Raw genomic sequence first — 54,727 nt, 5'->3', positions numbered from 1 at the left:
ATCCCGGTGATCGGTTTCCCGCGCGAGGCGGGGGAGGGGTATGTCGGGTTTGCCAAGACGACGGGTGTGGATTGCGTCGCGCTGGACAATTCGGTGTCGCCCGATTGGGCCGCCAGACATGTACAGATTGATGGTTGTGTACAGGGAAACCTGGCCTCGTCGCATATGGTGACCGGTGGGCAGGCTCTGGTGGATGAGACGCGGCGGATTGTCGAGGCGTTCTCTAAGGGACCGCACATCTTCAACCTGGGACATGGGATCACGCCGGATGCCGATCCTGAGAATGTTCAGCTGATGATCGATACGGTACGCGGGCAGTAAGCAGGTTAAAGGGGGCCAGCCCCCTTCTTGGCCTGAGGCCAATCCACCCCCCGGGATATTTTGGGCCAGATGAAGTACGGATCAGCGCAGGCCGTCGAGCTCTGCGAGGATCTCATTAGTATGCTCGCCGCGCTTGGGGCTGGGTTTCGGGGTCCAGTCATGGCCTGAAAACCGTGGGGCGGCGGCGGCCTGGAACGTGCCGTCAAAATCCTGCCAGCTGTTGCGATGGCGGTTCATCGGGTGTGAGCGGGCTTCGTCCGGGCTGAGGACAGGAGCAACGCAGGCATCTGTTCCGCGAAACAGGGCCTCCCAATGGTCGCGCGGTTGACTGGCGAAGATGTCGGTTAGACGGCGTGAAAGCGAAGGCCACAGAACACGGTCGTATTGCCGCTGAAACTCGGTATCGTTTGTGAGGCCCAGTAAGTTCAGAAACTGCTTATAGAATTTTGGTTCGAGGCATTGCACGGAAATAAAGCCGCCGCAGGCGCAGGCGTAGGTGCTGCTCCAGTGGGGACCGTCCAACAGGCTTTGACCCCGGGTTTCAGACAGGTTGCCGGTTTGGCGCATTGTCATAAGCAGGTTCATCATATGGGCTGAGCCGTCATAGATTGCCGCATCAACGACAGTACCTGCGCCAGTTCGCTGTGCATTGATCAGCCCGGCCAGAATGCCCGCCACAAGATACATGGCCCCACCGCCGATATCACCTACCAACGTTGGCGGGGTCTGCGGTGCATGGCCGGGATGCGAAGCATACCAGAGCGCACCGGACAGGGCGATGTAATTCAGGTCATGCCCCGCCGTGTCGGCCAGCGGGCTATCCTGCCCCCAGCCCGTCATGCGCCCGTAGACCAGTTTTGGATTGCGGGTCAGGCAGACATCCGGGCCGAGCCCCAGTTTTTCCATCACACCGGGACGGAATCCTTCGATCAGCGTATCGGCTGTGTCGATTAGGCGAAGCGCGATATCCAAATCATTGGCGTCCTTCAGATCAAGTGCGATGGATCTTTTGCCGCGGTCCAGCAGGGAACGTTCCGGCATACCCGGTGTTGCGGCGCCCCCTTTGCGGTGGATTGTTATCACGTCAGCGCCCAGATCTGCCAGTAACATGGCACCAAACGGGCCGGGGCCCAGACCTTCGAGTTCGACAACACGTATTCCGTTCAGCATCAGGGCCCTCCGTTCCCGGCAGAGTTTGCTAGCTGGTGTCGGGATTGCAAGCCGGATGATTGCCGACGAGGACGGTCTTCCTTTTGGCAGTTGTTCATCACATGGTACGGAATGGGCCTGTTATCCCTGTGTTCGGGGCGATAGGGTCTGGGCCAGAACGGGGAGCGGATATGACGACCATTTTATCCATCAGAGATCTGCGCAAATCTTACACCGATGGGTTCGAGGCGCTGAAAGGTGTGTCTCTGGACATTGAAGAAGGCGAAATTCTTGCGCTTCTGGGGCCGAATGGGGCGGGGAAAACCACTCTGATCTCGACGATCTGCGGAATAACCACGCCAACATCCGGTGCGGTTTCAGTCGGCGGGCACGACATTCAGTCGGATTATCGCGCAGCGCGCAGGATGATCGGGCTTGTCCCGCAAGAGATCGCGCTGGAACCGTTTGAAAAGGTCTGGAACACAGTTCGGCTGTCACGCGGGTTGTTTGGGCTGGGCAAAGACAACGCCCGGATCGAGGACATTCTGCGCAAGCTCTCGCTATGGGACAAGCGCAAGAACCCCATCAAGGAGCTGTCGGGCGGCATGAAACGCCGCGTGCTGATCGCCAAGGCTCTGGCGCATGAACCACGTGTTTTGTTTCTGGATGAACCGACGGCAGGTGTGGATGTCGAGCTGCGCAAGGATATGTGGGAAATCGTGGCCGAGCTGAAACGGGACGGTGTCACCATCATTCTGACAACCCACTATATCGAAGAGGCCGAAGCCATCGCGGATCGCGTCGGCGTCATTGACAAGGGTGAGTTGCTTTTGGTGCAGGACAAAGACACGCTTATGGCGCAGATGGGCAAAAAGCAGATTGTCGTCATGCTGACCGAGCCAATCGCCAAGATTCCCGATGATTTGGCCAACCACAATCTGACCCTCAATGGCGCCGGGGATAGCCTGATCTATACCTACGATACCCATGCGGATCGCACAGGCATTACGACCCTTTTGAATGACGTGTCGCAGGCCGGGTTGGTGTTGCGCGATGTGCAGACACGGCAATCGAGCCTGGAGGAGATATTTGTCAATTTGGTATCCGGAGAGGCGGCATGAACTGGACCGCAATTGCTGCAATCTACCGGTTCGAAATGGCCCGCTTCTTTCGCACCCTGGCGCAAAGCTTCCTGTCGCCGGTTCTTTCCACTTCGCTGTATTTCGTGGTGTTTGGCACCGCCATCGGCAGTCGAATTCAGGAGGTCGAGGGCGTATCCTACGGCGCGTTCATCGTGCCGGGCTTGATCATGCTGTCTGTAGTGATGCTGTCGATCTCGAACGCGTCTTTCGGAATTTATTTTCCCAAGTTTCTGGGCACCATCTACGAGCTGTTGTCGGCACCGGTGAATTTTATAGAAATCGTGATTGGGTATGTCGGTGCGGCGGCCACCAAAGCACTGTTTGTGGGGTTGGTCATTCTGGCCACGTCGACCTTCTTCGTCGACATACGGATCGAACACCCCTTTGCCATGGCGGCGTTCTTGATCCTGTCATGTCTCAGCTTCTCGTTGCTGGGCTTTATCATCGGCATATGGGCCAGTAATTTTGAACAGATGTCACTGGTGCCGCAGCTTGTGGTTACGCCACTTATCTTCCTTGGTGGTACGTTTTATTCAATCTCGATGCTGCCGCCCTTGTGGCAGACGATCACGTTGTTCAATCCGGTCGTCTATCTGATTTCAGGGTTTCGCTGGTCGTTTTTCGGGCTTGCGGATGTGCCCATCGCCCTGAGTTTGCTGGCCATCATAGCCTTTACTGGGGTGTGTCTGGCGGTCATTGGCTGGATCTTCAAAACCGGCTGGCGCATTCGCAGCTAACCCGCGCCGGGGCGTTGCATTTTTGCCCGTCGAGTGTGCGAATCTGGTTCACGTCGCGTTCAAGGTTCGAAGAGTCCCTTGTTTACGGGTTGGTGGCACTCTACATCGGCACCCATGAAGCTCAGCCTGCCGTTCGTCAAAAATCACCCCTGTGTGGCCATCGTCCGCCTGTCCGGCGCCATTGGAATGGCCGGGCGCGGATCTTTGAACGACGCCACGCTGGCGCCGGTTCTCGAGAAAGCCTTTCGCAAGGGAAAACCTGCGGCCGTGGCGCTTGAGATCAATTCACCGGGCGGATCCCCTGTCCAAAGTTCAATGATCGGTGCGCGCATTCGGCGTTTGTCCGAAGAACTGGACGTGCCGGTCATCGCTTTTGTCGAAGACGTCGCTGCATCCGGTGGGTATTGGCTGGCCGCCGCAGCGGATGAGATCTGGGCCGATGACAGTTCCGTACTGGGATCGATCGGTGTGATCTCGGCTGGATTTGGTGCGCATGTCTTTCTGGCGCGGCAAGGGTTTGAGCGGCGGGTCCATACCGCCGGGAAATCGAAGTCCATGCTCGATCCGTTTTCACCGGAAAAGAAAGAGGACGTGGCCCGCCTGCAAGGGTTGTTGGGCGATATCCACGAGAATTTCATTGCGCATGTCAAAGATCGGCGCGGGGACAAGCTGAATCAGGAAGCTGATCTGTTCACGGGCGAGGTCTGGCTGGCGCGTCGCGCGCAGGAATTGGGGTTGATCGACGGCATCGCACATCTGAAGCCAAAGATGCAGGACCGTTTCGGCGACAAGGTCAAATTTCGCCGCTATGGCGTGAAAAAACCGATCTGGACCCGGTTTGGGGCCAGCTTGGCGCAGGACGCCATCGCAGGGTTAGAGGAGCGGGCAGCCTACGCGCGTTTCGGTTTGTGACGTGATCGTAAAGGCTGTCACTCTTTTTCTGATCGCAATGGGCGTATTGGCAATGTTCGGCAAGTTGCGGTTTCCCGGGCAGAAAAGGCTAAGCTCGGCAAAATGTCCGCGATGCGGTCGGTACCGCATCGGAAAGGGCCCCTGTGCCTGTGAAAAAGGAGGCCGGGCTTGATCACCACGTGGCTGCTGTCTGGTCTTGGCCTGTTGATCCTGTTGCTGGCAGGCGATGCCTTGGTGCGGGGCGCAGTGAACCTGAGCCTGCGTTTGGGTGTCCCAGCCCTGATCGTCAGCCTTACGATTGTGGCCTTCGGCACGTCAGCGCCCGAGTTGCTGATTGCTATCAGCGCCGTCAAGGAACACGCACCGGGTATCGCGCTGGGCAATGTTGTCGGATCAAACACGGCCAATATCCTGTTGGTTCTTGGTCTTCCAGCGATGCTGGCAACGATCCATACCAGCGAATGCGACAGCCGTAGGAACTATGCCTTCATGCTGATGGCGACGGCCCTGTTCATAGGGTTGGCGTTTTGTGGAACATTCACCGTCGTCAGCGGCCTGATCCTGCTGGCGGCTTTGGGCCTGGTTCTGACGAATGCCTTTCGTGAAGCAAAGGCGCACCGCAAGGCCTGTGGCGAAGCCTGTGCGGATGATGACGATCTAGACGGCCTGGAAGAAGCCGATCCTGACATGCCTTACTGGAAGGTATCAGTTTACCTGATCCTCGGGCTTGTGGGTCTTCCGATGGGGGCGCACCTGCTGGTGGAAAATGCGACGGTCATCGCCCGGAACTATGGTGTCAGTGAAACGGTTATCGGTCTGACCTTGATTGCGGTCGGAACGTCATTGCCCGAATTGGCAACGACTGTCATGGCCGCTTTGCGCCGGCAGGCTGATGTGGCCCTAGGCAACGTGATTGGCTCAAACATGTTCAATCTTCTGGCCATTATCGGGATCGCAACCTGGTTCGGGCGTATCCCGGTCGATCCCGGTTTCCTGCATTTTGACCTTTGGGTCATGTTGGGCGCATCACTGCTTCTGGTTCCCTTTGTTGTCTTCAAGCAGGATATCTCTCGCGTTTGGGGTCTGGTGCTGACCCTCCTTTATGCGCTTTATGTCACTGTATTACTGGTGTGATCTGACGAAACGAGGTGAAGCATGACCCGAGCTTTAGTGACCGGTGCCGGTATTCGTCTGGGTCGGGCCATGGCGCTTTATCTGGCGGGTCGTGGATATGATGTCGCCGTTCATTATGCGTCCTCAGAACGCCCCGCGCACGAGACCGTGGCGGAGGTACAGGCATTGGATCGACGGTCGGTGGCATTGCAGGCCGATCTGCTGGACGAGGCACAGGTGCAGGACCTGCTGCCCAAAGCAGCCGAGGCTCTGGGTGGGCCGATCACCTGTCTGGTAAACAACGCATCGATCTTTGAATATGACAGCGTTCACACAGCGACCCGCCAAAGCTGGGACCGCCATCTCGACAGCAATCTGCGCGCACCGTTCGTTTTGACCCAAGCCATGGCCGGGCAGGGGCTGGTCCCAGATACAGACGAAAACGGTGAACCCCTTGCGACCGGTCTGATCATCAACATGGTGGACATGCGCGTACGCAAGCTGACACCCGAGTTCATGTCTTACACCATCGCCAAAATGGGGTTATGGACGCTGACCCGTACCTCGGCACAGGCGCTGTCCCCGGCAATCCGAGTCAATGCCATTGGGCCCGGACCGACGGTACAGGGGCATCGTCAAAGCGCCGAGCATTTCCAGGCGCAAAGATCGAATACGGTTCTGGAACGCGGGTCAAATCCATCGGATATCACCGCCGCCATGGGGTATTTTCTGGATGCGCACGCGGTAACGGGACAACTTATTTGCGTGGATGGCGGTCAGCACCTTGGGTGGAAAACGCCGGATGTTCTGGGAGTTGAATAAGCAATATCGCTGCAAGTTTTGCACCGCGCACGTTTGTGTTACCCGCGTGTTACAAAAATGTCTTTTTTTTCATACACTTGCTAAATGTGTGAAAAAATATTGTTAAAAATCAATATCTTGAAAATGTGCCTATTTTTTGTGCATGTTAATGAAGTGGTAATGAAACAAGGGAAATTCTATGGCTGTGAAAACTTATCTTCACACTTATCCACAGGAATCGTGGATTTGTTTTCTCTTGATCTGAGGCCCGCAAGATTGCAGCCAGTAAAAGAGAATCATATCGGAATCCCATGACTACCCACAGTGAATCGTCCCTGACCGGTTATGCCTGCATTCAGCGCTACGCAAAGACGCTGGACAGCTCACCCGGGGTGTACCGGATGCTGGATGCCGACAGTCGGGTTTTATACGTGGGTAAGGCGCGAAACCTGAAGGCGCGGGTGTCGAACTATACAAGGCCGGGTCATTCGGGCCGGATCGAGAAGATGATCGCTTCGACCGCTTCGATGATGTTTCTGACCACAAGAACTGAAACCGAGGCGCTGCTGCTGGAGCAGAACCTGATCAAGCAGCTTAAACCGAAATACAATGTGCTGCTGCGGGACGACAAAAGCTTTCCGAATATCCTGGTCGCCAAGGATCATGAGTTTCCGCAGATCAAGAAACACCGTGGGGCCAAGAAGGAGAAGGGCGCCTATTTCGGACCATTTGCCAGCGCGGGTGCTGTAAACCGCACATTGAACCAGCTGCAAAAGGCATTCCTGCTGCGCAACTGTTCGGATTCCATGTTCGACAGCCGCACGCGGCCCTGTCTGCTTTATCAGATCAAACGGTGCTCGGGGCCCTGTGTCGGTTTGATTTCGGAACAGGATTACAGTGAAAGCGTGAAGGATGCAGAACGTTTCCTGTCGGGGCGCTCGACCAAGGTTCAGGAGGAACTGGCCGAACAGATGATGGCTGCGTCCGAGGCCATGGAGTTCGAACGCGCCGCCGGTCTGCGCGACCGTATCCGGGCGCTGACGCAGGTACAGACCGCACAAGGCATCAACCCTCGTGGTGTGACCGAAGCAGATGTGATCGGCCTTTATATGGACAGCGGGCAAGCCTGTGTTCAGGTATTCTTCATCCGTGCCAACCAGAACTGGGGCAACAAGGATTTTTACCCGCGTGTAGGACCAGATGTATCTCCGGCCGAGGTGATGGAAGCTTTCCTTGGCCAGTTCTACGACAACAAGGAACCACCACGGCAGTTGATTTTGTCGGACGGGATCGAAAACGCCGATCTGATGCAGGAAGCTTTGACGGAAAAAGCCGGTCGTAAGATCGAGCTTCTCGTGCCGCAGCGCGGGGAAAAACAGGAACTGGTTGCAGGTGCATTGCGCAATGCGCGAGAGTCTCTGGCCCGGCGCATGTCGGAAAGCGCGACACAGGCCAAGTTGTTGCGCGGTGTGGCCGAAGCATTTGATCTGGACGGCCCGCCCGGTCGGATCGAGGTCTACGACAACTCTCACATTCAGGGTACCAACGCTGTTGGCGGCATGATCGTGGCAGGGCCCGACGGGTTCATGAAGAACGCCTATCGCAAGTTCAACATTCGTGGCGATGACCTGACCCCGGGTGACGATTTCGGCATGATGAAAGAGGTTCTGAACCGTCGCTTCACCCGCCTGCAAAAAGAAGACCCGGATCGGGATAAGGGGCATTGGCCCGACCTGCTGCTGATCGATGGCGGTGCCGGGCAGGTCAGCGCTGTGCACGAGATCATGCAGGCTCACGGGGTCGAAGACATTCCGATGGTCGGTGTTGCCAAAGGGGTCGACCGTGACCACGGCAAGGAAGAGTTTCACCGGATCGGTCAGCGCCCCTTTGCGCTGAAACGCAACGATCCCGTCTTGTACTTTATTCAACGGCTAAGGGACGAGGCGCACCGTTTTGCCATTGGCACCCACCGTGCGAAACGCGCCAAGGCCGTTGGTGCCACTCCGCTGGATGAAATCCCAGGTGTCGGGGCAGCACGCAAGCGCGCCTTGCTGACTCACTTCGGCAGCGCCAAAGCGGTAAGCCGGGCCAATCTGGCGGACCTGAAAGCGGTCGAGGGGATCTCGGCCGGGTTGGCTCAGAAAGTCTATGATTTCTTCCACGACAAGGGTTAGACCTGTCGCCCCCGCCACAGGATATAGAGGCCCGAGGCTACAATAAGCGCGCTGCCGACCCACATGGTACGGTTCAGGCTTTCGCCGAACAGGGCGATACCCAACCCAATACCGAACAGCAGTCGGGTATAGCGGAACGGGGTTACGGCAGACACTTCTCCCGTGCGCATCGCGTTCATGAGCGAGGCATAGGCCATGACGCCCATCAGAACCGCGCCCGTCAGATGCAGGCTGGTGTGCAGGCCAACCGGTGTCATGGGCAGGCCTTCCCACACTTGATAGGCAACGCCCGCGAAGATAATGCTGAGGAAACCATAAAACCCTAGAACTTCGGTTCCAAGCGTGGCAGGGGCCGCGCGGCTGGCCAGATCGCGCCCTGCGAACCCTAACATACCCAGCACGGCCAGTATCGACAGCAGCGAAAAACTGTTTCCAGTGGGTTGCAGAATAATGACGACGCCGATCATACCGACAAAAATTGCGCTCCATCGCCGCCAACCAACCGTTTCACCAAAGAACAACGCCGCGCCTGCGACCACAACTAACGGCGTCGCTTGCAGGATCACCGTGGCCGAGGACAAGGGCGTCAATGCGATGGCGAGCACATAGAACAGCCGACCAAAGACTTCGAACAGCACCCGAACTTTCATCGGGCGGGAAAGAACGTCTGGGTGCATCAGGCGTTTTCCACGAGCTGACGCCAGCGCGGCAAAGATAACGGACCCGCCCGTCCCGAACAGCACCATTACCTGCCAGATCGGAAGCGCGGTCGAAGCTGCTTTCAGCAACGCATCCTCCAGCGCAAAGCCCGCCATTGCGGCCACCATCCACAGGCTGCCGACCATGTTCGACCGGGCGTCGGTTTGAATATGCGCTGTCATCCTGTACGTTCCGCTTTGCAGTTGACGGGCAATCTGACCGCAAAGACGTGAAACGCCAAGTGCACAAGGTCCAAAGCGTCGGACCTGCGGCGCTTTGACCAAGCTGTTGTGAGTGATGTAGTTTTTTACCAGTTTGTCTTTTCTGTCTTGAACCGGCGATATAGGGTCCAAGCCATGAAGTGGAATTTGCCCAATATCCTGACGGTTCTACGCCTGCTGGCTGCGCCCGGTCTGGCCGTTATGTTTTTGTACTTCACGCGGCCCTATGCGGACTGGTTCGCTTTGATCCTGTTCCTGTCGGCGGCGATCACCGATTGGTTTGATGGCTATCTGGCCCGTGCGTGGAAACAGGAAACCAAGATGGGTGCGATGCTGGACCCTATTGCCGACAAGGCAATGGTGGTGATCGCGCTGATGATTCTGGTTGGCTATTCGACCGAACACTGGACGCCATGGCTCGTGCTACCCGCCACCGTAATCTTGTTCCGCGAGGTTTTTGTCTCGGGCCTGCGCGAATATCTGGGCGATGTTGCGGGGACGCTGAAGGTTACAAAGCTGGCTAAGTGGAAAACAACAGCGCAGATGATCGCCATTGCCGTGCTGTTCTCGCAGGGTATCTTTGAACACTATGCCGTGATGGCGAGTTTCGGCATGGACGCTGCGCTGGTAGAACAGGTCATCGCGGGCCAGGTTGAAGATGTGAACCACCTGCGCTGGAACATCCATGGCATGTTTTGGGCGGGCCAGATCGGGCTGTGGTTGCTGTGGATTGCGGCGACGCTGACATTGATCACCGGCTATGATTACCTACGTAAAGCCATGCCACATCTGAAGGAGATCTAAGGGATGGATGTGCTGTATTTTGCATGGGTTCGCGAGCGTATCGGCTTGCCAAAGGAAAAGGTCGAGACGCAGGCAGTCACAGTCAATGACCTGGTGGCCGAGTTGAGCGCGCGGGAAGATCGCTATGCCGCGGCATTTGCCGATTTGTCCGCCCTGCGCGTTGCACTGGATCAGGAGTTGTCGGATTTCGACGCCTCGCTGTCGGGCGTTCGGGAAGTGGCATTTTTTCCACCAATGACAGGCGGCTGACCCATGCGGATCGCTGTTCAGCAGGAAGCATTCGATCTGGGGGCCGAGGCCAATGCTTTTGCCGCCGGGGATGATGCCAACGGAGCCATTGTCACCTTCACTGGCGTTGTGCGCGACTTGGCAAGCGGTGATCTGGACGTGATGGAGATTGAATACTATCCGGGTATGACGGAACGGGCCCTGACCAAGATTGCCCGGGAAGCCAAGGAGCGGTGGTCATTGGGTGACGTCCTGGTGATTCACCGTCATGGCCGACTGGCCCCGGGGGACAGGATCATGATGGTGGCCACCGCTGCGCCGCATCGTAAAGATGCGTTTGAGGCAGCGGAATACTTGATGGATTATCTGAAGTCTCGCGCACCCTTCTGGAAGAAGGAAATCACCCACTCTGGTGCGGAATGGGTCGCAGCCAAAGACGAAGACGAAGACGCGCTGACCCGGTGGTAGTACTTAGCGACCGTTTATTCTTGCAAACTTCGGCGACGGCGCAAGGTCGTGCGCTTAATCCGCGTTGTTGATCCGTCCGCGCAGTTCTTCGGCCTCCTGACGCGCGGCCCGCAGGCCATCCATTGCGGCTGCCAGCTCGGCCTCTGTCTGGGTTAGCTGGTTCGTCAATTCGGCCTCACGTTGCTGCAAATAGGTGATGGCCTGATCGCGGGTTTCCTCGGCCTCGTGCAACTCCTGACTCATCCGGTCCAGATCAGCGACATCGCTTTGACTTACGCGGGACAGGCGGTGCGCCAGCCAGTTGGCAAACCAGCCCATGCAGAAGGCCGCGAACAGGATAATGGCAGTGACAATGACGAATTCTGTTCTGTTCAACTTACTGGTCCCCTGCATCCGCATCAGGTGCGGTCGTGTCGGTTTGGTCCTCTGCGGATGTCGCAGCCTCGGTCTCAAGCGCTTCAAGCCCTGTTTTGGTACTTGCAACAGGCTCAGGGCGGATCAGACGGAACTCGATCCGGCGGTTTTCTTCCCGGCCCTCTTCTGTGTCGTTGTCAGCGATGGGTTGCGTTTCCCCATATCCCACAGCGGTGTAGCTGCTGGTAGGAATGCGCCGCCCGCGCAATTCGTTCAGAATGGATTGTGCCCGCGCCTGGCTGAGTTGTTGGTTCATCTCTTCCCGGCCCTGACTGTCAGTGTGGCCCTGAATCTCCATACGGATTGGACCGCAGTCGCGCAGGATATCCGCAATCTGGTTCACCACATCGCGCGAGTCTGATGCAATCGTGGCCGATCCGGGCTCAAAGGCGATCTTACCGGTGGCCTGAATTTCGGCGATCTGGGCCTCGCAGACTTCCGGGTCGGGCAGGGCGTCCTCGGGTTCCGGTGGGGGCTGATAGGTGATGGTCAGGGTGTATTCCTGCCCCTCGCCCAGCTTGTCGGACAGTTGACCTGCGATACGGGCCTTGGCGTCTTCTTCGTGGCTGAGGCCGATCAGTTCGACCGTATCGGGTGTTACGGTCAATACGCCGTTGTGGAGCTGACCCAAAGCCTCCAGACCGGCCAGTACACGTACTGGCCAGTCCGCCGGAAGATCCGAAACGATGCGGGTGGCAGTATACACCTGATCGGACCCAAAGGCCGCGCGCGCGTAGCTGTCGACCATGTCGCGCAGAGTTTCATCACCCAGCCGTCCGCGCAATTGCACCAGCCCTTCAGGGCTGCGGGTGGCCGAGAACTCGACCGGGCCGTTTGCGTTCGTTGTTTCTGGCTCTGGCAAAACGGCGTGCAGTGCGAAAACCGCAGGCAGCTCGGTTTCAAGCTCGCCCACAACCCGGTCGAACACCGTAGGATCGGTGCCCTCGGCAGCAATCAGGGTAATGTCTGCGTCGGAAATGGTGACCGAACCCTGGCCGATCCTGAACAGCGCCTGAATGCTTTTCTCGGCTGCTTCTGGCCAGCGTGGCGATGGTTCGCCCAAGGCGACGGTGCAGGAATAAGACCCCGTCAACCCCGCGTTTTTCGCGGCGGCCACGATACGGTCACGTGCCTTCTCATCCTGGGCGGAACAGGCGTCAAAATGCCCACCTCCTTCGTCGATCAGGTAACGCAAAGTAAAAGGCGTGACGACCGGGCGAGGTGCTGAAATTGCCAGCCCAACCCGCAGGCTGGGCGGTGCCGTACGGGTCAGGTCGCGTTCCAGTTTTTGTTTTTCTTGCTGACTGTTGGCAATTGCCGTGATCCTGACCAAATCCGGGTTGGCGGAAATTTTGGCGCGGGGCAGGTGGGTTAGGGCCTCTAACGCGTAAGAAATTGCGGCATCCCATCCTTTGGGCTTTGGATAATCCGCTGTTTCCATCAGGTCCGACACGGCAACGGATCTGTCCAGATTGCCCAGCCGTTGGATCAGCTTGTCCCTGTTCTCACTGGCCGGGATCAGACCAATCACCGAGATTCCACTGTCATTGCGCAGGATTTCTACCGAAAAGCGCGGTGCTGCGAGGGCAGAAGTTGCGATAACCTCCATTTCGTCGATTACGCGAGATGTATCAACTTCGGTTCCCGCGGCGGTCAGAGCGTTAAAGCGGGTCGCCTCATCTGGCGCTGTACCGGTCAGGACCACCCGCAAACCATCGGCCTCGACCTCGGCCCAATCATGTCCTTTTAGGTCCAGCGAGCGCCGTACAGCCAGTTCTGATGATTCTTCGATCTCGGTAACGGCATAGCTGGCTGCCAGAAGCGACAGGCCTGCTGATACGAGAAAGATCAGGGAAACAGCGATAAAATACGGCAGACGCATGTTTGGGTTTGGCACTCCTCAGGCGTTTGCGCCGATCTTTACAGGCCCCGTACAGCGGGTGCAATCAGAGCAGCAAGGCGACGCAGAGGAAGATCAGCGGAATAAAGCCGGTATCGCGGTTGGCCCGAAACAGCAGCAGTAGTTTGGCGTTGTCTTCGGTATCTAGCCCGCGCAATTGCCACATCATGTGCCAGCCCATGGCCCAGGGACCGCAAAGCGCGATCCCCAACGCCAGAATCGACGCGTCAGGCACCCCGGCATCAATAATGGCCAGCCCCATCAGCGATACTGTTGCGACCAGAAAATACTTCAGCCATTTCGCCGTGTCGGTGCCGAACAGGCGCGCGGTGGATTTGATGCCGACCAGTTCATCATCCTCGGTATCCTGATGTGCATAGATCGTGTCATAGAACAGGGTCCACGCGATGCCGGACAGGTACAGTGTGACAGCAGGCCAGCCGAGCGACCCGCTATGCGCCGTCCAGGCCAGCAATGCGCCCCAGTTGAAGGCCAGACCCAGAAAAACCTGAGGCCACCAGGTAAACCGCTTGGCAAACGGATAAACGGTCACCGGCAGCAAAGATAACACACCCATGGCAATGGCCGCCTGATTGAAGCTGAGCAGAATGCCAAGCGCCAGAAGACTTTGCAGGATCATCCAGGCCGCAGCTTGCCGGACACTGACTTGCCCCGACGGTATCGGGCGTGATCGTGTGCGTTCAACCTGTGCGTCGAATTCCCGGTCTGTAATGTCATTCCACGTGCAACCGGCACCTCGCATCAAAAAGGCTCCGAATGCGCAGCCTAGGGCAATCCACAGATCTTCCCAACGCGGTTGGCCGTCATGCAGGATGGCCAGCGCCAGCCCCCACCAACATGGAAGCAGCAACAGCCATGTGCCGATGGGCCGGTCCGCGCGGCTCAGCCGCAGATACGGTCGGGCAAAGGCTGGGGCATGGGTGTCGACCCAGTTGCCGGTGACGGCATCGGCGACTTGACCATCTGGTGTTGGGGCATTGCCTTGCATATGTAGGTCTCATGAGTGCGAAAATCAGACTGTATGTAGAGCAGCCCTTGGGTCAGGGGCAATCGGTTCCTTTGACGCGCGATCAGGCGCACTATCTGTTTGGCGTCATGCGACTGCCGGTTGGCGGAGCAGTGGCGCTGTTTAACGGTAAGGATGGCGAGTGGCTGGCCGAGGTCGCCGAGTCCGGAAAGCGTGGCGGCGCTCTGACCTGTATCAGGCAGACCAAACCTTTGCAGCTGCCCCCCGATCTGTGGTTCCTGTTTGCGCCAATCAAAAAGGCGCGCACCGATTTCATTGTTGAAAAAGCAGCTGAAATGGGCGCGGCACGCATCCTGCCAGTTCAGACCGAATTCACCAACGCAGACCGTATCCGGCAAGACCGGCTTCAGGCTCATGCAATCGAAGCCGCTGAACAATGCAGAGGAACCTACGTGCCCGAGGTGGCAGACCTTCAGCGGCTGGACCGCGTGCTGAAGACCTGGCCTGAAGGTCGGCAGTTGATGTTCTGCAACGAAGCCGAGGTCGGCTCGGCCCTGCGGCTGGCAGCGCACGAAAAAGGGCGCCCCTGGGCGATTCTCATCGGCCCGGAAGGCGGGTTTTCCAACGCTGAGCGCGCACGGTTGTCGGCTTTACCCTATGCGCATGTGGTCAGTCTTGGCCCGCGTATTCTGCGGGCGGATACAGCGGCGGTGGCCGCGTTGACCATGTGGCAGCAGGCATTGGGGGATTGGACTTAAGGAATCGGTATGGATAAAAATTATCATGATTGGCTTGTTTCGGAAGGGTATGCCGAAAACACCTGTATCGCCCAGATTCATCGTGTGCAGAAAGTGGAAGAGCACTATGGTTCATTAGATGATGCCTTTAACGCTGGAAAGCTGCAGGACGTTGTTTTAGGCTTGAATTATTCCACCGCAGACGAGCGCAGCGGTCGAAAGAACCCTTCTCGAATTCCAATAAACGGCAATTTGCGAAATGGACTTCAGTCTTACAAAAACGCGGTTCAGCGTTACGCTCGATTTCGGCGCGAAGCTAGTTCGCAAAACAAAGAGGCACCCGCGAACGATCCTGCCGCCCCAATAGAAGCTCTGACCTCTGAGCGCCAGAGATTTGCGCTCGAGCGGGATATGCAGTCTGCCCTGCGACGAGAGATTTCTTTGTTAGATGGAAGCCTGTCAATCATTGATGATGGCGCCGAACGCGCAGTAGTCTCTGGTTTTATTGATATTTTGTGTCGAGATGTAGAAGGCGGCTTAGTAGTTATTGAGTTGAAAGCGGGAAGGACGGACCCAAAGGTTGTGGCTCAGATCTTGGGCTATATGGGCGATCTTTTGGAAGAAGGTGAGGATGAGTCAATCCGGGGCATCATTGTCGCCCACGACTTCGACAAACGCACAGTATCGGCTGCAAAGGCCGTGCCAAACCTGAAGCTTGTTCGCTATGCGGTGTCATTTTCGTTTGAGGCGATGGCATGAGTTTCATCCGACCCGAAGCAAAACTGGCGCTTTGGCGTTGGCGTGAGGTTCTGGTCGCGGCTTTTATCCTGATCCTTGGTCTGAGCTGGATCAGCGGGCCGGGTGGGCTGTTGGCCTGGGTAGGCTGGTTTCTGATTGTCGTGTCAGCGGCTTTGGCTGTGATCGGCATACAGCGCGCGCGTTTCAGAACAGGCGCGGGCGGGCAAGGTGTCGTGACGATTGATGAAGGTCAGATCACTTATCTGGGCCCCTTGGATGGCGGCATCGTCGCGTCCCGCGAAATTGAGCGTCTGGCCCTTGACCCGACCTCCGACCCCGCACATTGGGTTCTGGATCAGCCGGGCCAACCTGCGCTTCACATTCCTGTGAATGCGGAAGGAGCCGAGGCGTTGTTCGACGTATTCTCAAACCTGCCGGGCCTCAAAACCGAGCAAATGCTGTCGGAACTCAACGGCAAATCGCGGCATCCGGTCGTTATCTGGGAACGCACACCGTCGCGTCCGGCGCATTTGCCGTTGCATTGACACTGGCGCCATTTACGACCACCACTTGACCTTCAAAACAGACACAGCAGGATCGGAGCACGGTTCATGTCCATCCCTCAGTCCGGCGGCGGTCCGATCGAACGCCATGAACAACTGGCCGAATATCTGGAATCGGGTTGCAAACCCAAGCAAGATTGGCGCATCGGCACCGAGCATGAGAAATTCGGCTATTGCAAGGACACGCTGAAACCTCTGCCTTTTGAAGGAAAGCGATCCATTGTCGCCGTGTTGGAGGGGTTGCGGGATCGCCACGGCTGGGGAGAGGTCCGTGAATCCGGTCATCTGATCGGTCTGGAAAAGGACGGCGCAAATGTCAGCCTTGAACCGGGTGGCGCGCTGGAGCTGTCGGGCGCCCCTCTGGAGACGATCCATGAAACCTGCGATGAGGTGAACACTCACCTGCGCGAGGTGAAGGATATCGCCGATGAGATCGGCGTTGGATTCATCGGCCTGGGCGCGGCGCCGATCTGGACGCATGACCAGATGCCGCTGATGCCCAAGGGGCGGTATCGGCTGATGAACGATTATATGGAAAAAGTCGGCACCATGGGCCGCGCCATGATGCGGCGGACGTGTACCGTTCAGGTCAATATCGACTTCGGGTCCGAGGACGACATGGTACAGAAACTGCGCGTGGCGCTGGCGTTGCAGCCGGTGGCGACGGCGCTGTTTGCCAATTCTCCGTTCTTCGAAGGCAAGGTGAACGGCCAGAAAAGCTGGCGCAGCCATATCTGGCGACATCTGGACGATGCGCGCACGGGCATGTTGCCCTTCGTGTTCGAGGATGGCTTTGGATTCGAACGCTATGTCCAATACGCGCTCGATGTGCCGATGTATTTCGTCTACCGCGACGGGCAGTACATCAACGCGCTGGGCATGTCGTTTCGCGATTTCCTCAAGGGTGAATTGCCTGCATTGCCGGGGGAAACGCCGACCCTGTCGGATTGGGCCGATCACCTGACGACGGCCTTTCCCGAGGCGCGGATCAAGAAGTTCATGGAGATGCGCGGCGCGGATGGTGGCCCTTGGCGACGACTTTGCGCCTTGCCGGCCTTCTGGGTTGGGCTGACCTATGACCAAACCGCGCTGAATGCGGCGTGGGATCTGGTCAAGGGCTGGGATGCTGAAACGCGCGAGGGGCTGCGTGTTGCAGCGGCCAAAGACGGTCTTCAGGCGCAGGTTGGCAACGTCAACATGCATGATCTGGCGCGTGAAGTCGTGGCAATTTCCGAGGCGGGCCTGAAAGCCCGTGCGCGCCCTGGTGCTGGTGGGCTGGTCCCGGATGAGACGCATTTCCTGAACGCGCTGAAGGAAAGCATCGACACCGGCAAGGTTCCCGCAGATGAGTTGCTGGAACACTACAATGGCGACTGGAATGGAGACCTGACCCGGATTTATCCCGAATACAGCTATTGATGCGCACCGTCCCGCTTGCATTCGCGGGGCGGGGCCGATAGCAGGTTCTCGACCAAATTCAGAGGGCCGTCATGGACGATCTTAAGGCAAAGTATCTGGGCCAAATCGCCGAGGCAGGCGACGAAAACGCGCTTGAGGCGATCCGCGTCGCGGCTGTTGGCAAAAAAGGCGAGGTCGCGTTGAAGATGCGCGAGCTGGGCAAGATGACGCCCGAGGAACGTCAGGTCGCAGGCCCGGCGCTGAATGCCCTGAAGGATGAGATTAACTCGGCGCTGTCCGCCAAAAAAGCCGCGCTGGCCGATGTTGCACTGGATGAGCGCCTGCGGACCGAATGGCTGGACGTCACCCTGCCGACCCGCACGCGCCGTCAGGGGTCAATCCACCCGATCAGCCAGGCGACCGAGGAACTGACCGCGATCTTTGCTGAACTGGGCTTCTCGGTGGCCGAAGGGCCGCGTGTTGAAGACGACTGGTACAATTTCGACGCGCTGAACATCCCCGGTCACCACCCCGCACGGGCCGAGATGGACACGTTCTATATGCACCGCGCCGAGGGTGATAACCGCCCGCCGCACGTGCTGCGCACCCATACCTCGCCGGTACAGATCCGGTCGATGGAAAAGCAGGGTGCACCGATACGCGTCATCTGTCCGGGCGGCGTGTACCGCGCCGATTACGACCAGACCCACACGCCGATGTTCCATCAGGTCGAAGGGCTGGCCATCGACAAGGACATCTCGATGGCAAACCTGAAATGGGTTTTGGAAGAGTTCGTTAAGGCGTTCTTCGAGGTCGACGATGTCGAACTGCGCTTCCGCGCCTCGCATTTCCCCTTCACCGAGCCATCGGCCGAGGTTGATATCCGCTGTTCGTGGGATAACGGCCAGCTGAAGATCGGCGAGGGCGACGACTGGATGGAAATCCTTGGTTCCGGCATGGTCCACCCCAAGGTGATCGCCGCTGGTGGGATCGACCCGGACGTCTATCAGGGCTTTGCCTTTGGGATTGGGATCGACCGTCTGGCGATGCTGAAATACGGTATTCCGGATTTGCGGGCGTTCTTTGACAGCGACCTGCGCTGGCTGCGCCACTACGGGTTTGCAGCGCTGGATATGCCGAACCTGCATGGTGGGTTGAGTAGGTGACATTAGGGCAGTTTTTTCTTGGCCTAGTAGCGATTTTCGTCGCAACGATTGTTTATCGGTGGCAGAAGAACATTGATCGCAACACAAAGCTCCAAGAAGAACTCAGGCGTTCATATACAAACTACGTCGAGTCTTGTGCTGAGTTTCACCAGAGGGCCAGCACCCTTATGGACTATGAGCGAAACGAGGTGTTCATTGCTAGGTGTCAACGGGACCTATTGGGGATGGAAATCGCCGGGGCTCCGTCTGATGTGCTGCTTGAAGCCAAAGCAATGCTAGCCTTTTTGATTAGGTTGGACGCTCAACGGCGATCTGTATTGAACAAAGAGAATCCTGAGCAGACTGATATAGACATCTTGTCTGATCTTGGTTCTTCATATCAAACTTCAGAGAAGAAGTTTGTTGAAGCAGTCAAACTAGATATCAAACGACACGTCGGATTTTCGTTTCTTGTCGGTGCAGCAAATCGATCTCGTCTGTCGGCTTATGTAAAGGAAACGCGTTGAAGGTTTCTAGAGCGCGAAGCAAAGGCCGACAGGCCGCCGCGCTATCGCCAGACCGCCCGCACGGGCTGGCGATTTGTCCCCGACAGTACAACGCTCGAACAGCGCGCGGATTTGGCCAGCATAAACTGCCCACCACAACCCAAGGATCGCCATCCCGCGGTCTGGCCATAGCGCGGCTTGGTGTTTTGACCTGATGTAGGGCGGGCTTCAGCCCGCCATGTGCGATGGGTGGGTGCCGGGCTGAAGCCCGGCCTACGTTCGGACTACACCGATATGTTAAGTGACAGGGCGGAATGCCCCGTTAGGGTCGGGCGCATGATCTGTCGATTGCTCTGCCTTCTCCTGCTTATGACCGCGCCTGCCTTTGCCATGGGTCCCTGGAAAACCGAATGCCACGGCGATATTGCCTGTGGTCTCGGTGACCGCTCGTATCACGTTCTTGAACCTGATGGCTGGGATGGTGAAACACCTCTGCCGGTGCTGCTGCATTTCCATGGCTGGTCCCGGCAGGGCGCCGTGGTCGTGAACCACGAACGGATTGCCGGGGCCACGAAGCGTCGGGGTGTGCTGCTGGTGGCCCCGAACGGTTTGGGCAAAAGCTGGGATTTCTGGTCCGCAAGCTCGGATGATGTGCCTTTTGCCGACCGGGTGCTTGAGGATATCGCCAGGCGCTATCCGATAGACCCGACCCGCATCTATGTATCAGGCTATTCCTTTGGCAGTGCGATGGCGTGGCGCTTTGTCTGCGAAACCGGCGATGATATCGCGGCACTGCTGGGTGTGGCGGGAACACTCCGCCAGACCGAGACCTGCCCGCAAGCCCCGCGAGAGGCGCGGCATGTCCATGGGACAGATGACACGGTAATGGATTTCCCGTTTGGTCCGGGTGGCGACATGACATACCCGGTGGCGCTGTGGCGTGAGAAATATGGCTGCGGTGCAGCGACTCCGCGCGGTGATTGGAGTGTGGAACCGTTCCTGACGCTCAGACGAGTGGAATGGACCGATTGCGCGCAGGGGCAGGTGACGCTGGACACGCATCCCGGTGGGCATTTCATCCCCCATGGCTGGATCGGATGGCAGCTGGATGAGCTTTTAGGCCGCACCCCCACCTATCCGTGACGCGCAGAGCTTGCACCCCGGCGCATTCTTTGCCATTGCCTGTGCCGACTGGATGTTTGCCAAAAAAGGCCCCGTGCAATGAAATTCACTCTGTCCTGGCTGAAAGACCACCTCGACACTGATGCTTCGGTTGATGAAATCGCCGAGGCGCTGACCGATCTCGGGCTTGAGGTCGAAGAGATCGTGAACCCGGCCGAACGGCTGGCAGGCTTTACGCTGGGCTATGTGAAGCACGCGGAAAAACACCCTGATGCGGACAAGCTGCGCGTTTGCAAGGTCGATACAGACGAGGGTGAGCTACAGATCATCTGCGGTGCGCCCAATGCGCGTGAAGGGATCACGGTCGTGGTCTGCAAACCGGGCATGTACATCCCTGGCCTGGACCTGACCATCAGCGTCGGCAAGATCCGCGGTGTCGAAAGCTTTGGCATGATGGCGTCCGAGCGTGAGCTGGAACTGTCGGATGAACATGACGGCATCATCGAACTGCCCTCGGGCGAAGTGGGTGATACATTTGTGGACTGGCTTGCAGAAAACGACCCTTCCAAAGTCGACCCGATGATCGAAATCGCGATCACTCCGAACCGCCCGGATGCGCTGGGGGTTGAAGGGATTGCGCGCGATCTGGCCGCGCGTGGAATTGGCACGTTGAAGCAGCGTGACTATACGCATGTTCCGGGTGATTTCGATTGCCCGATCAAGGTGACGATCGACGAAGACACGCTGGATGGCGCGCCACATTTCACTGGCCGTCTGATCCGTGGCGTGAAGAATGGCCCCAGCCCGCAATGGCTGCAGGATATGTTGAAGGCCATAGGTCTGCGTCCTATCTCGGCGCTGGTGGATATCACCAATTATATGACCTACGATCACAATCGCCCGCTGCACGTGTTCGACGCCGACAAGGTTCAGGGCAACCTGCGGGTGCACCGCGCCAAAGGCGGCGAGACGCTGGTCGCGCTGGATGAAAAAGAATACACGCTGCAACCCGGAATGATGGTGATTTCGGATGACAAAGGTCCGGAGTCGATTGCGGGCATCATGGGCGGTGAGGAAACCGGATGTACCGAGGAAACGGTAAACGTCTTCCTTGAAAGCGCGTTCTGGGATCATGTTCAGATCGCTCTGACGGGCCGTGCGCTCAAGATCAATTCCGACGCGCGCTATCGGTTCGAGCGCGGTGTCGACCCGGAATACACCCGCGAGGGGCTGGAACACGCGACCCAGATGATTCTGGATATCTGCGGCGGAGAAGCCTCCAACGTGGTAGAGGCGGGCAAAGCACCGAACTATGCACGCGCCTACAAGCTGAATGCGGAAAAGGTGCAGTCTCTGGTCGGGATGGATATTCCCGAAAGCGAACAGCGACAGACCCTGACCCGTCTGGGCTTTCGTCTGGAAGGTGAGATGGCCCATGTCCCCAGCTGGCGCCCGGATATCCTGGGCGAGGCCGATCTGGTGGAAGAAGTCGCGCGGATTGCTTCCTTGACAAAGTTGCAAGGCAGGCCGCTGCCGCGCGTGACCGAGGGGATACCGAAACCGGTAATGACCCCGACACAACGCCGTCAGTCCATGGCGCGCCGTACCTGCGCGGCGCTGGGTTACAACGAATGCGTCAGTTATACGTTCATTGATCAGGCCTCGGCGGCTTTGTTCGGTGGTGGCGATACTACGACCATGCTGGAAAACCCGATCTCGTCCGAGATGAGCCATATGCGCCCGGATCTGCTGCCTGGCTTGTTGCAGGCTGCGGCCCGCAATCAGGCGCGCGGTTTCGCGGATGTCGCCTTGTTCGAGGTCGGCCCGGTCTTTCACAATGGCGAGCCCGGCGATCAGAAAACCCAGATCACCGGCCTGCTGGTTGGACGTTCGGGCCCCAAGGATGTGCACGGTGCTGCGCGTCCGGTGGATGTGTTCGATGCCAAGGCTGATGTCGAGGCTGTACTGGCCGCCATTGGTGCGCCCGAAAAGGTTCAGATTTTGCGCGACGGCGATCCATGGTGGCATCCGGGTCGCCATGGCAAAATCTGTCTGGGTCCGAAAAAAGTACTGGGTGTCTTCGGAGAGCTGCATCCGCGCGTTTTGCAGGCGATGGACATAAAAGGTCCGGCAATGGCGTTCACCATCTGGCCGGACGAAGTGCCTTTGCCCCGCAAATCCGGTGCCACCCGCGCTGCGCTGGAACTACGCGACTTGCAGGCGGTCGAGCGTGATTTTGCCTTTGTCGTCGATGCCGATGTCGAAGCGCTGACGTTGGTGAACGCAGCCGCGGGTGCCGACAAGGCGCTGGTCGAGAGCGTGCGTGTCTTTGACGAATTCATCGGCGGCAGCCTTGGCGAAGGCAAAAAGTCTCTTGCCATTACCGTGCGCCTGCAACCGACCGAGGCGACGCTGAAGGAAAAAGACATCGAAGCCGTGGCCGCGAAGATCATTGCCAAGGTCGCCAAGGCGACGGGCGGAGTTCTGCGCGGTTAGAGCTCTGAGGCTCCAATGGAAAGCGCGCCTTCGGGCGCGTTTTTTATTTGGACAGGAACTTGGTCAGTAAGTCATAGACCAGCCGGATGCGGCGGCTGGTGTGCAACTCGCGATGCGTGGTCAGCCAGATCGGAAATGTGATAGCCTCCATCCCGGGGCATACACGCTCCATACCTGGTGTCGCATCGCCGACGGTCTGCGACATGGGCGCGATGCCAAAGCCTTGTTTGGCGTATTCCCAAGCCACTATTCCGTTCTGAGACCCAAGCCGGAAATTCTCGTTGGTCAGGTGAATGCCAAGCGGCTTCAGATAGGCGATCATCTGATTGTTGTCGCCAAAGCTGATGAACTCATGCCGTGAAAGGTCCTGCTTTGATTTTGGGCGTCCCGCACGGTTGAGATACTCTGTGGTTGCATAGAAATGCCCCGACGCCTCCTGTACCAGCTTCGCGATTAGGTCGGGTTGATCAGGACGGACATGGCGGATCGCGATATCTGCCTCGCGCCGCATAAGATCCTGAATATCGTTTGAGGCAATCACGTCAATCCGCAGGCGCGGGGCTTGCGCCCGGATTTCGCGCAGCAGGTCGGGCAAGACATAGGCCGACATCACGTCACTGGCGGTGATGCGAACCCGGCCTTCAATGGATTGTGCCTGTCCGGATGCCGTCAGCGCGATGCGGTTGGCGGCGTCCCCCATTTTGCGAGTATGATCCAGCAGCTCCAATCCGGCCTGAGTGATCTCAAGGGTTCTGCCAACCCGTTCAAACAGCATCACGCCCAAGTCCTGTTCAAGCGCTGCTATCTGGCGACTCAGGGTAGGCTGCGTTTGCCGCAGCTGCCGTGCCGCCGCGGAAAATGACCCAGTTTCAGCCGTCGCCAGAAAGGCCCGGATGTGGTTCCAATCAAAATCGCCAAACTCATTCATACAAAAATGTATAGTAAACCTGCAAATTTCGGCAATTTATATTCGGTCTGCGCATGAATAAATTCTCGCCGAAAGGAGACTCCTCAATGACCACCACTGCGAAATTCTGGGATGGAGTGGCCGAGAAATATGCCCGCTCGCCCATAAAAGACATGGCTTCGTACGAGCATACGCTGGAACGGACAGCGTCTTACCTGAAGAAAACCAATGATGTTCTGGAACTAGGGTGCGGCACAGGCATGACTGCTCTGAAGCTGTCCGGATATGTAGGATCTATCACTGCAACCGATGTTTCCCCCGGTATGTTGGCCGTTGGACGTCGAAACGCCGCTTCGCAAAGCATCGAAAACGTCACCTTTACCGAGGCTGATGCAAATCGACCGCCTGAGGGTTCTTTTGATGCGGCGCTGGCATTCAATCTTTTGCACCTGGTCGAAGATCTGGATCTGACATTGAGCCGAGTACATTCGGTCCTTAGACCCGGCGGACTGTTTATTTCGAAAACATTTTGCCGACCGTCCAGCGGAGCGAGCCTGAAGTATTACGCTATTCGTCTCGCGCTTCCGATCATGCAGTTCTTTGGTAAGGCTCCGTTTGTGCGATTCCTGTCTGAGGCGGATCTTGATGCGGCCATTGAACACGCCGGGTTCCGCATCATCGAGAGCGACAGTTTCCCCGTACGTGACGCTCGCCGATTCCTAGTGGCTCGCAAAATGTAGGGGTTTTTCCGGAATCCGCGTTGGGCTTTGGGTGTGGGACCCTTAAATTGGTCGGAAACAACAGCGGAGTTTGCCATGGGCCTGAACGTTTATCTTTCCGGAGAAATCCACACTGACTGGCGTGAACAGATCATCGATGGGGCGCAAGGCTTGGACATGACCTTCAACAGCCCTGTTACCGATCACGCGGCTAGTGATGATTGTGGTGTGGCCATTCTGGGGGCCGAGCCGAACAAGTATTGGCACGACCACAAGGGAGCGATGGTCAATGCGATCCGGACCCGCAAGGGGATTGCAGATGCGGATGTTGTCGTCGTCAGGTTTGGCGACAAATACAAGCAGTGGAACGCCGCCTTTGACGCGGGTTATGCTGCAGCATTGGGCAAGTCGATCATCGTTCTGCATGGCTCGGATCACCAGCACGCGCTGAAAGAGGTTGATGCCGCCGCGTTGGCTGTGGCGGAAGAACCCGTTCAGGTGGTCGAAATTCTGCGTTACGTGCTGACAGGCGCTCTGCCCGGCTGATCGATAAAAGTGGCGCCGGTTTGGCGCCCCATTTCTTTTAACTGTTATCAGTCTCGTGCGGGTATGGCTTTGCCGCGCTGAACCGCTGGGCGTTGGAAGAAACGATCGACATAAGCGACGACATTGGAATAACCGTCCCAGTCAACAACATCCTTAGAACCATAGAAATCCAGTGCATTCAGCCACGGAGCAAGAGCGATATCCGCGATGGAATACTCGCCCGCGATCCAGTCCTGTCCTTCCAGTTGCGTATTCACCACGTTCAGCAGGCGCTTGGCTTCGTTGATGTAACGCTCGCGCGGTCGCGGATCTTCTATCGCGCTGCCTGCGAATTTGTAGAAAAAGCCTAGCTGGCCAAACATTGGCCCGATGCCGCCCATTTGAAACATCAGCCATTGTGTGATCCGGTGCTTGTCTGCCGCGTTTTGGCCAAGGAACTTACCTGTTTTCTCGGCCAGATACAGAAGGATGGCACCGCTTTCGAACAGGGCCAGCGGCACGCCATCCGGACCGTCGGGGTCGATTATCGCCGGGATCTTGTTGTTCGGGTTCAGCGACAGGAACTCAGAGCTTTTGACATCCGCATCTGCCAGTGTCACCAGATGCGCCTCATAGGGCAGGCCGGTTTCCTCAAGCATGATCGAGGCTTTGACGCCGTTTGGCGTTGGATAGGAGTAAAGTTGAAGGACGCTGGGGTCCTTCGCAGGCCATCTGTCGGTTACAAAAAAAGGCGTAAGTTGAGACATGAAACCTCCTGAGTAATGCCGTTTGGGGAAAAGTAGGGTGGCTTTCCCCTAAAAAACATACCCTTCTTCATGCGTTTAACGCACAATTCCTATGCGCTCATGCGTGAACAGAGGCGTGGTCTTAAAAAAGCAAGAGGGATGCTATGCTGGAAGAATTCAAGACGTTCATTGCCAAGGGCAATGTCATGGACATGGCGGTCGGTATCATTATCGGTGCCGCATTTACCGCAATTGTTACCTCGTTGGTGGGCGACCTGATCAATCCGCTTATTGGATTGTTCACAGGGGGTATCGACTTTACGAACAACTACGCCGTTCTGGCAGGCGATGTGGCCGAAGGTGCGAGCCTTGAAGCGGCACGTGAAGCAGGCGCATCCGTCTTTGCCTATGGTGCTTTCATAATGGCGATCATCAATTTCCTGATCATCGCCTGGGTTGTCTTCATGCTGGTAAAAATGGTGAACAAGGTCAAAGACGCGGCCGAAGCAGAGGAAGAAGCGGCTGAAGAAGCCCCCACAGGTCCTAGCGAATTGGACATCCTGATGGAAATCCGGGACGCTTTGAAGAAGTAGGCCTGTCGTTTCATCGCGACATCGGGCTCCGCACAAATCGCGGAGCCTGTTTTATGAGAATTGACGAACAGAAAACACGAGGAAATTCGAGATGGAACAAACCGCCGACTTGGCCGAGCAGGCGATTGGTATGGCCAATCAATACTTGCCCATTGCCTTGAATGCAGCGAAAGCTCTGATCGTTCTTGTTTTGGGTTGGATCGCCGCCCGAACGATCGCGGGTGTAGTACACCGCCGGATCAACAAAACACCACAGATCGACCCGACACTTGGGAATTTTGCCGCCAGTGTGATCAAGTGGGCAATTCTGGCCATAGTTCTGGTCGCCGTTCTAGGGATCTTCGGGATAGAAGCCACCAGTATCGTCGCCATTCTGGGTGCTGCCTCGCTGGCTGTCGGGTTGGCACTTCAGGGTACGTTGAGTGATCTTGCGGCCGGTGTAATGTTGGTGGTTTTCCGGCCCTACAAGCTTGGACAGTATGTGGATATCGGTGGCACGGCAGGAACCGTTATGGACCTGAGCCTGTTCACGACCGAGCTTGTGACCCCCGACAATGTGCAGATCATTGTTCCAAACGGTCAGGCATGGGGGTCGATCATCACCAATTATTCAGCCCATGACACACGACGTGTCGATCTGGTGTTTGGAATTGATTACGGGGACAGCGCAGATACCGCCATGCAGATCATTCTGGATGTGGCCAAGGCCGACCAGCGAATTCACAGCGACCCTGAACCCTGGGTGCGGGTCACGAATCTGGGTGACAGCTCAGTCGATCTGACTGCGCGGCTATGGTGTGCGGCAGCCGATTACTGGGACGTCAAGTTCGAGCTTACGAAGGCGGTGAAAGAGGCGTTTGACGCCAAAGGTGTTTCGATTCCGTATCCGCATTCGGTCGAAATTCAAAAACAGGGGTGACTGCTGGCGCCCATTGATCGGGCAGTCATTCATACCTTCCGCGTATCGAAAAGGGCACCGCGCTGAAACCCGGTGCCCTTTTTTGTGAAAGTCGTCGGTTCGGTACCGACCGCGCCACCCTGAGAATTACCATCAACAGGCAACTTCGGGAGTGGAGGTACTTACGATTTGACCACCACATTTGGCGAAACGACGTCGATGCCAAGGGCCTTGCCAACGGCATAGTAGGTCAGTTTGCCAGCATGAACGTTCAAACCTTCCAGCAAGTGCGGATCGTCCTGACATGCCTGTTTCCATCCCTTGTCGGCCAGCGACAGCATGAACGGCATCGTGGCATTGCCCAGTGCGATGGTCGAGGTGCGCGCAACAGCGCCCGGCATGTTGGCCACACAGTAGTGCATGATACCATCGACATTGTAGATCGGGTCGGCATGGGTAGTGGCTTTTGACGTTTCAAAGCACCCGCCTTGGTCGATGGCGACATCCACCAGTACTGCGCCGGGTTTCATCGTCGACAGTTGAGCACGCGACACCAGTTTCGGTGCGGCAGCGCCGGGGATCAGAACAGCACCGATGACCATATCAGCGTCCTGGATCAGTTCAGCGGTGGCGCCCGCTGTCGAATACTGGTTCTTGAAAGTTCCGCCAAAGACATCGTCCAGATAGCGAAGACGCGGCAGTGACCGATCCAGAACGGTGACATCAGCCCCCATTCCGGCGGCAATCTTGGCCGCATGTGTCCCGACGACGCCGCCGCCAATCACAACTACTTTGGCCGGGCCAACGCCGGGAACGCCGCCCATCAGAACCCCACGGCCACCATTTGCCTTCTGCAAGGTCCAGGATCCAACCTGAGGTGCCAGCCGACCGGCGACCTCGGACATGGGTGCCAGCAGCGGCAGACCGCCGTTAGCATCCGTTACGGTCTCATAGGCGATTGCGGTACAGCCCGACTCCAGCAGGTCGTGCGTCTGATCAGGGTCCGGAGCCAGGTGCAGATAGGTGAACAGCAACTGCCCTTCACGCAGCATCTTGCGTTCAACCGCCTGAGGTTCCTTGACCTTGACGATCATGTCAGCGGTGGCAAACACCTCTTCTGCGGTGTCAACGATTTGCGCGCCTGCTGCAACATAGGCGTCATTGTCGAAACCTGCGCCGATGCCTGCACCGGATTCGATCAGGACTCGGTGTCCGCGTGCAACCGCTTCCTGAGCGGCATTGGGCGTCATCCCGACGCGGAATTCCTGAGGTTTGATTTCCTTGGGGCAACCGATTTTCATTGGGCTCTCCGTTCATAAGCTGCTTAAATTATGTGCATTTCGTGGCGCAATTTCTGTGAAAGAAAACGTGCTAATGGACTTTTCTTTGGAAGAATTTCCCGTACTATTCGAAAAACTCGCAAAGGAATTGCAGGAATGAGCCTGGACACGACCGATCGAAAGATTCTGGCCGCACTTCAGAAGAATGGCCGGATGTCGAATTCCGAGTTGTCTGAACAGGTCAACCTGTCTCCGTCTGCGTGCCACCGCCGCGTTCAACGGTTGGAGGTTGACGGCTATATCCGCAACTACGTGGCTCTGCTGGATGCGCGGAAAATGAACGTGCCAACCACCGTTTTTGTCGAAATCACGTTACAAGGTCAGGCCGAAGAGGTTCTGGATGTGTTCGAAAAGGCGGTGGCCCGAATACCGGATGTGCTGGAGTGTCATCTGATGGCAGGTACCGCAGATTACATTCTGAAAGTTGTGGCGGAAAATACAGAAGATTTCGCGCGTATCCACCGGCAATACCTGTCGCGCTTGCCGGGGGTGGCGCAGATGCAAAGCTCATTTGCGTTGCGTACCGTGTTCAAGACCACGGCCTTGCCGGTCTGACCGTCATAATGAGCCGGGATAGGTGAACAGCAGCAGGTGGGTCAGGTTAAACCCGAAATGCATCGCAACAGGCACCCAGAGCCGACCGGTAGCATAATATCCCAACCCGCACCCCAGCCCGAGAAGGGCTGCGAATACTACAAGCGCGGGTCCTCCGCCGATATGCGCCAATCCAAACAGCAGGCTGGCGGAGACCAGACCGCCTGTTACTCCAAGGCGCGAGGTAATGGCCGACTGCAAGTAGCCGCGAAAGAACGCCTCTTCCGTAAGACAAGTCAGAAACAGGTTGGACAGGCAAAATACCATCCACCAATAAGGGGTTGAGAGGTCCAAGCGCACCGCGCCCAGCGATAGACCCAGCAGAAACAGGCCAGGCAAAATCAGCAAACCCGCTAGCAAAGGTCTTATTCTGGTCTGGATTGCGCTGTTCAGCATTCCGGGCCTGGCCAGAAGAACAGCAAAGAAGACCATGGGTTTGTCCAGATTCAGGTGCAGTGTGAAACTTGTGCTGAAAACACTTGCCTGCACCTGATCCAGCAGTTTCAAATTGTTGAACCCTGGGAACAGATGTGCCCCCAATGCCAGGCACCACAGGATCAACAGCGTATGCCCTGCGATAGCGAGCAGACCTGTCTGGCGTGGGAGGAAGAAGGCCACGATCAGACCAAGCGCCACCGCCACGATTGCTGTCGGTGACATCAGCCCGGCAACCCAAGCAACACTGACGAACAGAACCAGCAGGGCAAACGCAAGGCCAGTTCGACGCACCATCGCCGCGACTTGCGCTGTGATCAGGATCAGCCAGGGCCAGATGACAGGCAATGTCGAAAAGAATAACGTCACGGCGTTCTCGTCTGAATTGTGGACCCAGTCATGCCGCACAAAAACAAGGCAATGCAAGCAACTAGAAAGCGCGCGACTGATGCCTTGTGTCAATTCTTGTGCTTGTATCCTTTGGGCCAGACGTACACATTCGGGTAAAAGACCATATACCCGTCCAGACGCTGATTTCCGATTGAGACTGCTGCAACGGATCGGCTTCAATTTACCTGATGACATCAGGCGGTTACACAGGCCCGATATGGTTCGAACCCGATGACTGAGAAGGAGCTGATCTTGGCTTACGAAAACGATGGGGGCACCAAGAACTGGCTTGAGGCCGAGTTGGAAGACACGCTGGACGAAGATTTCGAGATCGAGTTCAGCGAGCCTATGCTGTCCATGGAAGTCCGCAAAATCTATCGGGACCAGCACCCCGAAATGCTGGATCGCAAGGTCTATTTCCGAAACCTGCTACGATTGCAGGCCGAGTTGATCAAGGTGCAGGATTGGGTGCAGCACACTGGTGCCAAGGTTTGTATCCTGTTTGAAGGCCGTGACAGTGCGGGCAAGGGGGGCGTGATCAAACGGATCACGCAGCGTCTGAACCCCCGTGTCGCCCGTGTGGTTGCCCTGCCAGCGCCCAGTCGCCGCGAGCAGAGCCAATGGTACTTTCAACGCTACGTGCCGCATCTGCCTGCGGCCGGTGAAATCGTGTTGTTCGACCGCTCGTGGTACAACCGGGCAGGGGTTGAACGTGTGATGGGCTTTGCGTCCGAGGACCAGGTTGAACAGTTCTTTCAGGACGTTCCCGAATTTGAACGGATGCTGGTCCGGTCAGGGATCATTCTGCTGAAATACTGGTTTTCGATCACGGATGAAGAGCAGCAACTGCGGTTCCTCATGCGTATTCACGACCCGATGAAACAGTGGAAACTGTCACCGATGGATCTTGAATCCCGTATTCGCTGGGAGGCGTATACGAAGGCCAAGGAAGACATGTTGTTCCGAACCAACATACCCGAAGCACCGTGGTATATCGTTGAGGGCAATGACAAGAAACGCGAACGTCTGAATTGTATTGAGCATCTGTTGACCAGAATCCCCTACGAAGACGTGCCACAGGAAAAGGTCAATTTGCCGGACCGTCGGTACAATCCTGAATACGAGCGGCGGGTTTTGCCAGACGAGCTTTACGTTCCAAAGATTTACTGAGCAACGCATGCGAGGTCGGCAGGGCCGACCTCGCACAATTTCAAGTGATCAGGCTGCATCCATCATGCAGTCATGGGTGAAGATATTGATCATGAAGACATCGCAGCCATCGTCTTCGGCTGTTTCGGTGTCGACAGGCTCAATCTCGGTCTCCGGGGTGGTATCTAGGGTCGGCATGATATCGACGTCGTCGACATCTGCCACATCAGTGCCGCCATTCATGTCGTCGGCCCAATCAAACTCGTCAAACTGCGCTTGCAGGTTTTCAAGGAAGCTGGCGATTTCATCCAGGAAGGCCTGAATGTCAAAGCAGAAGGCTTCCGGCTCACCGCCATCGACGACTTCGGTATCGGGCGCTTCAGGTTCCGGTTCTTCAGTTTCGGTTACGTCAGTGTCCGGTGTTTCGGGTGTTGGTTCCTCGGTACCGGGGGTTTCAGGTTCTGGTTCTTCGGTCTCAGTGACGTCGGTATCAGGCGTTTCGGGGTCCGGTTCTTCCGTCTCTGTGACGTCGGGGTCCGGTGTCTCGGGTGTCGGCTCCTCGGTTTCGGGGGTCTCAGTCCCAGGCTCTTCGGTCTCGGTTACGTCAGTATCTGGGGTTTCGGTTTCCGGTTCCTCGGGCTCTGCAACTTCATCCGGTGTTGTCGGGGGAACGGGCGGCGCGTTTGTATTGCCGTTGTCCAGCATGACAGCCGCGTCGGTTGCGGCAAAGTTTTGCGTAACCATCACCGCATCGAAGCCCTGCATGTCACCGGTTTCGATCCCGATCCCGATATACTTGAAATCCGGGTTCAGGATATTGGCGCGGTGACCCGGACTGTTCATCAGGTTTTGATGCAACTGGGCGACATCGTCGCTGATACCCGGCGCGCCGCGTTCGGACTGCCATGCGATGTTTTCCCCGGTGCGCCAGCTTCCTTCAAGATCGAACCCCGCGTTTTGCATCCGCTGGGTTGCGCTGGAACCGCCTGAACCGGTGTGGCTGAAGGTGTCTGTATTCAGCATCCAGGTGCTGTGATCTTCGGACGAGTCGTTCAGCTGCGTTTCAAGTTGCAGCGGGTTGAGACCGCGGGATGTGCGCTCCTGGTTTATCAGCGCCAGCATCTCGCGTTCGTATGTACTTGCAGTCGACATATTTGCCTCCGTTTGTGTTTGTGTCCTTGCGGACGGGCTCACTTAGAGGCGGGGACGTCGCGGGTGATAGAGGGCGGCGCAATTTAGGCGAGTTTTGGCGGCGCGATGCTACCGAGACGAGATTCGCTGCGCTGCAAAGCGCCGGGCAAAACACTGCCTGTACGGAAATGGCAGCTTGCCGCACAACCTGAACCACGAGTCGGCGGATTGTATCCGAGCCCGGAAACGACAAACCCCCGGGCCATGCCTCGGGGGTCGTCAAATAGTGTCATCCAAAGCTGGACGAAATCAAAGATCTCAGAGCAGACCTTCGCGCTGGGCTTTCTTGCGCGCCAGTTTACGGGCACGGCGAATCGCTTCAGCTTTCTCGCGCGCTTTCTTCTCGGACGGTTTCTCGAAATGTTGCTTGAGCTTCATTTCACGGAACACGCCTTCGCGCTGCAGCTTTTTCTTCAGGGCACGAAGCGCCTGATCGACGTTATTGTCGCGAACACTAACCTGCATGTGGTTGTCACCACCTTTCTAGATAGAGTTGCAAGGAAATTGCAGGAGTTGGCCGTATAGCAAAGCCGCCCTAACTTGTCTAGTACTGGACCTGACAACCGGAGAACCGTCATGACCACAACATATGAAGATGCAAAACGGCAGCTTTTGGACGCGATGCTGAATCATGTTCCTTTCGACGGCTGGTCGGAAACCAGCTTTCGCGCCTCGGTTTCCGATTGTGGTCTGGATGACGGTTTGGCACGTGCAATTTGCCCGCGCGGGGCGGTTGATCTGGCACTGGCCTTTCATGCGCGCGGCGATCAGGTGATGCTGGACCGCCTCAGGTCCGAGGACATGAGCGGTCTAAAATTCCGCGATAAGATTGCCGCTGCGGTCCGGTTCCGGTTGCAGGCTGTTGAAGACAAAGAACTGGTGCGCCGGGGCATGACGCTGTTTTCCCTGCCAGCATATGCGGCCGATGGAGCCAAGGCCTTATGGCAGACCTGCGACCTGATATGGGACGCGCTGGGCGATACGTCGGAAGATGTGAACTGGTATACCAAACGGGCAACCTTGTCGGGGGTCTATTCCTCGACCTTGCTGTTCTGGCTGGGTGATGACAGCCCTGACCATCAGCGCACGTGGGAGTTTCTGGATCGCCGGATCGCAAATGTCATGGAGTTCGAAAAGCTCAAGGCTCAGGTGCGTGACAACCCGGTGTTGAAACCCTTTCTTGCAGTTCCGAACTGGCTGGCGGGTCAGGTGAGGGCGCCGGCCAAGATGCGGGATGATCTGCCTGGCATGTTGAACCCCCGAAAGTAACGCGTCTTGGTGCTGGGCCTTGCCTCTGATGCCTGTTAGGCATTGGGCAAAGGAGGTGCCTATGACCCAGATGATGCGTGCTGTTGAGATCACTCAACCGGGTGGTCCCAATGTTTTGCAGCTGACCGAACGTCCTATCCCTAAGCCGGGGGCCGGACAGGTTGTATTGAAAGTGGCCTATGCCGGGGTGAACCGCCCCGACGCTTTGCAACGCGCGGGCGCTTACGATCCGCCGCCGGGCGCCAGTGACCTGCCGGGGCTTGAAGCTTCGGGCGAAGTGGTCTCGGTCGGTGCGGGGGTCGAAGGACTGTCTGTCGGTGATCAGGTCTGCGCACTGTTGCCCGGCGGTGGCTATGCGGAATACGTTTCGACCCCAGCGGCTCATTGTTTGCCTGTGCCCGCGGGTATGGGAATGAAAGAGGCAGCGTGTCTTCCCGAGACCTTCTTTACAGTCTGGTCCAACGTGTTCATGCGTGGCGGGTTGAGGGCAGGTGAACGTTTTCTGGTTCACGGTGGGTCCAGCGGTATTGGTACGACGGCAATCCAACTGGCCAATGCCTTTGGCGCGCGCGTTTTCTCCACGGCTGGGTCGGATGAGAAATGTGAGGCTTGCATCAAGCTGGGCGCGGAGAAAGCGATCAACTATCGCGACGAGGATTTCGTAGCAGCCATGCGCGCCGAAGGTGGGGCAAACCTGATTCTTGATATGGTCGGCGGTGATTACATCCCCCGCAACGTCAAGGCCCTGGCCGAAGATGGGCGGCTGGTGCAAATCGCGTTTCTGCAAGGGCCTGTGGTCGAGCTGAACTTTGCCCTGATGATGGTCAAGCGCCTGACCCTGACCGGCAGCACCTTGCGCCCACAAAGTGATCTGGCCAAGGCGCAAATCGCGCAGGACCTGCGCGAAGCTGTCTGGCCTCTGTTGGATGCCGGAAAAGTTGCGCCCGTGATGGACAGCGAGTTTGATCTGACCGAAGCCGCCGCCGCCCATGCGCGCATGGAAAGCTCGGGTCATATTGGCAAGATTGTTCTGAAGATCGCGGGTTGAATTTAGAATGCGCGGGCGTGTCCCGCGCGTTCACGCAACGGCGCGGCGATACAGATGCCACGTGGCATGACCCAGAACGGGCATCACCACGATAAGCCCCAACAGCAGTGGCAAAACTCCCAGGAACAAAAGCACCGCTACGATGAATCCCCAGGTCAGAATGACGCCGGGGTTGTGACGCAGCACCCTGAATGATGTCACAACAGCAACCGGCAGGCCTACTTTACGGTCCAGCAGCAAGGGAAAACTGACGACGCTGATCGCCAGTGCGCAAAGCGCAAAAACGAATCCAACCGCTGTTCCAACAATGACCATCGTCCAGCCCGCGGAGGTCGTGAACACCTGCGTGGCAAATGCGCTGAGCGACGCTGGAACCTCGGGGCCCATCGTGTAGGTGTGAATGCTTTGTGCCACCATCAGCCAAAGCAGCAGCAGCATCACAAGGTAAAACCCCAAAACCAGAATTGCTCCGAATGACGGCGAGCGGAGCACACCAAATGCGTCCAGCCAGTGAACCTCGCTGCCCTGTTCACGCTTGCGGCTGATCTCATAGAGGCCCACGGCCGCAACTGGCCCGATCAGCGCGAAGCCAGCGACCAGAGGGGCCAGAAGCGGAACCAGGTTGGCATTCAGGGCAAAGCCGAACATCAAAAGCCCGGCAACCGGGTATACCAGGACAATGAACACCACATCCGCTCGGGTTTCGAGAAAATCCTGATACCCCGCCCTCAGGCAGGCGCGTAGGTCTTGCAGGGTCAAGGTCTGCACCATTGGCACTTGCGTTGGATCTGCACTGCCAAGTTGCGAGACGCTTTCTGTAACGTGGTCACCTGTGGCGCCCAGAGCCTGGGCCGCCCAGCTGATCGGGTTTCCGATTGTCTTAGCCATTTCTTCACCCTTCCCTGGCGAGACTTGCGCCGCGGAACGGATCCGGCATTCAGTTGCCCGTGGCCGGCCCAACCGGCAACGCCATGCCTCAGTATAACATAAATTTTCGAAATCTGGATCAATACTCCGGCATCGGACGGATTGCCCTGTGTCACAGTCATGTTAGCTTGATGGCAGGCAAGAGGAGGTCAGGATGCAGAAAACAGCGAAAACGGTTGTGATTCACGAATTTGGTGGGCCTGAGGTTTTGCGGATCGAAGACAGGCCTGTAGGTGACCCCGGTCCGGGTGAGATACGTATTCGGCATCAGGCCTGCGGGTTGAACTTCATCGACGTATATCAACGCACCGGCCTGTATCCCCTTGATCTTCCCCATGCTTTAGGCATGGAAGCGGCGGGAACCGTTGAGGCGGTTGGGGATGGGGTGACCCACCTTCAGCCGGGGCAGCGGGCCGCTTACGCCGCAGCCCCGCCCGGTGCTTATTGTGAGGCGCGCGTGATGCCCGCTGCGCAGGTTTGCCCGCTACCGGATGGCATCACATTCGAAGCCGGTGCAGCGATGATGCTGAAAGGTCTGACGGTTGAATACCTATTTCACCGGACCACACCATTGAAACGGGGTGATACGGTCCTGTTCCATGCGGCAGCTGGCGGGGTCGGGCTGATCGCATGCCAATGGGCTAAATCCGAAGGCATCACCTTGATCGGAACGGCGGGGAGTGACGAGAAATGCAGCCTTGCGCGGTTTAACGGGGCCGCGCATTGCATCAATTACAGGTCCGAGAATTTCGCAGAACGCGTGGCTGAGATTACAAAGGGTCAGGGCGTAGACGTGGTGATGGACTCGGTCGGAGCGGACACGTTCGAAGGATCACTGAATTGCCTGAAACCGCTGGGCATGATGATTTCCTTCGGCAACGCCTCGGGCCCGGTTCCACCGTTCAACCTTGGGGTTCTGGGCCAGAAAGGCTCGCTCAAGATCACCCGGCCCACGTTGTTTACTCATATCGCGGATCATGCGGTGTGTCAGGCAATGGCACGTCGCCTGTTTGGCAAAGTCGAGGGGGGTGAGGTCAAAGTCCATGTCGATCAGCGTTTTGCCTTGGATCAGGTTGCTGATGCGCATCGTGCGCTTGAGGCGCGGCAAACGACTGGCAGCACAATTCTGGACCTGTAACTCTGGACCTGTAACGCAGTATCCAAACGATATTGCCCATTGAATTGGGACACTTGATGCGCTGAATGGGAAGGGCAAGAGGTCTTCAATAACATACGGCGGCGGAAAACCCGCCGCCGCTGTGCCTGAAATAATCAGGTTTTACTGCGATTGCAGCTCTGCCGGGGATTTTTCAGCAATCGTTTCCCAGTTTGCGCTCGCGCTTTCGATGAAACCCGGGATGTCGCCTTCCCAGCGCTCCTGAATGTCTTTGGACAGGTTCAGATACAGCTTGTTGTCAACGATCTTCCAGTGGTTCGGGTCGCCGTCGAATTTAAAGCCCATGGCCGCGCCGAAGGCACAATAGCCGCCATATGCGGGCAGATATGCATCAGGATTGGCTTCAAAGGCTACTTTGTTTTCTTCCGACGAAAACCGGTACAGTGCATCATCGTGCAATGCAGTAATGCGGTAATCGCCCTTGGTCGCTTCGCCAGCGGTGAAGTACGCCACCGGATCATAGCCCTGCATGGCCAGACCAGTCGAGCTTGCGTTGATTTCGACGCCAGCCGCCAGTGCGGAGGTTGCCAACGTGACAGACAGTGCCACGCCACTGATCAGAGATTTAAACTTGTTCATTGCTTCACCTTTCGTGAAATGAGCCCGTTCAGCACCGCAATAATTGCCGCCGTAAGGCCCAGATTGTTGTCCTGTGTGGCCCGTAATTGACCGTCACGATAGCGATTTGGGAAGCGGGCTGATCACGTTCAAAACAATGAATTGTGATTGTGCGCAGGTGATAGAGCCACTGTTCTTTTTTGCGGAGCCGCCTCAGGTATCCGGCGTTAGGTTCAGGACAAATGCGATGACTTTGTTTGCGGGCATTTCACAGGGTCGAAGCAACGCGCCGCTGCCCTGGGTCTGATACAGGTTCAGGCTGATATAGTCGGTTCCGCCTAGCTCGTGCGCAACCAGCTTGTGGGATTTACCACGCGCCATTTGTTGACGCACAACAACATAGCGTCGACCGCCGGAGGTTCCGGTGAAACTGCCCAACGGCAGTGCAAAAAGGGCAGACAGAAACGCGTCTGACGCAGTCACGGTTTTCCGATTCTGGGTTCCGTTCCGGCCTTGATCCGGGCAACGTTCGAGCTGTGCCGCCAGTAGACAAGAATTGTCAGAATTATCCCAAGGATAAATGTAGTCCCGTTTGTCAGCAACAACACCCAGGTTGTGGAAAGCGCAGCAGCTGCCAGTGCACCAACTGAAGATATTCGCCAGATTGCCGCCGCGACCAGCCAAGTGAGGCAGCAGGCAACACCGACGCGCCAGTCCAGTGCCAGCCAAAGCCCCAGAAAGGTCGCCACGCCCTTGCCGCCCTTGAAGCTCAGCCAAACCGGAAAGCAATGGCCCAAAAACGCCAATAGTGCAGCCACTTGGGCCGCATCTTCACCCGCATAGGCACGTGCAATCAGAACGGCCGCCGCGCCTTTACCTGCGTCAAACAGCAAGGTCAGCGCCGCAGCGGCCTTGTTGCCGGTGCGCAGGACATTTGTCGCCCCGATATTGCCGGACCCGATCTCGCGCAGATTTCCCAGCCCCATGATCTTGGCAAGCAACAAGCCGAAGGGAATGGAGCCCATCAGGTATCCAACCACCGCCCATTGGAGCAGTTCGCTAGTCGAGTTGTCGATTGGGGGCATCAGGGTCTCCGGAACACTTCATTACCTGCTACATAGGTCGAAATGACCTTACCTTGCATCCGCTGGCCGTCAAATGGAGTGTTCTGAGATTTTGATTTTAGTGCAAACCGATCAAGCACAAAAGGCACATCCGGGTCGAACAGAACCAGATCGGCTGGCGCGCCTTTCGACAGGCGACCGCTGTCCAGTCCAAGCCGCTTGGCCGGGTTAAGGGCCATGGCCCGAAACAGCGTCGGCAGATCCAGCTGGCCCGCGTGATACAGGCGCAAGGCCGCAGGCAGAAGCGTTTCCAGTGCGACCGCACCCGAGGCCGCTTCTTCAAACGGCAGGCGCTTGCTTTCTTCGTCCTGAGGGGTGTGCATCGAGCTGATGATATCGATCAGCCCGGTGCGAACGGCTTCGATAACCGCTTGCCTGTCGTCTTCTGATCGCAGCGGCGGCTTGACCTTGAAGAAGGTGCGATAGTCGGCCACGTCAAGCTCGTTCAACGTCAAGTGGTGGATCGACGTCCCTGCGGTTATGTCCAGCCCATTGCGCTTGGCGCGCTCCAGTGCAGGCAGCGCCCGGGCCGTGGTGATCTGGTCGGCGTGATAGGCGGCGCCGGTCATCTCCAACAGGGCAATGTCGCGGTCCAGCCCCATCCGCTCTGCCATCGGTGACACTGCGGGTAGGCCGCGCAATGCGGCGAACTTGCCGCTGGTCGCCGCGGCCCCGGCGCTCAGCCCCGGCTCTTGCGGATGGGCTATCACAAGCGCGCCACAGGACTTCGCATAGGTCAGGGCGCGGTAAAACACCTTTGTATTGGTGATGACGTGATCGCAATCGGTGAAGGCGATCGCGCCCGCGTCCAACAAAAACCCGATTTCGGTCATCTCGCGCCCTTCGCGCCCTTTGGTCAGGGCAGCCATCGGCAGAACATTGACCGGCGCATCGGCCTGCGCCCGGCGTGTCGCGAATTCCAGCGTTTCCGGTGTGTCGACTGCTGGCAGAGTATCTGGTCGGGTGACAATCGTCGTGACACCGCCAGCCGCGGCAGCAAGTCCTGCTGACCGATAGCTTTCCTTATGACGTTCACCGGGTTCACAGACCTTGACGCCAATATCGATGATGCCAGGGGCGAGGCACTTGCCGTTGCAATCTACGATATGCCCCTCCGTACTCGGAGCAATTCCTTCGCCTCGGGCGGTAATCCGGCCATCGTTCACCTGCAACCAGCCAGTTGACTCTGCTCCCGCTTCGGGGTCGATCAGGCGTGCGTTGGTGAAAAGAACGGTATTCATGGAACAGCCCTTTCGATGGCGGCCTTCGTGGCGGCGGGATCGGCCTGATACTTGATCAGGTGTTTGTCTCCGCCCTTGGTAACGACTTGCACGAAACTGCCCATGGTTTTGACCGCCTCGATCTGATTCAGCGCAACTTTTCGCTCGCCGGGACCGGTCAACAAAGTGTCGGTCATCTTCCAGTTTGCGGCCAGTTCTTCCGATGCCAGATACCACGCGCGGATGCCGATAGCGGCGAGGCCAGCAGGTGCTCCGGTCCAGACATAAGGGTTGCCGGTCAACCACAACACAGCCATTGCACCGGCCATGGCAGCGGCCGCAAGCCACGCATTGGTGCGGATATACGCGCCCTTGTCCGGGGCAAAGACTACAGGATCAGCCATAGAATCCCTCCGGTGATCAAAAGTACTACCAATGCCATAACAGCCGAGCCTATGCGGAGCGGTTTGTTGTCAACCGGCGCGGTTTGCGGGGCCGAGAAAGGTCTGGCGCTTTCGGTTTCGATCGTTCCGCCGGTCCAATTGGTTGCCTCTTCCGTGAAAAGGCCCGTCAGGTGCAGCCGGGGATCGGGTTCAAGTGTCATGGTCTGGTCTTTGAACGCTGCGCTGCGCAGGACCATGACCCATCCGCCGATCTGCGCCAGCGCGGCACGGTCCAACTGATCCTCGGACACGCCACACCCTTCGTTCAGATAGCCGTAAAGCCCAAGTTCCTCGAGGTCGGACACCGGAAAGATGTCGATCTGCTCGGGGTCCAGCCCGTCGACGCCAAGCACCTGATCGGCGGCACCCGGTTCGCGCAGGAACTTTGCCTCTTCTGGGCGCATGTCCATCGTGAACAGGCGCAGGACGCCGCGTTCATGGGGGGCGACCTTCAGATTGTTCATGCAACCTCGCGCAGGTTGCGGGCCAGAAGGTCCATGGCGGCCATCCGGACAGCGACCCCCATCTCCACCTGCTCCTGTATAACGGATCGATTGATGTCATCAGCCAGGGTTCCGTCGATCTCAACCCCGCGGTTCATTGGGCCGGGGTGCATGACAATGGCATCGGGTTTGGCCAGCGCCAGTTTTTCCGCATTCAGGCCGTACCGGTGGTAGTACTCGCGTTCTGACGGGATGAAGCCCCCATCCATTCGTTCTTTCTGAAGGCGCAGCATCATGACCACATCGACGTCTTTGAGGCCTTCGTTCATGTCGTCATATACCTCGGCCCCGAACTCGGCGAATTGCGACGGCACGAGTGTGGGCGGGCCGATCAGACGAATGCGGTTTTCCATCTTGCCCAGCAGGATCAGGTTCGAGCGTGCAACACGGGAGTGCGCGACATCGCCGCAAATGGCGATGTTCAGACGGTGCAGGCGACCTTTTGCGCGGCGGATCGTCAGCGCGTCCAGTAGCGCTTGTGTCGGATGTTCATGCCGCCCGTCGCCTGCGTTCAGAACAGCACAGTTGACCTTTTGCGCCAGCAGATCGACCGCGCCTGAATGCGGGTGACGCACCACCAAAAGGTCGGGATGCATCGCGTTCAGGGTCAGCGCAGTGTCGATCAACGTCTCGCCCTTTTTGATCGAACTGGCCTGCATCGCCATGTTCATCACGTCCGCGCCCAGACGCTTGCCAGCCAGTTCGAAGCTTGCCTGCGTTCGGGTTGAGTTTTCAAAGAACATGTTGATCTGGGTCAGCCCCGACAGCACGTCCGAATGTTTGGTCGACTGGCGGTTCATGTCGACATAGGTTTCGGCCAGGTCGAGAATTTCGGTAATATCGGATTGCGACAGATGCTCGATGCCAAGAAGGTGACGATGGGCGAAACGCATGGGCGGGCTCCTGTCTGACAATCGGGCCGCTTATAGAAAGCCACGCGGGGCAAAGCAACCTAGGGATCAGAACCCTCTGGCAGTTTTTCGCAGCCGCCTTCTGGCAGGCATTGTTCACCCGGTTTGCACCATTTGCCGTATCCACAGTCGATGGCTTTGATCGGCACGCAACCCTGATGGGTCGAGCATTTGAATCCCGGACGGCACTGCGAGCCTGTTTCTTCGCACAGGAACCATCCCGGGCGGGAACAACCCCCACCCGGCAAGCAGGACGCGCCGCGCGCGCAAGTGCGGCCATCCTCGCATATTGTGGGGGGGGCTGTACCCGGATCTGGTGTGATCCGTTCACATTCGCCGCGCCCATTGCAAAAACTGTCACCGGGGCAATCCAGACGCGATGTGCATTTGTTCGCGCCTGTGGGTGCACAGCTCGCTCCTCCGGCAACGCAGCGTTCAAACGGACCGCAACTGCGCCCGCCACCGCAATAGGTGCCGCCCAGCGGTATGCAGTGCCCATCAAAGCTGCATCTTTGACCGCCGGAACAGCAGGTGGTGCCGCATTTGAACTGGCCCGCACGGCACTGGCCCTGTTCGTTGTGGAACGTCGCCAATACCGGATTGCCGGTAAGCACCAGTCCAAGCCCGATCAGGAGGATTCGCAAGGTTCTGAGCATCGTGCCCTGATGGTCGACGCGACAGAGCGACCGATCAAGCCCAATTCGCTTTCCATCAGCCCTCAGGCAGGTAAATTACCCATATGGAATCGGGCTTGGACTATTACTCTGCACGGGCCCTGCTGGAATGGCAGGTCGAACTGGGCGTGACCGAGGCAATCGGGGACGCTCCGGTTGATCGATATTCGGTGCCGGATACGTCACCAAAGCCCAAAAAGGCAGAGGTTGCGGCAACCACCCCGTCAAAGCCCGGACAGATTGACCCGGTAACGGTTGCGCAAGCAGCGGCCAAGGGGGCGGGGTCACTGGATCAGCTGCGCGATGCGATGGAAGCTTTTGATCACTGCGAGCTGAAGCGCGGGGCGCGGCAGATGGTTTTTGCTGATGGAACGCCCGGTGCGCGGGTGATGATCATCGGTGAGGCTCCGGGCCGCGATGAAGACCGCGAGGGCAAACCCTTTGTCGGGCGCGCGGGCCAGTTGCTGGATCGCATGTTGGCCGCGATTGATCTGGATCGCAGGCAGAACGTCTATATCACAAACGTGCTGCCATGGCGGCCCCCACAGAACCGTGACCCAAAGCCCGAAGAAATCGGGATGATGAAGCCGTTCCTGGAACGTCACGTGGCGCTGGCCCGGCCCGAGGTGCTGGTGGTGATGGGTAATATCAGCTGTCAGGCCGTTCTGGGCAAGCGCGGGATTACCCGATTGCGCGGCCAGTGGGATCAGGCGCTGGACCTGCCTGTGATCCCGATGTTTCATCCAGCTTATTTGCTGCGCCAGCCGCAAATGAAGCGTCAGGCCTGGGCTGATCTGCTGGAGTTGAAAGCCCGGCTGCGAGGTGAGTCATGAAGGTCTTGGCGTTTTCCGATCTTCACATGGCGCGCAATCGCGCCGCTGATCTGGTGGCGGCCAGCGCTGATGCCGACCTGGTTATTGGCGCCGGGGATTATTGTAACATGCGTCTGGGTCTGGACGAAGCGATGCAGATGCTTTCGGGCGTTTCAGCGCCCCTGGTCCTGATACCCGGGAATGCAGAAAGCGCAGAGGATCTGGGCAAAGCTGTGCCCGAGGGTGTGCATGTTCTGCATGGAACGGGAATGACGGTGGATGGATTGCGCCTGTTCGGGCTTGGCTACGGTGTTCCACCCACACCGTTTGGTGATTGGTCCTGTGATCTGACCGAGGGTGAGGCCGCCGAACTGCTGGCGCGCTGCAGCGGAGCAGATATCCTGATTTCGCACTCACCGCCCAAGGGTCATGGGGATGTGACCTCGCAAGGTATGGCTGTTGGTTCGGTCGCTGTCCGGAACGCGATCGAAAGGATACAGCCCCGTTTCACGTTTTGCGGCCATATTCACGACAGCTGGGGTTATCGCGGCTCGATTGGCCGCACCCGGATCGCCAATCTCGGTCCCAAGGTAAACTGGTTCGAGGTCGCCGTATGATCGAGACGGTAACGCTGCTTGCCTTCATTCCCGCTGCGCTGGCGCTGAACCTGACACCGGGGGCGGATATGATGTTCTGTTTCGGTCAGGGTTTGCGATCAGGTCCGCGTGCTGCAATTGCCGCAAGTGCCGGGATTTCCGCGGGTGGAATGATACAGGTCCTTCTGGCTGGGCTGGGCCTTGGCGCGGCGGTTACGGCCGTGCCATCGCTGTTCGATGTCATTCGCTGGGTTGGTGTTGCATACCTGTTGTATCTGGCCTGGTGTGCCATTCGAAATGGCGCAGTATCAGCCGAGGCACCCGTCAAACCGGCCCGGTTGTCTTTTTGGGACGGAATGCTTGTCAATCTGACGAACCCCAAGGTTATCCTGTTCGTTCTTGCCTTCATCCCTCAATTTGTTGACCCGTCGCGGGGATCAGTCCTGGTGCAGTTTTTGATCTTTGGCACAATCATCGGCACCGGTGGGTTCGTGGTGAACGGGCTGGTTGGTGTTTTCGCCGGAAGCGCGGGGCGTCATCTGGTCTCGAATCCGCGCGCCTCACGTATTTTGGGCTGGATTACAGGGGGCATTTTTGCGGCCCTTGCGGTCCGGCTTGCCATCCTGGAAAGGGCCTGACACCACATGTCGCGCATTGACGAAACAATGGAGTTCATCCCGGTTAAGATCGCCGTTCTGACAATCTCGGATACCAGATCGATGGAAGAGGACCGCTCGGGTCAGACATTGGTGGACCGGATCGAAAAGGCAGGCCATGTCGTCGCAGATCGGAGGATAATTCGGGACGAGCGCAGAGAGATCGCAGATCAGTTGCGCGCGTGGGTGGCGGACGAACAGATCGACGTTGTGATTTCGACCGGCGGAACGGGCCTGACCGGGCGCGATGTCACCGTCGAGGCGCATCGCGATGTCTATGAGAAAGAGATAGAAGCCTTTGGCACCGTCTTCACGATCATCTCGATGGAGAAGATTGGAACTTCGGCGGTGCAGTCGCGGGCGACGGGGGGCGTTGCCGGGGGGACATACCTGTTCGCCTTGCCCGGCAGCCCGGGAGCCTGCAAGGATGCGTGGGACGGTATATTAGAAAAACAGTTCGATTATCGCCATCGCCCGTGCAATTTTGTGGAAATAATGCCCAGATTGGACGAACATCTGCGACGGAAGTAGACTGGTCATACGTTCCGTTCCGTATAACCGCCTTGTGGCTTGGCATATTTCCTGATCCAGCTACATGTTGTGGACGGCAGCGTGGTGCAACCGGGGTAACTGATCGATGCGATTTCTGCGGCATAGTCTTGTCGGTATTTTTCTGGCGTTTCTGGCGCTGGCTTTGTTGTTCGTTGCCGTGCAGATGATCGTGGGGGCCGTTCAGGAGGCTTTGACGCACGATAACGCGACACCGCCCTCGCGAGAAAGGATCTTTGCTGTTGCGGTTCGGCCTGCCGAGGCGGAAACCGTCACCCCATATCTTGAAGCTTTCGGAGAGGTTCAAAGCCGCCGCAGGCTGGAGCTGCGTGCGGCGCTTGGAGGTCGCGTTGTCGCGCTGGCAGAAGACTTTGAAGATGGTGGAATTGTTGAGGCTGGCGAAGTGCTGGTCGAACTGGATCCGGCAGATGCGCAATCTGCGCTGGATCGGGCAAAGTCCGATCTCTTGGACGCCCAATTTGAAGAGCGAGATGCAGAACGCTCGTTGCTGCTGGCGCAGGACGAGCTGAAATCGGCCGAGGCTCAGGCGGAACTGCGGGAAAGGGCGTTGCAACGCCAACGGGATCTGGAATCACGGGGCGTGGGGGCCGCCGCCAGCGTGGAAGAGGCCGAACTGGCCGCAGCATCATCGCAACAGGCCGTTCTGGCGCGGCGTATTGCGCTGGCACAGGCTGAATCCCGTGTGGATCAGGCATCAACCCTGTTTGCCCGAGCCATGATAGCACTGGAAGCTGCGGAGCGCGATCTGGGCGACATGACAATCCGGGCGGGCTTTGGCGGCACTTTAACGGATGTTACGCTTGTGGAAGGGCGGCTGGTATCTGCAAATGAAAAGCTTGCTGAACTGGTTGATCCCAACGACTTAGAGGTGGCGTTTCGGGTGTCGACCGCGCAATATGTGCGGCTTCTGGATGGCGGCGATCGTCTGATCAATGCGCCGGTCACCATATCTCTTGAAGTCACAGGGACCGATCTGACCGCAATTGGCCAGATTAGCCGCGATAGCGGGTCTGCCGGTGAAGGCCAGACCGGGCGGTTGATCTATGCCCGCCTGCAAGAGGCATCGGGGTTTAAACCTGGAGATTTCGTTACGGTTTCAGTTCAGGAACAGCCCCTTGCCGGAGTTTACCGACTGCCGTCTTCGGTCCTTGATGCATCCGGAACAGTTCTGGTTCTTGGCCCTGATGACCGATTGGAAAGTCTGCCGGTTCAGCTCATCCGCCGCCAGGGGGATGAAGTTCTGCTGCGGGGCGACGGGTTGGAAGGGCGTGAGGTCGTCGTCGGACGAACCCCCCTGCTTGGGTCGGGCGTGCGTGTTCGGCCCCTGCGGCTTGAGGCGGGTGCAGACCCCGGAATGGTCGAGCTGACGGACGAGAAACGCGCCGAACTTGTAGCTCAAGTCGAGGCGAACAGTGCGATGCCACCGAAGGAAAAGACGAAGGTTCTAACCCGGCTGCGCGAAGCTCGAGTGCCGACATCTTTGGTGCGCAGTATTGAAACCAGGGCTGGGGGATAAACGCCATGATGCGCGAGATACCTGGCGCGGCGGGTGGCCTTCTCAGTTATTTCACGCGGCATCGGACAGTTGCCAACCTGCTGTTGCTTGTCATGCTGGTTCTTGGCGCGGCGGCAATCCCGAACATGCGTGCACAGTTCTTTCCGGACGTCATTCTGGAACGCGTCGATGTATCCGTAACCTGGGATGGTGCCGGGCCCGAGGACATGGACGCCGGGATCGTGCAGTTGCTGGAACCTGCGCTGCTGGCCGTCGAAGGGGTGACCAGTACCGAGGCTTCCTCGCATCCGGGCTGGACCCGTATCAGGCTGGAATTCGAACCCAACTGGGATGTGTCCCGCGCTGTTGAGGAAGTCCGGACCGCCGTAGACGCTGTCACAGATCTGCCGGAAGACGCTGAGGAGCCCAAGATTCAACGCGGTGCGTGGCGTGATCGGGTGACGGATGTGGTGATTACCGGTCCGACCGATACTGCTCAGCTGGCTAAGCTGACGGATGAGCTTATCAATCGTTTATTCGCATCAGGTGTGACCCGCACGACAATCCGGGGTATTGCCGCACCGCGCATCGTTGTCGAGGTCACCACCGCTCAGTTAATCGCAAACGATATAACGATGGCCGAAATCGCGGCAGCGATAGGTGCCGAAGTCAATACGGACCCCGCTGGCAATGTCGAAGGTGCGGGTGCTCGTGTCCGGGCGGGAACTGAGAAACGCACGCCAGAACAGATCGAAGGCATCGCTCTGCGGACGAACGAAGATGGGTCGAAACTGAAGGTTGGTGACATTGCCAGAATTTGGGTAGAAGGCGTCACCCGCGACCGCAGCTATTATGTGGGCGACAATCCCGCCATGTCGATCAGAGTGGACCGGTCGAACCTGGGCGATGCGATAGGTATTCAGCACACGGTGGAGGACGTTGCCCGCGAGATGCAGGCCAGCCTGCCTGAAGGTGTGAGAATTGATCTGATCCGCACCCGGGCGCAAGCAATTACCGACCGGTTGAACATCCTCGTGGATAACGGGCTGATGGGGCTGGGGCTTGTTGTCATCCTGTTGTTCCTATTTCTCAATGCGCGCATTGCGTTTTGGGTTGCTGCGGGTATCCCGGTGGCGATGTCGGCGGCGATTGCGCTGATGTATCTGGGCGGTCTGTCGCTGAACATGGTTTCACTGTTTGGTCTGATCATTACGTTGGGGATCGTTGTAGATGATGCCATTGTCGTGGGGGAGCACGCTGATTTTCGCTCCCGCCGATTGGGCGAGACACCAGTGGAAGCCGCAGAGCGCGCCGCGCGTCGAATGGCAATGCCGGTTCTGGCCGCCACGGTAACGACGGTGATTGCGTTTTTCGGCCTGACGTTGGTTGGAGGACGTTTCGGAGAGCTGATCCGCGATATCCCTTTCACGGTGATCGCAGTACTGGTTGCATCGCTGGTGGAGTGCTTCCTGATCCTGCCCAATCACATGGCGCATGCAATTGCGCATTCGGCCAAAGAACACTGGTACGATCTGCCGAACCGTGTCGTCAATCGTGGCTTTCGTTGGGTTCGGGATCACTTGTTCCGTCCGCTGATCGCCTGGGTGATCTGGGCGCGTTATGTGGTGGCCGCGCTGATGATCGCCATCCTGGCCAGTCAGGTCGCATTGTTCATTCGTGGCGACGTGAACTGGCGGTTCTTCAACGCGCCTGAACGCAGTTCGGTTAGCGGCGGGTTTATTATGCGCGAAGGGTCGACCCGGTCAGATACACTTGAGATGATGCGCATTCTACAGGATGCAACCAACGAACTGGGCCGGATCTACGAAGAGCGTCATGGCCGAAATCCAATTGACTATGTCCTGGCTGAAGTTGGTGGCAATGCCGGGCGTGCGCTTGCTGCGGCTGACGGCAAGGACGGCAGTGTGCTGGGAGGTATTTCGATTGAATTGATCGACGCCGATCTGCGCCCATATTCGAGTTTTGAGTTTGTGGGCGAGCTACAGGATTTCGTACCGCGTCACCCCAAGGTCGAAGTGATCAGCTTCCGCGGTTGGCGGTCCGGCCCCGGCGGCGATGCAATCGATGTGCAATTTTATGGCTCAGACGTAAATGTCCTGAAAGCCGCATCTGAAGATCTGCAAACTGCGCTGTCGAAGTTTCCTGAAGTTTCGGCACTTGAGGACACTTTGGCATATGACAAGGAAGAGTTTCTTCTTGACCTGACGGCGCAGGGTCAGGCGCTGGGCTTTCGGATCGAAACGCTGGGGCGGGCTTTGCGCAACCGTTTGAACGGGATTGAGGCCGCAACCTTCCCTGACGGGCCGCGCAGTGCCGAGATCCGTGTCGAACTGCCCGAAGGTGAACTGACAGCAGATTTTCTGGAACGAACTCTGATGCGTTCTCCTGATGGGGTCTACGTACCTTTGGCTGATATCGTTTCGGTCGAGCGCAAGTCCGGGTTTTCGACGGTTCGGCGTGAAAACGGCCTGAGGGTGGTTTCGGTAACAGGCGATATTTCGGAAGACGATCCGGCACGGGCCGCCGAAATTGAACGCGTGATGCAGGACGAGATCCTTCCCAATATCGCGGCCGAAAGGCAGGTTGAGTGGCGCATGTCGGGTCTGAGCGAACAGGAAAACGAATTCCTGTCCGAGGCCCGCAACGGTCTGATCCTGTGCCTGACCGGTATTTATCTTGTACTGGCCTGGGTTTTTGCCAGCTGGACACGACCCCTTGTGGTTATGGCGATTATTCCCTTTGGCCTGGTCGGGGCAATTTGGGGCCATTACATCTGGGAGGTTCCGCTGAGCATGTTCACGGTTGTCGGGTTGTTGGGCATGACAGGGATCATCATCAACGATTCGATCGTTTTGGTGACTACGATCGACGCATACCAGCAGGATCGCGGGTTGATTCCGTCTATTCTGGATGGCACGGCAGACAGGTTGCGCCCCGTGATGCTGACCACGCTGACGACGGTTCTTGGCCTTGCGCCCTTACTATATGAAGGCTCTCAACAGGCGCAATTCTTGAAACCGACTGTAATCACACTGGTATACGGGCTTGGTTTCGGAATGTTGCTGGTGTTGGTTCTTGTACCTGCCTTGCTGGGAATTCTTAATGACGTGGCACGTCCGATGACAGCCATGCGCCGTGCTGCACGGGCCCCTGACAAGGTTGTTCGTGGCGCGTTGGCCGGAACCGGCGTGATACTTGGGATCTGGTTTGCCTTGACGATGATCTGGCCCGCTGTCAACGGTGCACCGCTTGCCATGCTACAAAGCCTTTATCCCGGTGATGATGGCATTGCCGCATTGAAAATGGGGCTGGGCGCGTTTGTTGCCGGCGCTGTACCGATTGTGATTCTAAGCATTGCTGCCTCAGGTATACTCTATGGTCGCCTCACGAAATCGGCAGGTACTTAAACCGCAAGCAAGGCATATTCCAAAAGCTCAATGACCCGCGCGCTCATGGGCAGGTTGCCCTGGCGTATCTGATCGATGGGAAACCACCGGGCATCAAGTGCGTCGTCACCGGCCCTCGGCGTGCCCGAGCGATACTGACATGCGACCCCGACCAGCAGGTAATGGGACACGACCAGCCCATCTGGGGTTCGGCGCAGAAGGTCCAGATTGTTCAGATAATGTGACGGTTGCGCGATCACCGAGGTTTCTTCCAGCAATTCGCGTTGCGCCGCTTCCAATACGGTTTCACCCCATTCGACATGGCCACCGGGAAACCCCCACAGCCCGGCGTCGGGCTGCTTGCTGCGCTGAACCAGAAGAACCTGATCCTGGTGCAGAACAACGGCCAGGGCACTGATTTTTGGCGATTGGGTCATGAATTCAGCCTGCGCTGCAACCCTGAATATCAACTGCGTGATTGGCGCCCAGAACTGTAATCCGGATTTCAGACCGATCCAGCGCAAAGGGTGTACCCGATGCATTGATAATCTCGGCCTCGGCCACCAACGTATCGCCCTGCCGTTGCGCAACCGGCTGCGAAGCCCAGAGGGTGGGATTGCCGGGTTCGATCACAGCAACTTCATGACCACCTGCCGATGGCATGGTCACTCGTGCTTCGATACGCATACCATCTTTCGTTGGCGTCAGACGACACGTGGCACTGGACACGCGAGCTTCCTGCGCGGAATAGGGACGTTGCGCCAGTGCCGCGGCAATCGCGGGATGGCGCCCGGCATTGGCGTCGAGCGTGTGGTCAAAGCCCAGACGTTCCGGAACACAAACGTCTTTGCAGACGCCCAGATCCATTTCGCCCTGCAATCGGACCGGCTTGGCAGGGTTGCGCGGCGTAATCTCAATAGGAAGGACCAGTTGGTTCTTGTAACCGATCGACTGCAACCCGTTCTGATCAAAGACATCGGGGGCAGGCCATGTGATCTCAATCCGCCCGACATTGCTTGACCGTTTCCAGTTGATTTCCGGCGGGATGCCAGCGTCTCCGGGCGCGCGCCAGTAGGTTTTCCAACCATCCTCGAGCGTCAGCTTTAAGGCGGTAAGATAAGTGCCGTTTGCAGTCCGGCCACCATCCAGAACATCCAGCTGAACGACACCATCCAGACCCTGTGCGGCAACCGGGGCGGACAGATGCAGGCAAGCAAGTGCGGCGACAGCAGTGTGTTTCATCGACATCTTCATCCCTCTTAAATGCGCGGCGTTGGCCCGGATTCCAAGTCACGTTCTGTTCACTGGGATGAAATCCGCCAAAATACCCGTTGTTCTCTTGCCAATAGACATGCTGCGGGGCCATTGTTGAGGTGTTCTGAGAAAGAGATGGCGGCCCATGGACCTGACCGGAAAACTGTTGATTGCGATGCCCGGTATGGGGGATCCGCGATTCGACCATTCGGTGGTGTATGTGTGCAGCCACGGCGACGATGGAGCCATGGGTTTGATTGTGAACAAGCCCTCGGACCTGCGGATAAAGACCTTGCTGGGTCAACTGAACATCGCCTGCCGTATTCCGATTGTCGGAGAGCGCCTTGTGCATTTCGGTGGGCCGGTCGAGATGTCGCGCGGCTTTGTCCTTCACAGCGCCGATTACGAGGCCAACCTGCATTCAATGCAGATTTCTGAGGACTTCAGCATGACGGCGACACTTGATGTGCTCGAGGATTTGGCGTCAGGCAGCGGGCCGCTGAACTCGATGCTGGCGCTGGGTTATTCCGGCTGGGGGCCCGGTCAGCTTGAGGATGAAATTGCCATGAACGGTTGGCTGACCACCGACGCGACACCCAAGCTTGTTTTCGATGTGCCCGATGATGCGAAATGGGAGGCAGCGTTGGCTACTTTGGGCGTGGACCCGCTAACCCTTTCTGCCAGCGCAGGGCGGGCCTGATCAGCTGTCGCGAGGTGCTGCAGCGCGCCGCAGCCGGTCATTGATTGCCGCCCCCAATGCCGTGCCTGGGATCGGAGAAACGGCAATCGGTCGCCCGGTTTCGTTCAGTTGATGCAGAAACGCAAACAGATTTGCCGCCGCTTCGGTCAGGTCGCCAATGGCGGACAAGTTCAGGTCGCACTCAACCTGTCCAAATCCCAGCAACACCTCGTCACCCTGACGGGTTTCGGCATTCAAACGGACCGGAGCATCCGGCGCATAATGCGATTGCAACTGGCCGGGGGCGGTCAGAAGGTCACCGGATTGATGCAGATGTAGGTGTGTTTTCAGCGTCTCTTCGATTTGCTCCAGCGCGATGCCACCTGGACGCAAAAGCGCGGGTTCCCCAGCCAGACCGATGATGGTGGATTCAAGCCCGACACCGCACGGCCCGTCATCCAGAACAGCCGCGATCTTGCCGCCAAGACCTGACCAGACATGACTTGCCTTGGTCGGACTGATCTGACCCGACGGGTTTGCAGATGGCGCAGCAACCGGGCCATCAAATTCGGCCAGCAGCGCGTGCGCTGTCGGATGTGCCGGAACGCGCACGGCCAGCGTGTCCAAACCTGCCGTCACTAGCGAAGAAATCCCGTGCCCTTCGCGCAAGGGCAAAACCAAGGTAAGCGGACCGGGCCAAAAGGCCTGCGCCAGATGCTCGGCCTGATTTGACCATAGCACATACCGTTGCGCCGCGGCGACCGATGCGACATGTGCGATCAGGGGGTTGAAACTGGGCCGCCCCTTGGCCTCGTAGATCGACGCCACCGCCTGCCCGTTGCGTGCATCGCCGCCCAGGCCATAGACCGTCTCGGTCGGGAAGGCGACCAGAAGGCCCTGTCGCAACATATCTGCAGCCCGCGCGATACCGCCGGGATCCGCCGTCAATTCCTGAGTGCCGGTTGAGATCATAACTGGTGACGCCGCGTTTTGGTTGCTTGAAACATAAGGGACAGTAGGTAATTGATCCAAGCTCATACGCTTACCGGCGCTTGCCCACAATTCCAAGCCTGCCGATATGTTCTGAATTGTTAGCCTTCGAGAGTGATCATGCCCTATCGCACCCCAATTTCAGATTACCAGTTCCTGCTGGACCATGTGGTCGGGTTCGACCAGGTCGCTGCGACGGATAAATTTGTTGATGCCAGCGGGGATGTGGTCAATGCGATCCTGACCGAAGCTGGAAAAATGTGCGAAGAGGTGATGGCCCCTCTGCAGCGCCCCGGTGATCTGGAACCTGCACGACTTGAAAATGGCGTGCTGCGAACTTCTCCGGGATATGCAGACGGTTGGAAGGCAATTGCCGAAGGTGGCTGGATCGGGATCAGTGGCAATCCTAAATACGGGGGGATGGGGCTGCCTATGACCATCACCACGGCGGTCAACGAGATGATGAGTGCTGCTTGCCTGTCGCTTCAACTTGCGCCGCTTATGTCTCAGGGCCAGATTGAGGCGTTGGAGTATCACGCCAGCGACGAATTGAAAGCGCTGTATCTGCCTAAGATGATGACGGGGGAATGGTCGGGCACCATGAACCTGACCGAAGCTCAGGCCGGATCGGATGTTGGCGCGCTGTCTGCGAAGGCTGAGCCGAACGGTGACGGGACATATTCGATCACCGGTCAAAAGATATTCATCTCGTGGGGCGATACCGATTTTACCGAGAATGTCTGCCATCTGGTACTGGCTCGCCTTCCCGATGGGGTGCCCGGCACCAAAGGGATTTCATTGTTCCTTGTCCCTAAATTCCTGCCTGACGCAAATGGTGACCCGGGCGCGGCCAATGATCTAAAAGTGGTTTCGCTGGAACACAAGATGGGTTTGCACGGATCGCCCACCTGCGTGATGCAATATGACAGAGCCAAAGGCTGGCTGGTGGGTGCCGAACATGGCGGTATGGCTGCCATGTTTACCATGATGAACAATGCGCGTCTTGGTGTGGGCGGACAGGGCGTGGGCGTGGCCGAAGGTGCATACCAGCATGCGTTGGCCTATGCCCTGGAACGGAAACAAGGCAAAACGCCGTCCGAGACGATCATCGATCATGCGGATGTGCGCCGCATGCTTTTGGATATGCGTGCTGATGTTTATGCCGCGCGCGCGATCCTGTTGGCCAATGCGGTTGCGATCGATATGGCAGAGGCCACTGGTGACGCCGATTGGGCTGCGCGGGCCGCGCTGTTGACGCCGATCAGCAAGGCGTTTGGTACTCAGACCGGGATGCGTGTGGCTGAAACCGGGGTCCAGGTGCATGGTGGCATGGGGTATATTGAGGAAACCGGCGCGGCACAGTTCTATCGCGATGCGCGTGTCACCGCGATCTACGAGGGCACCAACGGTATTCAGGCGATGGACCTTGTTGCGCGGAAGATGATGGACGGGGGCGAGGCTGCTTCGAACCTGCTGGATGAGATCGAAGACCAGGCCGAACGCGCCCGTGCAACGCTGCCTGATCTGGCGGGTCCGGTCTGGGAAGCCACCGAAACACTGCGCGAGGCGACAGAATGGCTGGTGGCACAGGATGATTTGAATAACCGCTTTGCAGGCGCCGTTGCTTATTTGCAGGCTTTTGCCCGGGTGCTGGGCGGGCATTATCACCTGACCGCAGCCCTTGCCGACCCAGAGGGACCGCGGGCGAAACTGGCGCGATATTATATCAACACCCTGTTGCCCGAACATTCGGGCCTTTTGGCGCGGGCGCAGAACGGGGCGGATGACCTTTTCGCGCTGAGCACGGACGAGTTTGCGGCCTGATGGATGGGGATCACGTCTTGGGGATCAGATATCCGTGGGCTGAACCGCCCGCGCAGGGCGCGGCCACCGAGATTGCCCAAGGTGTTCTCTGGATGCGCCTGCCCCTGCCGATGGCGCTGGACCATGTAAACATCTACGCTCTGGACGATGGCGACAGCTGGACCGTGATCGATACGGGGCTGTCCTCGAACAAGACGCGGCGCATCTTGGAAGCGTTGATGGCCGGGCCACTTGCAGGCAAGCCGATCAGGAGGGTGGTGGTGACTCACCATCATCCCGACCATGTTGGCAATGCCGGATGGTTTCAGACGGAACACGGCGCCGAGC

Annotated in this window: 59 protein-coding genes (1 of these 59 cut by a window edge); 37 read left to right on the top strand and 22 right to left on the bottom strand. The window is 57.7% G+C overall.

The features are described from left to right. A protein-coding gene (gene hemE, locus AC2FLZ_RS09190) for a uroporphyrinogen decarboxylase (RefSeq protein WP_496862244.1) crosses the window boundary here: on the top strand, positions 1-321 show its end. 714 nt of this gene lie to the left of the window's left edge; only the last 321 of its 1,035 coding nucleotides appear in the window; the start codon falls outside the window, past its left edge; the stop codon is at positions 319-321. An 81-nt stretch (positions 322-402) separates the two neighbouring features. Here hemE and AC2FLZ_RS09185 read toward each other — a convergent pair whose 3' ends face one another. Continuing rightward, a complete protein-coding gene (locus AC2FLZ_RS09185) occupies positions 403-1,491 on the bottom strand; it encodes a CaiB/BaiF CoA transferase family protein (protein WP_496714699.1) in 1,089 nt (362 codons plus the stop codon). 170 nt (positions 1,492-1,661) lie between these two features. Here AC2FLZ_RS09185 and AC2FLZ_RS09180 point away from each other — a divergent pair, with 170 nt between their 5' ends. The 6 genes from AC2FLZ_RS09180 (at position 1,662) to uvrC (ending at position 8,349) form a co-directional block, all read left to right on the top strand. Continuing rightward, entirely contained in the window at positions 1,662-2,591 is a 930-nt protein-coding gene (locus AC2FLZ_RS09180) for an ABC transporter ATP-binding protein (RefSeq protein WP_496714698.1), read from the top strand. Beyond that, the gene (locus AC2FLZ_RS09175; protein ID WP_209598717.1) at positions 2,588-3,349 is read left to right on the top strand and encodes an ABC transporter permease; all 762 of its coding nucleotides are present in this window, start codon (positions 2,588-2,590) and stop codon (positions 3,347-3,349) included. Before AC2FLZ_RS09180 ends, AC2FLZ_RS09175 begins: the two co-directional genes overlap by 4 nt. Before the next feature lie 114 nt (positions 3,350-3,463). Further along, a complete protein-coding gene (locus AC2FLZ_RS09170) occupies positions 3,464-4,261 on the top strand; it encodes a S49 family peptidase (protein ID WP_480554264.1) in 798 nt (265 codons plus the stop codon). Between the two features lie 171 nt (positions 4,262-4,432). Continuing rightward, a complete protein-coding gene (locus AC2FLZ_RS09165) occupies positions 4,433-5,395 on the top strand; it encodes a calcium/sodium antiporter (protein WP_480518634.1) in 963 nt (320 codons plus the stop codon). A gap of 21 nt (positions 5,396-5,416) precedes the next feature. After that, positions 5,417-6,196 carry an SDR family oxidoreductase gene (locus tag AC2FLZ_RS09160; RefSeq protein ID WP_496714696.1) on the top strand — a complete coding sequence of 260 codons (780 nt, stop codon included), beginning with the start codon at positions 5,417-5,419 and terminating at the stop codon, positions 6,194-6,196. Between the two features lie 290 nt (positions 6,197-6,486). Next, positions 6,487-8,349 (top strand): excinuclease ABC subunit UvrC, encoded by a 1,863-nt coding sequence (gene uvrC, locus AC2FLZ_RS09155; RefSeq protein WP_496882098.1) that lies wholly within the window; start codon positions 6,487-6,489, stop codon positions 8,347-8,349. On the opposite strand, the gene AC2FLZ_RS09150 is transcribed toward uvrC, so the two are convergent. Further along, positions 8,346-9,230, bottom strand: a complete 885-nt coding sequence (locus tag AC2FLZ_RS09150; RefSeq protein WP_480554261.1) for a DMT family transporter — start codon at positions 9,228-9,230, stop codon at positions 8,346-8,348. The genes uvrC and AC2FLZ_RS09150 overlap by 4 nt on opposite strands. Positions 9,231-9,404: 174 nt before the next feature. Between AC2FLZ_RS09150 and pgsA the strand changes: the two genes are divergently transcribed. The 3 genes from pgsA to AC2FLZ_RS09135 are packed head-to-tail and all read left to right on the top strand — an operon-like array spanning position 9,405 to position 10,769. Beyond that, positions 9,405-10,073 (top strand): CDP-diacylglycerol--glycerol-3-phosphate 3-phosphatidyltransferase, encoded by a 669-nt coding sequence (gene pgsA, locus AC2FLZ_RS09145; protein ID WP_480518324.1) that lies wholly within the window; start codon positions 9,405-9,407, stop codon positions 10,071-10,073. A gap of 3 nt (positions 10,074-10,076) precedes the next feature. After that, entirely contained in the window at positions 10,077-10,322 is a 246-nt protein-coding gene (gene moaD / locus AC2FLZ_RS09140) for a molybdopterin converting factor subunit 1 (protein ID WP_480474923.1), read from the top strand. 3 nt (positions 10,323-10,325) lie between these two features. Next, positions 10,326-10,769, top strand: a complete 444-nt coding sequence (locus tag AC2FLZ_RS09135; protein WP_480474924.1) for a molybdenum cofactor biosynthesis protein MoaE — start codon at positions 10,326-10,328, stop codon at positions 10,767-10,769. A gap of 54 nt (positions 10,770-10,823) precedes the next feature. Here AC2FLZ_RS09135 and AC2FLZ_RS09130 read toward each other — a convergent pair whose 3' ends face one another. The 3 genes from AC2FLZ_RS09130 to ubiA form a co-directional block, all read right to left on the bottom strand. Next, the gene (locus AC2FLZ_RS09130; RefSeq protein ID WP_267365430.1) at positions 10,824-11,144 is read right to left on the bottom strand and encodes a hypothetical protein; all 321 of its coding nucleotides are present in this window, start codon (positions 11,142-11,144) and stop codon (positions 10,824-10,826) included. Position 11,145: 1 nt separating this feature from the next. Continuing rightward, positions 11,146-13,065, bottom strand: a complete 1,920-nt coding sequence (locus tag AC2FLZ_RS09125; RefSeq protein WP_480474925.1) for an OmpA family protein — start codon at positions 13,063-13,065, stop codon at positions 11,146-11,148. Between the two features lie 64 nt (positions 13,066-13,129). Continuing rightward, positions 13,130-14,092, bottom strand: a complete 963-nt coding sequence (gene ubiA / locus AC2FLZ_RS09120; protein ID WP_209598711.1) for a 4-hydroxybenzoate octaprenyltransferase — start codon at positions 14,090-14,092, stop codon at positions 13,130-13,132. Between the two features lie 11 nt (positions 14,093-14,103). Between ubiA and AC2FLZ_RS09115 the strand changes: the two genes are divergently transcribed. The 8 genes from AC2FLZ_RS09115 (at position 14,104) to pheT (ending at position 22,776) form a co-directional block, all read left to right on the top strand. Continuing rightward, positions 14,104-14,829: a 16S rRNA (uracil(1498)-N(3))-methyltransferase gene (locus AC2FLZ_RS09115; RefSeq protein WP_496882097.1), complete on the top strand. Its 726-nt coding sequence runs from the start codon at positions 14,104-14,106 to the stop codon at positions 14,827-14,829. Between the two features lie 9 nt (positions 14,830-14,838). Continuing rightward, positions 14,839-15,567 carry an endonuclease NucS domain-containing protein gene (locus AC2FLZ_RS09110; protein WP_480518330.1) on the top strand — a complete coding sequence of 243 codons (729 nt, stop codon included), beginning with the start codon at positions 14,839-14,841 and terminating at the stop codon, positions 15,565-15,567. Then, a complete protein-coding gene (locus tag AC2FLZ_RS09105) occupies positions 15,564-16,091 on the top strand; it encodes a hypothetical protein (RefSeq protein WP_496714692.1) in 528 nt (175 codons plus the stop codon). Before AC2FLZ_RS09110 ends, AC2FLZ_RS09105 begins: the two co-directional genes overlap by 4 nt. Positions 16,092-16,157: 66 nt before the next feature. Continuing rightward, positions 16,158-17,528, top strand: a complete 1,371-nt coding sequence (locus AC2FLZ_RS09100; protein WP_496714691.1) for a glutamate--cysteine ligase — start codon at positions 16,158-16,160, stop codon at positions 17,526-17,528. Positions 17,529-17,599: 71 nt separating this feature from the next. After that, complete coding sequence (gene pheS / locus AC2FLZ_RS09095) at positions 17,600-18,673, top strand: phenylalanine--tRNA ligase subunit alpha (RefSeq protein ID WP_496882096.1); 1,074 nt, start codon at positions 17,600-17,602, stop codon at positions 18,671-18,673. A 224-nt stretch (positions 18,674-18,897) separates the two neighbouring features. Beyond that, the gene (locus AC2FLZ_RS09090; RefSeq protein WP_496714689.1) at positions 18,898-19,179 is read left to right on the top strand and encodes a hypothetical protein; all 282 of its coding nucleotides are present in this window, start codon (positions 18,898-18,900) and stop codon (positions 19,177-19,179) included. Positions 19,180-19,494: 315 nt separating this feature from the next. Then, entirely contained in the window at positions 19,495-20,301 is an 807-nt protein-coding gene (locus AC2FLZ_RS09085) for a CE1 family esterase (protein WP_480624663.1), read from the top strand. 78 nt (positions 20,302-20,379) lie between these two features. After that, positions 20,380-22,776: a phenylalanine--tRNA ligase subunit beta gene (gene pheT / locus AC2FLZ_RS09080; RefSeq protein WP_496882095.1), complete on the top strand. Its 2,397-nt coding sequence runs from the start codon at positions 20,380-20,382 to the stop codon at positions 22,774-22,776. 43 nt (positions 22,777-22,819) lie between these two features. On the opposite strand, the gene AC2FLZ_RS09075 is transcribed toward pheT, so the two are convergent. Next, a complete protein-coding gene (locus AC2FLZ_RS09075; RefSeq protein WP_480554257.1) occupies positions 22,820-23,704 on the bottom strand; it encodes a LysR family transcriptional regulator in 885 nt (294 codons plus the stop codon). 86 nt (positions 23,705-23,790) lie between these two features. Here AC2FLZ_RS09075 and AC2FLZ_RS09070 point away from each other — a divergent pair, with 86 nt between their 5' ends. Then, positions 23,791-24,423: a class I SAM-dependent methyltransferase gene (locus tag AC2FLZ_RS09070; RefSeq protein ID WP_480554256.1), complete on the top strand. Its 633-nt coding sequence runs from the start codon at positions 23,791-23,793 to the stop codon at positions 24,421-24,423. 75 nt (positions 24,424-24,498) lie between these two features. Beyond that, a complete protein-coding gene (locus AC2FLZ_RS09065; protein ID WP_480554255.1) occupies positions 24,499-24,948 on the top strand; it encodes a YtoQ family protein in 450 nt (149 codons plus the stop codon). A gap of 47 nt (positions 24,949-24,995) precedes the next feature. On the opposite strand, the gene AC2FLZ_RS09060 is transcribed toward AC2FLZ_RS09065, so the two are convergent. After that, positions 24,996-25,694: a glutathione S-transferase family protein gene (locus AC2FLZ_RS09060; RefSeq protein ID WP_480554254.1), complete on the bottom strand. Its 699-nt coding sequence runs from the start codon at positions 25,692-25,694 to the stop codon at positions 24,996-24,998. A 143-nt stretch (positions 25,695-25,837) separates the two neighbouring features. Here AC2FLZ_RS09060 and mscL point away from each other — a divergent pair, with 143 nt between their 5' ends. Together mscL and AC2FLZ_RS09050 are read left to right on the top strand one after the other, a co-directional pair. Then, the gene (gene mscL / locus AC2FLZ_RS09055) at positions 25,838-26,266 is read left to right on the top strand and encodes a large conductance mechanosensitive channel protein MscL (protein WP_480474950.1); all 429 of its coding nucleotides are present in this window, start codon (positions 25,838-25,840) and stop codon (positions 26,264-26,266) included. Positions 26,267-26,396: 130 nt separating this feature from the next. After that, positions 26,397-27,185, top strand: a complete 789-nt coding sequence (locus AC2FLZ_RS09050; protein WP_496882103.1) for a mechanosensitive ion channel family protein — start codon at positions 26,397-26,399, stop codon at positions 27,183-27,185. A 161-nt stretch (positions 27,186-27,346) separates the two neighbouring features. Here the strand turns inward: AC2FLZ_RS09050 and ald are convergent, their stop codons facing one another. Then, positions 27,347-28,465 (bottom strand): alanine dehydrogenase, encoded by a 1,119-nt coding sequence (gene ald, locus AC2FLZ_RS09045; protein ID WP_480474952.1) that lies wholly within the window; start codon positions 28,463-28,465, stop codon positions 27,347-27,349. A gap of 135 nt (positions 28,466-28,600) precedes the next feature. On the opposite strand from ald, the gene AC2FLZ_RS09040 reads away from it, so the two are divergent. Continuing rightward, positions 28,601-29,059 carry an Lrp/AsnC family transcriptional regulator gene (locus AC2FLZ_RS09040; protein ID WP_209506641.1) on the top strand — a complete coding sequence of 153 codons (459 nt, stop codon included), beginning with the start codon at positions 28,601-28,603 and terminating at the stop codon, positions 29,057-29,059. A 3-nt stretch (positions 29,060-29,062) separates the two neighbouring features. Here AC2FLZ_RS09040 and AC2FLZ_RS09035 read toward each other — a convergent pair whose 3' ends face one another. After that, positions 29,063-29,902, bottom strand: a complete 840-nt coding sequence (locus AC2FLZ_RS09035; protein ID WP_480622967.1) for a CPBP family intramembrane glutamic endopeptidase — start codon at positions 29,900-29,902, stop codon at positions 29,063-29,065. Between the two features lie 273 nt (positions 29,903-30,175). Here AC2FLZ_RS09035 and ppk2 point away from each other — a divergent pair, with 273 nt between their 5' ends. Next, a complete protein-coding gene (gene ppk2, locus AC2FLZ_RS09030; protein ID WP_209506639.1) occupies positions 30,176-31,093 on the top strand; it encodes a polyphosphate kinase 2 in 918 nt (305 codons plus the stop codon). Between the two features lie 48 nt (positions 31,094-31,141). On the opposite strand, the gene AC2FLZ_RS09025 is transcribed toward ppk2, so the two are convergent. Together AC2FLZ_RS09025 and rpsU are read right to left on the bottom strand one after the other, a co-directional pair. Continuing rightward, complete coding sequence (locus tag AC2FLZ_RS09025; RefSeq protein ID WP_496882094.1) at positions 31,142-32,224, bottom strand: CAP domain-containing protein; 1,083 nt, start codon at positions 32,222-32,224, stop codon at positions 31,142-31,144. A gap of 297 nt (positions 32,225-32,521) precedes the next feature. Beyond that, positions 32,522-32,728: a 30S ribosomal protein S21 gene (rpsU, locus tag AC2FLZ_RS09020; RefSeq protein ID WP_005614280.1), complete on the bottom strand. Its 207-nt coding sequence runs from the start codon at positions 32,726-32,728 to the stop codon at positions 32,522-32,524. Between the two features lie 111 nt (positions 32,729-32,839). Here rpsU and AC2FLZ_RS09015 point away from each other — a divergent pair, with 111 nt between their 5' ends. Then, on the top strand, positions 32,840-33,532 hold the full coding sequence (locus AC2FLZ_RS09015) for a COQ9 family protein (RefSeq protein WP_480494363.1): 693 nt from the start codon (positions 32,840-32,842) through the stop codon (positions 33,530-33,532). Positions 33,533-33,593: 61 nt separating this feature from the next. After that, positions 33,594-34,580 carry an NAD(P)H-quinone oxidoreductase gene (locus AC2FLZ_RS09010; RefSeq protein ID WP_496714684.1) on the top strand — a complete coding sequence of 329 codons (987 nt, stop codon included), beginning with the start codon at positions 33,594-33,596 and terminating at the stop codon, positions 34,578-34,580. 30 nt (positions 34,581-34,610) lie between these two features. On the opposite strand, the gene AC2FLZ_RS09005 is transcribed toward AC2FLZ_RS09010, so the two are convergent. Next, positions 34,611-35,468 (bottom strand): DUF2189 domain-containing protein, encoded by an 858-nt coding sequence (locus AC2FLZ_RS09005; RefSeq protein ID WP_496882093.1) that lies wholly within the window; start codon positions 35,466-35,468, stop codon positions 34,611-34,613. Between the two features lie 193 nt (positions 35,469-35,661). Between AC2FLZ_RS09005 and AC2FLZ_RS09000 the strand changes: the two genes are divergently transcribed. Further along, complete coding sequence (locus AC2FLZ_RS09000) at positions 35,662-36,645, top strand: quinone oxidoreductase family protein (RefSeq protein ID WP_496882092.1); 984 nt, start codon at positions 35,662-35,664, stop codon at positions 36,643-36,645. A gap of 141 nt (positions 36,646-36,786) precedes the next feature. Here AC2FLZ_RS09000 and AC2FLZ_RS08995 read toward each other — a convergent pair whose 3' ends face one another. The 7 genes from AC2FLZ_RS08995 to AC2FLZ_RS08965 all read right to left on the bottom strand — a co-directional run bounded on the left by AC2FLZ_RS08995 (position 36,787) and on the right by AC2FLZ_RS08965 (position 41,425). After that, positions 36,787-37,263, bottom strand: a complete 477-nt coding sequence (locus AC2FLZ_RS08995) for a YHS domain-containing (seleno)protein (RefSeq protein WP_480486578.1) — start codon at positions 37,261-37,263, stop codon at positions 36,787-36,789. A 192-nt stretch (positions 37,264-37,455) separates the two neighbouring features. Then, positions 37,456-37,725 carry a hypothetical protein gene (locus tag AC2FLZ_RS08990; RefSeq protein WP_480518356.1) on the bottom strand — a complete coding sequence of 90 codons (270 nt, stop codon included), beginning with the start codon at positions 37,723-37,725 and terminating at the stop codon, positions 37,456-37,458. Next, the gene (gene plsY / locus AC2FLZ_RS08985; protein ID WP_480518358.1) at positions 37,722-38,327 is read right to left on the bottom strand and encodes a glycerol-3-phosphate 1-O-acyltransferase PlsY; all 606 of its coding nucleotides are present in this window, start codon (positions 38,325-38,327) and stop codon (positions 37,722-37,724) included. The genes AC2FLZ_RS08990 and plsY overlap by 4 nt, the downstream gene beginning before the upstream one ends. Then, positions 38,327-39,607 (bottom strand): dihydroorotase, encoded by a 1,281-nt coding sequence (pyrC, locus tag AC2FLZ_RS08980; RefSeq protein WP_480518360.1) that lies wholly within the window; start codon positions 39,605-39,607, stop codon positions 38,327-38,329. The genes plsY and pyrC overlap by 1 nt, the downstream gene beginning before the upstream one ends. Continuing rightward, positions 39,604-39,990: a hypothetical protein gene (locus tag AC2FLZ_RS08975; protein ID WP_480474974.1), complete on the bottom strand. Its 387-nt coding sequence runs from the start codon at positions 39,988-39,990 to the stop codon at positions 39,604-39,606. Before AC2FLZ_RS08975 ends, pyrC begins: the two co-directional genes overlap by 4 nt. After that, the gene (locus AC2FLZ_RS08970) at positions 39,975-40,493 is read right to left on the bottom strand and encodes a hypothetical protein (RefSeq protein ID WP_480558742.1); all 519 of its coding nucleotides are present in this window, start codon (positions 40,491-40,493) and stop codon (positions 39,975-39,977) included. The genes AC2FLZ_RS08975 and AC2FLZ_RS08970 overlap by 16 nt, the downstream gene beginning before the upstream one ends. Beyond that, positions 40,490-41,425: an aspartate carbamoyltransferase catalytic subunit gene (locus tag AC2FLZ_RS08965; RefSeq protein ID WP_267366053.1), complete on the bottom strand. Its 936-nt coding sequence runs from the start codon at positions 41,423-41,425 to the stop codon at positions 40,490-40,492. The genes AC2FLZ_RS08970 and AC2FLZ_RS08965 overlap by 4 nt, the downstream gene beginning before the upstream one ends. Positions 41,426-41,934: 509 nt before the next feature. Here AC2FLZ_RS08965 and AC2FLZ_RS08960 point away from each other — a divergent pair. The 7 genes from AC2FLZ_RS08960 to AC2FLZ_RS08930 all read left to right on the top strand — a co-directional run bounded on the left by AC2FLZ_RS08960 (position 41,935) and on the right by AC2FLZ_RS08930 (position 49,674). After that, complete coding sequence (locus tag AC2FLZ_RS08960; protein ID WP_480558744.1) at positions 41,935-42,249, top strand: hypothetical protein; 315 nt, start codon at positions 41,935-41,937, stop codon at positions 42,247-42,249. Next, complete coding sequence (locus AC2FLZ_RS08955; protein ID WP_480604678.1) at positions 42,183-42,950, top strand: uracil-DNA glycosylase; 768 nt, start codon at positions 42,183-42,185, stop codon at positions 42,948-42,950. The genes AC2FLZ_RS08960 and AC2FLZ_RS08955 overlap by 67 nt, the downstream gene beginning before the upstream one ends. Next, positions 42,947-43,546: a metallophosphoesterase family protein gene (locus AC2FLZ_RS08950; protein ID WP_480604680.1), complete on the top strand. Its 600-nt coding sequence runs from the start codon at positions 42,947-42,949 to the stop codon at positions 43,544-43,546. Before AC2FLZ_RS08955 ends, AC2FLZ_RS08950 begins: the two co-directional genes overlap by 4 nt. Beyond that, positions 43,543-44,163: a LysE family translocator gene (locus AC2FLZ_RS08945; protein WP_496808324.1), complete on the top strand. Its 621-nt coding sequence runs from the start codon at positions 43,543-43,545 to the stop codon at positions 44,161-44,163. The genes AC2FLZ_RS08950 and AC2FLZ_RS08945 overlap by 4 nt, the downstream gene beginning before the upstream one ends. A gap of 6 nt (positions 44,164-44,169) precedes the next feature. After that, a complete protein-coding gene (gene moaB / locus AC2FLZ_RS08940) occupies positions 44,170-44,712 on the top strand; it encodes a molybdenum cofactor biosynthesis protein B (RefSeq protein WP_480604684.1) in 543 nt (180 codons plus the stop codon). Between the two features lie 106 nt (positions 44,713-44,818). Then, entirely contained in the window at positions 44,819-46,267 is a 1,449-nt protein-coding gene (locus tag AC2FLZ_RS08935) for an efflux RND transporter periplasmic adaptor subunit (protein ID WP_480494458.1), read from the top strand. Between the two features lie 5 nt (positions 46,268-46,272). Then, the gene (locus AC2FLZ_RS08930; protein WP_480622957.1) at positions 46,273-49,674 is read left to right on the top strand and encodes an efflux RND transporter permease subunit; all 3,402 of its coding nucleotides are present in this window, start codon (positions 46,273-46,275) and stop codon (positions 49,672-49,674) included. Here the strand turns inward: AC2FLZ_RS08930 and AC2FLZ_RS08925 are convergent. Both AC2FLZ_RS08925 and AC2FLZ_RS08920 read right to left on the bottom strand, forming a co-directional pair. Continuing rightward, positions 49,671-50,090, bottom strand: a complete 420-nt coding sequence (locus AC2FLZ_RS08925) for an NUDIX hydrolase (RefSeq protein WP_496882091.1) — start codon at positions 50,088-50,090, stop codon at positions 49,671-49,673. The genes AC2FLZ_RS08930 and AC2FLZ_RS08925 overlap by 4 nt on opposite strands. 4 nt (positions 50,091-50,094) lie before the next feature. After that, entirely contained in the window at positions 50,095-50,895 is an 801-nt protein-coding gene (locus AC2FLZ_RS08920) for a protein-disulfide reductase DsbD domain-containing protein (RefSeq protein ID WP_496714679.1), read from the bottom strand. A gap of 157 nt (positions 50,896-51,052) precedes the next feature. Between AC2FLZ_RS08920 and AC2FLZ_RS08915 the strand changes: the two genes are divergently transcribed. After that, a complete protein-coding gene (locus AC2FLZ_RS08915; RefSeq protein ID WP_480474992.1) occupies positions 51,053-51,607 on the top strand; it encodes a YqgE/AlgH family protein in 555 nt (184 codons plus the stop codon). Here the strand turns inward: AC2FLZ_RS08915 and AC2FLZ_RS08910 are convergent, their stop codons facing one another. Beyond that, positions 51,608-52,558, bottom strand: a complete 951-nt coding sequence (locus tag AC2FLZ_RS08910) for an L-threonylcarbamoyladenylate synthase (RefSeq protein WP_480624680.1) — start codon at positions 52,556-52,558, stop codon at positions 51,608-51,610. 138 nt (positions 52,559-52,696) lie between these two features. On the opposite strand from AC2FLZ_RS08910, the gene AC2FLZ_RS08905 reads away from it, so the two are divergent. Then, positions 52,697-54,400 carry an acyl-CoA dehydrogenase family protein gene (locus tag AC2FLZ_RS08905; RefSeq protein WP_496882090.1) on the top strand — a complete coding sequence of 568 codons (1,704 nt, stop codon included), beginning with the start codon at positions 52,697-52,699 and terminating at the stop codon, positions 54,398-54,400. A gap of 17 nt (positions 54,401-54,417) precedes the next feature. Continuing rightward, on the top strand, positions 54,418-54,727 hold a 310-nt coding region (locus tag AC2FLZ_RS08900), incomplete at its 3' end, for an MBL fold metallo-hydrolase (protein ID WP_496882089.1).

This window comes from Ruegeria sp. YKSF131, from assembly GCF_059612645.1.
The sequence above is the reverse complement of the archived record's forward strand: the minus strand, read 5'-3'. Positions and strand labels throughout refer to the sequence as shown.

What these genes read in the sequence shown, in the direction of transcription:
- AC2FLZ_RS09185 (WP_496714699.1), bottom strand. Translation starts at nt 1,491, where the DNA reads ATGCTGAACGGAATACGTGTTGTCGAACTCGAAGGTCTGGGCCCCGGC.
- AC2FLZ_RS09180 (WP_496714698.1), top strand. Translation starts at nt 1,662, where the DNA reads ATGACGACCATTTTATCCATCAGAGATCTGCGCAAATCTTACACCGAT.
- AC2FLZ_RS09175 (WP_209598717.1), top strand. Translation starts at nt 2,588, where the DNA reads ATGAACTGGACCGCAATTGCTGCAATCTACCGGTTCGAAATGGCCCGC.
- AC2FLZ_RS09170 (WP_480554264.1), top strand. Translation starts at nt 3,464, where the DNA reads ATGAAGCTCAGCCTGCCGTTCGTCAAAAATCACCCCTGTGTGGCCATC.
- AC2FLZ_RS09160 (WP_496714696.1), top strand. Translation starts at nt 5,417, where the DNA reads ATGACCCGAGCTTTAGTGACCGGTGCCGGTATTCGTCTGGGTCGGGCC.
- uvrC (WP_496882098.1), top strand. Translation starts at nt 6,487, where the DNA reads ATGACTACCCACAGTGAATCGTCCCTGACCGGTTATGCCTGCATTCAG.
- AC2FLZ_RS09150 (WP_480554261.1), bottom strand. Translation starts at nt 9,230, where the DNA reads ATGACAGCGCATATTCAAACCGACGCCCGGTCGAACATGGTCGGCAGC.
- pgsA (WP_480518324.1), top strand. Translation starts at nt 9,405, where the DNA reads ATGAAGTGGAATTTGCCCAATATCCTGACGGTTCTACGCCTGCTGGCT.
- moaD (WP_480474923.1), top strand. Translation starts at nt 10,077, where the DNA reads ATGGATGTGCTGTATTTTGCATGGGTTCGCGAGCGTATCGGCTTGCCA.
- AC2FLZ_RS09135 (WP_480474924.1), top strand. Translation starts at nt 10,326, where the DNA reads ATGCGGATCGCTGTTCAGCAGGAAGCATTCGATCTGGGGGCCGAGGCC.
- AC2FLZ_RS09125 (WP_480474925.1), bottom strand. Translation starts at nt 13,065, where the DNA reads ATGCGTCTGCCGTATTTTATCGCTGTTTCCCTGATCTTTCTCGTATCA.
- ubiA (WP_209598711.1), bottom strand. Translation starts at nt 14,092, where the DNA reads ATGCAAGGCAATGCCCCAACACCAGATGGTCAAGTCGCCGATGCCGTC.
- AC2FLZ_RS09115 (WP_496882097.1), top strand. Translation starts at nt 14,104, where the DNA reads ATGAGTGCGAAAATCAGACTGTATGTAGAGCAGCCCTTGGGTCAGGGG.
- AC2FLZ_RS09110 (WP_480518330.1), top strand. Translation starts at nt 14,839, where the DNA reads ATGGATAAAAATTATCATGATTGGCTTGTTTCGGAAGGGTATGCCGAA.
- AC2FLZ_RS09105 (WP_496714692.1), top strand. Translation starts at nt 15,564, where the DNA reads ATGAGTTTCATCCGACCCGAAGCAAAACTGGCGCTTTGGCGTTGGCGT.
- AC2FLZ_RS09100 (WP_496714691.1), top strand. Translation starts at nt 16,158, where the DNA reads ATGTCCATCCCTCAGTCCGGCGGCGGTCCGATCGAACGCCATGAACAA.
- pheS (WP_496882096.1), top strand. Translation starts at nt 17,600, where the DNA reads ATGGACGATCTTAAGGCAAAGTATCTGGGCCAAATCGCCGAGGCAGGC.
- AC2FLZ_RS09090 (WP_496714689.1), top strand. Translation starts at nt 18,898, where the DNA reads ATGGAAATCGCCGGGGCTCCGTCTGATGTGCTGCTTGAAGCCAAAGCA.
- AC2FLZ_RS09085 (WP_480624663.1), top strand. Translation starts at nt 19,495, where the DNA reads ATGATCTGTCGATTGCTCTGCCTTCTCCTGCTTATGACCGCGCCTGCC.
- pheT (WP_496882095.1), top strand. Translation starts at nt 20,380, where the DNA reads ATGAAATTCACTCTGTCCTGGCTGAAAGACCACCTCGACACTGATGCT.
- AC2FLZ_RS09075 (WP_480554257.1), bottom strand. Translation starts at nt 23,704, where the DNA reads ATGAATGAGTTTGGCGATTTTGATTGGAACCACATCCGGGCCTTTCTG.
- AC2FLZ_RS09070 (WP_480554256.1), top strand. Translation starts at nt 23,791, where the DNA reads ATGACCACCACTGCGAAATTCTGGGATGGAGTGGCCGAGAAATATGCC.
- AC2FLZ_RS09065 (WP_480554255.1), top strand. Translation starts at nt 24,499, where the DNA reads ATGGGCCTGAACGTTTATCTTTCCGGAGAAATCCACACTGACTGGCGT.
- AC2FLZ_RS09060 (WP_480554254.1), bottom strand. Translation starts at nt 25,694, where the DNA reads ATGTCTCAACTTACGCCTTTTTTTGTAACCGACAGATGGCCTGCGAAG.
- mscL (WP_480474950.1), top strand. Translation starts at nt 25,838, where the DNA reads ATGCTGGAAGAATTCAAGACGTTCATTGCCAAGGGCAATGTCATGGAC.
- AC2FLZ_RS09050 (WP_496882103.1), top strand. Translation starts at nt 26,397, where the DNA reads ATGGCCAATCAATACTTGCCCATTGCCTTGAATGCAGCGAAAGCTCTG.
- ald (WP_480474952.1), bottom strand. Translation starts at nt 28,465, where the DNA reads ATGAAAATCGGTTGCCCCAAGGAAATCAAACCTCAGGAATTCCGCGTC.
- AC2FLZ_RS09040 (WP_209506641.1), top strand. Translation starts at nt 28,601, where the DNA reads ATGAGCCTGGACACGACCGATCGAAAGATTCTGGCCGCACTTCAGAAG.
- AC2FLZ_RS09025 (WP_496882094.1), bottom strand. Translation starts at nt 32,224, where the DNA reads ATGTCGACTGCAAGTACATACGAACGCGAGATGCTGGCGCTGATAAAC.
- rpsU (WP_005614280.1), bottom strand. Translation starts at nt 32,728, where the DNA reads ATGCAGGTTAGTGTTCGCGACAATAACGTCGATCAGGCGCTTCGTGCC.
- AC2FLZ_RS09015 (WP_480494363.1), top strand. Translation starts at nt 32,840, where the DNA reads ATGACCACAACATATGAAGATGCAAAACGGCAGCTTTTGGACGCGATG.
- AC2FLZ_RS09010 (WP_496714684.1), top strand. Translation starts at nt 33,594, where the DNA reads ATGACCCAGATGATGCGTGCTGTTGAGATCACTCAACCGGGTGGTCCC.
- AC2FLZ_RS09005 (WP_496882093.1), bottom strand. Translation starts at nt 35,468, where the DNA reads ATGGCTAAGACAATCGGAAACCCGATCAGCTGGGCGGCCCAGGCTCTG.
- AC2FLZ_RS09000 (WP_496882092.1), top strand. Translation starts at nt 35,662, where the DNA reads ATGCAGAAAACAGCGAAAACGGTTGTGATTCACGAATTTGGTGGGCCT.
- AC2FLZ_RS08995 (WP_480486578.1), bottom strand. Translation starts at nt 37,263, where the DNA reads ATGAACAAGTTTAAATCTCTGATCAGTGGCGTGGCACTGTCTGTCACG.
- plsY (WP_480518358.1), bottom strand. Translation starts at nt 38,327, where the DNA reads ATGCCCCCAATCGACAACTCGACTAGCGAACTGCTCCAATGGGCGGTG.
- pyrC (WP_480518360.1), bottom strand. Translation starts at nt 39,607, where the DNA reads ATGAATACCGTTCTTTTCACCAACGCACGCCTGATCGACCCCGAAGCG.
- AC2FLZ_RS08975 (WP_480474974.1), bottom strand. Translation starts at nt 39,990, where the DNA reads ATGGCTGATCCTGTAGTCTTTGCCCCGGACAAGGGCGCGTATATCCGC.
- AC2FLZ_RS08970 (WP_480558742.1), bottom strand. Translation starts at nt 40,493, where the DNA reads ATGAACAATCTGAAGGTCGCCCCCCATGAACGCGGCGTCCTGCGCCTG.
- AC2FLZ_RS08965 (WP_267366053.1), bottom strand. Translation starts at nt 41,425, where the DNA reads ATGCGTTTCGCCCATCGTCACCTTCTTGGCATCGAGCATCTGTCGCAA.
- AC2FLZ_RS08955 (WP_480604678.1), top strand. Translation starts at nt 42,183, where the DNA reads ATGGAATCGGGCTTGGACTATTACTCTGCACGGGCCCTGCTGGAATGG.
- AC2FLZ_RS08950 (WP_480604680.1), top strand. Translation starts at nt 42,947, where the DNA reads ATGAAGGTCTTGGCGTTTTCCGATCTTCACATGGCGCGCAATCGCGCC.
- AC2FLZ_RS08945 (WP_496808324.1), top strand. Translation starts at nt 43,543, where the DNA reads ATGATCGAGACGGTAACGCTGCTTGCCTTCATTCCCGCTGCGCTGGCG.
- moaB (WP_480604684.1), top strand. Translation starts at nt 44,170, where the DNA reads ATGTCGCGCATTGACGAAACAATGGAGTTCATCCCGGTTAAGATCGCC.
- AC2FLZ_RS08935 (WP_480494458.1), top strand. Translation starts at nt 44,819, where the DNA reads ATGCGATTTCTGCGGCATAGTCTTGTCGGTATTTTTCTGGCGTTTCTG.
- AC2FLZ_RS08930 (WP_480622957.1), top strand. Translation starts at nt 46,273, where the DNA reads ATGATGCGCGAGATACCTGGCGCGGCGGGTGGCCTTCTCAGTTATTTC.
- AC2FLZ_RS08925 (WP_496882091.1), bottom strand. Translation starts at nt 50,090, where the DNA reads ATGACCCAATCGCCAAAAATCAGTGCCCTGGCCGTTGTTCTGCACCAG.
- AC2FLZ_RS08920 (WP_496714679.1), bottom strand. Translation starts at nt 50,895, where the DNA reads ATGAAACACACTGCTGTCGCCGCACTTGCTTGCCTGCATCTGTCCGCC.
- AC2FLZ_RS08915 (WP_480474992.1), top strand. Translation starts at nt 51,053, where the DNA reads ATGGACCTGACCGGAAAACTGTTGATTGCGATGCCCGGTATGGGGGAT.
- AC2FLZ_RS08910 (WP_480624680.1), bottom strand. Translation starts at nt 52,558, where the DNA reads ATGATCTCAACCGGCACTCAGGAATTGACGGCGGATCCCGGCGGTATC.
- AC2FLZ_RS08905 (WP_496882090.1), top strand. Translation starts at nt 52,697, where the DNA reads ATGCCCTATCGCACCCCAATTTCAGATTACCAGTTCCTGCTGGACCAT.